Here is a 54349-nt window from a genome sequence, read left to right on the forward strand (position 1 = left end):
CAGGCAAGACCATCGTCATCACCGTCACGGGCCACGGGCTCAAGGACCCCCAGTGGGCCCTGCGCACGGAGGACGGCAGCGACGTGCAGCCGGTCAAGGTACCCAACGACGTGGTCACCGTTGCTGCTGAACTGGGACTGGAAGAAAAATAGCCTTGGAAACCACCTCGCCGGCCGCCGTCGGACTGCAACCCATCGAGGCCGGCCAGATCGTCACCGTTCGGGTGCCGGCAACCACGGCCAACCTGGGCCCGGGCTATGACAGCCTGGGCCTGGCCCTTGCATTGCACGACACCCTGACGGTGGAGAGCCTGGAAACGGACGAGCTGCTGTTCGAGCTTCGCGGCGAAGGCGCGGAAAGCCTGCCCCGGGACGCGAGCCACCTCGTGATCAGGGCCATGGAGGCGGCGTTCGAACGGCTGGGCTTCCGCCACGGCGGCCTGAAGGTGACCGCTGACAACGTCAACCCCCACGGGCGCGGCCTGGGCTCCTCCGCCTCCGCGGTGGTGGCCGCAGTCTCGGCGGCCAACGCCATGGTGCCCGAGGCGCACCGGCGGGGCCGGGACTGGATCCTGCAGCTGACCAGTGAAATCGAAGGCCACCCTGACAACGTCGCTCCCGCCATTTTCGGCGGACTGGCGCTGTCATGGCAGGACAGTGACCAGTACAGCAGCACCAGCGCCACTGTGGCGGATTCGGTGATCCCGGTTGTGGCGGTTCCGGATTACGAACTGTCCACGGAAGCAGCGCGTGCCCTGCTGCCGGCATCGGTGGGCCACCACGTCGCTGCCATGAACGCCGGCCGCGCTGCCCTGCTGATCCACGCGCTCACGCACAAGCCTGAATTCCTGCTGGCCGGCACCGAGGACTACCTGCACCAGAGCTACCGGGCCGAGGCGATGCGGCCCAGCGCAGCCCTCATCGGTGCGCTGCGCGCCGCAGGCCATGCCGCCGTCGTCTCCGGTGCCGGGCCCACGGTGCTGGTCCTCGCCAACGGAGAGGCCGAAGCCGCCGCTGCCGTGGCTTTCATCGGCCAGTTCACCGCGGCCAACACGCCGGATATTGCCTGGCGCGTACTGAAGCTGGCAGTGGACGTCGAAGGTGCTAAGGTGGAGTTGCACCGGCGGTAATTCCGCCTATCTGATCTGCTATTGCACTTAGTTGCCGCTTGGTCTCTTACTGCGCAATCCATTCCGGTGCCGCCTGCTAGGTCTGTCGCAGGAATCTGCAGCACTCAAACTGCCCCTGAAGCGTCAGTCCGGCGTCCCGCCATGGGTGGAGCGCAAGGTGAATCAGTATCCGGCCCTGCTGGCCGAAATCCAACCGGCAAGGCCGAGCAATCCGGCTGCAGATCTGAACTGCAGCCCAGATCAAATCATCGCGTCCAGCTCCCAGTCTGGACGCCGTCGAGGGGGAAGGATCCTTCGTGACCGAAACCACTGAGCTGTCGCCAGCTGTGGAACTATCATCTTCTGCTGCCGAATCACCGGCAGCTCCCGCCAAGAGCAGCGGCCTTGCAGGCCTGAAGCTCGCGCAGCTGCAGGCACTTGCCAGCCAGCTCGGCATCTCAGGCGGTTCCCGGATGCGCAAGGGGGACCTGGTTTCGGCCATCTCCGCCCACCGCGCCGGCACTCCCATGACCAAGGCTCCCGCCAGGGCAACCGAAAAGGCCGTCGAAACCCCGGCCGCCCAGGCAGCTGCCCCCGCAGTGTCCTCCCCGGCTGCCGCAGAAGCAACGGAAGCTCCCGCGGAAGGAACCCGGGCCCGTGGCCGCGGACGCAGCCGGCGCGCCGTCAGCGACGGAGTTGTGGCCCCCGCAGCCGCCGAGCCGGCAACCGCTGAAACCAGCACCGCCGCTCCGGTTGAGGCAACCGCCGCCGAGGCCACCGAAGCGCCCGAAGGCGCTGCCGAACGCCGCCAGCCGCGCACCCGCAACCGCCGCCGCGGCGAAGCTGCCGCTGCGCCGCAGGCTGCCGAGGCCGCCGAAGCACCCGCTGAACAGGCCGTTGCCGAACAGCGGACTTCAGAACAGCGCACCGAAGCTCCCACGGAGACCGGCGATTCCGGCCAGCGCGCCGACCGCCGCGAAGGCGGCCGCACCCGCGGCCGTGACAACGCCGGCCGTGACAACGCTGCCCGCGAGAATGCCGACAGCGGCCGCGACAACGCCGGCAGCCGTGAGGCAGGCCAGCGCGAAGGCGCCCGCCGCGACGACAACCGCGACACCCGCGACGGCGACGACTCCGACGGCGGCAGCCGCCGCAACCGGCGCAACCGCCGCGACCGGAACGACCGCAATGACCGCTCCGGCGGCCAGGACCGGGACAACAGCTCCCGCAACGACCGCTTCCGCGACCGCAACGACCGCCGCCGCGGACGTTCCCAGGGACCCGACGTCGACGACGTCGAGGTTACCGAGGACGACGTCTTGCTGCCCGTAGCGGGCATCCTCGACGTCCTGGAGAACTACGCGTTCATCCGCACCTCCGGCTACCTGCCGGGCCCCAACGATGTCTACGTCTCCCTGGCCCAGGTCAAGAAGTACAACCTGCGCAAGGGCGACGCCGTCGTCGGTGCAATCCGCGCACCCCGCGAAGGCGAAGACCGCAGCCAGCAGTCCGCCCGCCAGAAGTTCAACGCCCTGGTCCGCGTCACCTCGGTGAACGGCAAGACCGCCGAGGAGCTCAAGGACCGCGTTGAATTCGCCAAGCTGGTTCCGCTCTACCCGTCAGAGCGCCTGCGGCTGGAAACCGACCCCAAAAAGATCGGCCCCCGCGTCATCGACCTGGTTGCCCCCATCGGCAAGGGCCAGCGCGGCCTGATCGTCTCGCCCCCGAAGGCCGGCAAGACGCTCATCCTGCAGTCCATCGCCAACGCGATCACCACCAACAACCCTGAGGTCCACCTCATGATGGTGCTGGTTGACGAACGCCCCGAAGAAGTCACGGACATGCAGCGCACGGTCAAGGGCGAGGTCATTGCCTCCACCTTCGACCGCCCCGCTGACGACCACACCACCGTGGCCGAACTCTCCATCGAGCGCGCCAAGCGCCTCGTGGAAATGGGCATGGACGTGGTGGTCCTCCTGGACTCCATGACCCGCCTGGGCCGCGCCTACAACCTGGCAGCACCGGCATCCGGCCGCATCCTGTCCGGTGGTGTGGACTCCGCGGCGTTGTACCCGCCCAAGCGCTTCTTCGGTGCGGCCCGCAACATCGAAAACGGCGGCTCGCTCACCATCCTGGCCACCGCGCTCGTTGAGACCGGGTCCAAGATGGACGAGGTCATCTTCGAAGAGTTCAAGGGCACCGGCAACATGGAGCTCCGCCTGTCCCGCCAGCTGGCTGACAAGCGCATCTTCCCGGCTGTCGACGTCAACGCGTCCGGCACCCGCCGCGAAGAGAACCTGCTTTCCCCCGAGGAAGTCAAGATCATGTGGAAGCTGCGCCGCGTCCTCTCCGGACTCGAGACCCAGCAGAGCCTTGAGCTGCTGACCAACAAGATCCGGGAAACCCAGAGCAACGTCGAGTTCCTCATGCAGGTCCAGAAGACGACGCTTGGCGCGAAGTCGGATAACGACAAGTAACGCATCGGTGAGCGGCTGAGTTTGCTGCCCCGGTGCTGACGCCGCACGGATTTTTCCGCCCCCGCCCCTTCGCTGGGCGGCTTCCGATCTTCGATCGTCAGCCACCCAGCTCCGGCAGGCCCGATGCCACTCCCGGGGCGGAAAAATCCGTGCGGCTTCGTCGTTAAGCCCACCAGCCGCGGCCGCCACATGATTGTTACTAGACTTGTACAAGTCGAAAGAGGTTTTAAATGTTTGAGTCCGTACAGGGCCTGCTTGATGAGCATGATGCTATCCAGGCGCAGCTGGGGGATCCTGCTGTCTATGCCGACCAGCGGCTTGCCCGGAAACTGGGGCGCCGTTCGGCTCAGCTCAATGGCATCGTTGAGGCCTACCACAAGTGGGAAGCCATCCAGGATGACCTTGCTGCTGCCAAGGAGATGGCGGACGAAGACCCCGAGTTCGCAGCTGAGGTACCTGAGCTGGAAGCCGCCCTTGAGGTGGCTGCTGCGAAACTGCGCCGCCTCCTCATTCCGCGCGATCCTGACGATGCCCGCAACGTGATCCTTGAGGTCAAGGGCGGTGAAGGCGGCGACGAGGCCGCACTGTTCGCCGGCGACCTGCTGCGCATGTACACCCGGTACGCGGAGTCCCGCGGCTGGAAGACCGAGATCATTTCCGCCACGGAATCCGACCTTGGGGGCTACAAGGACGTCCAGGTTGCCGTCAAGGGCAGCTCGAACGATCCTGCCGAGGGTGTGTACGCCCGCCTTAAGTTCGAAGGCGGCGTGCACCGGGTGCAGCGCGTTCCCGTCACCGAATCCCAGGGCCGCATCCACACCTCGGCCGCCGGCGTCCTGGTCCTGCCCGAAGTGGATGAGCCCGAAGAACTCGAGATCAACCAGAACGACCTCAAGATCGACGTCTACCGGTCCTCCGGCCCCGGCGGCCAGTCCGTCAACACCACGGACTCCGCCGTGCGCATCACCCACCTTCCCACGGGCATCGTGGTGGCCATGCAGAACGAAAAATCCCAGCTGCAGAACCGTGAAGCGGGCATGCGCGTTCTCCGGGCACGCATCCTGGCGCACCAGCAGGAGCAGATCGACGCCGAGAACTCCGCCCAGCGGAAATCCCAGATCCGCACCATGGACCGTTCGGAGCGCATCCGCACCTACAACTACCCCGAAAACCGCATCGCGGACCACCGCACCGGGTACAAGGCGTACAACCTGGACCAGGTCATGAACGGCGACCTGGAGCCGGTCATCCAGTCCGCCATCGAGATGGACGAACAGGCACGCCTGGACGCCATCGGCGACTAGTCCCTTCGGTAAATTCCAGACATGACACTCGAGCCAGGCCAGTCGCTTGCGGACGCTGTCAGCGCGGCAACGGACATTCTCCGCGGCGCCGGCGTCCCCAGTCCGCGGGTGGACGCCGAGCTGTTGGCCGACCACCTTCTGAACGTGGGGCTCGGCCGGCTGCGTGCCATGATGCTGGGAGATGCGCCCGCGCCGGAGGGTTACGAGGCGCTGGTGGCGGAACGCGCCAGCCGCATACCGCTGCAGCACATCACCGGAGTGGCGCATTTCCGCTACCTTGAGCTGGCTGTTGGCCCCGGCGTTTTCGTACCCCGCCCCGAGACCGAATCGGTTGCGCAGCTGGTCATCGACCACGTCCGCGGGATGGCCCGCCCGCGGATCGTCGACCTCGGGACGGGCTCGGGTGCCATTGCAGGCTCCATCGCCCATGAGGTGCCGGGCGCGGAGGTGCACGCCGTCGAGTTCAGCCCCTTCGCCCACGCCTGGGCAGCAAAAAACCTGGCACCGCTGGGTGTCCGGCTTGTGCTGGGGGACCTAAGGAACGCGCTGCCCGAGCTTAACGGAACTTTCGACGTCGTGGTGTCCAATCCGCCGTACATTCCCGCCGAAGCCATCCCCACCGAGCCGGAAGTCGCCCTTCATGACCCGCCGGAGGCGCTGTACGGCGGGGGAGCGGACGGCATGGAACTTCCGACGGCGGCCGCTGCCTCCGCTGCCCGCCTCCTGCGGCCGGGGGGCTACTTTGTGATGGAGCATGCAGAAGTCCAGGCGGGTTGGATTTCGGACCATTTGGCCGGGACAGGAAACTGGACCGGGATCAGGACGCATCTGGACCTCAACGGCAAGGAGCGCGCCACCAGCGCCCTGCTCGCAGATCCGGACCACAGCGAATGAAAGAATAGGCGAGTGACCACTACCTACAACTGCACCAGCGACGACGAGCGGGCCAAGGGACTTGAGCACGCCCAGCGTGCCATCAGCGAAAAGAAGTGCGTGGTCTTTCCCACGGACACGGTCTACGGAATTGCAGCCGACGCCTTCTCGCCCCAGGCCGTGACCATGCTGCTGGTGTCCAAGGGGCGCAGCCGCACCATGCCGCCGCCCGTGCTGATCCCGCGGATCAATGCCCTCGACGGCCTCGCCACGGACGTCTCGGCCGACGCCCGCAAACTGGCGGAAGCTTTCTGGCCCGGAGGCCTCACCCTCATCCTGCACGCGCAGCCATCCCTGGACTGGGACCTTGGCGAGACCAAGGGCACTGTGGCCCTCCGCATGCCGGACGATGAGATCGCCCAGGAGCTGCTGACCCTTACCGGCCCCCTGGCCGTATCATCGGCCAACCGTACCGGCCATGCCGCCGGACAGACCGCCGCCGCCGCCCGCGAGCAGCTGGCGGACTCCGTGGAGGTCTACCTTGAAGGCGGCTTCCGGCCACTGGAAGGCGAGGCCGCAGTACCGTCCACGATTGTCGATGCCACGGGTCCGCGCCTGCGCGTGGTCCGGAACGGTGCGGTGACCCTGGACCAGCTTCGCGAGCACGTACCCGGAGTCCTGGGCCTGGGCGAGATCCCCATGGCCGAGGAGGAACCGGCAGAAGCGGCACCCGGAGCAACAGCAGCGGCACCTGCCGAAGCCGCGCCTGCGGAAGCAGCACCGGCAGAAGCAGCCCCTGCCGGCGGGTCTTCGGTTGTTCGGACTGCCGCTGTGGAGTCTCCTTCCGAGGAGCCCGCAGCTGTCCCGGCTCCGGTTCGGGACCCCGAGCCGTGATGGCACTTGACCGCCAGCGGATCCCGGTGCTGGAGGTCGATGCGACCCCGCTTCGCGTTCCGGACCTGGTGGCGGAACTCAGCCGCTTCGTCGAGGAAGGCTCCACCCGCACGGTACTGGGGCACAACCTGCACAGCGTCACACTGTCGCTCTCGGATGAGGATTTCCACGACCTATATAAGCGCAGCGATGTGGTCCTGCTGGACGGCGCGCCCGTGCTCTGGCTATGGGGGAGGACCGGCAAAGCCGAAGGGCCGGTCATGGACTACCGGCTGGGTACCACGGACTGGCTTCCGGCTTTGGGCCAGGTGCGCGGTCTGGAGCGGATTGCAGTGATCGGCGCCGGCGCCGAGGCAAATGCCGCGGCCGTCAGGCAACTGGAGTCGATCGTCCCCGGCGCCCAGGTGGCGGGCCTGCCCGGAGAGGGCTGGAACGGGGACCTCGAAGACCGGGCTGTTGAATGGCTGCACGGGCAGCGGCCGCAGCTTGTCCTGCTGGGCCTGGGCATGCCGCTCCAGGAGGAAGTCCTGCAGCGGCGCCTCGCCGACATGCCCCCGGCCACCTACTGCGCAGTGGGGGGAGCCATCGAACAGCTGGCCGGCTTCCAGAAGCTTGCACCACGATGGCTGGGACGGATGGGGCTGGAATGGGCCTGGCGGCTGCTGCTGCATCCCCGCCGTGTTGCCTACCGCGTGCTCGGAGAACCCTGGGTCCTGCTGTGGCTATTGGGAAGCCGCCGCTTGAAGCGAACCGTTCCCAGGCCCGGCAAGTAAACGCGGCAGGACCGGAAGTGCTTCTTAGAACTTCTGGTCCTCCAGCGGGGCAAAGCCCCTGCCACGCAGGCCGGCAGAGAAGGACCTGGCCCAACCCAGGAAACCTTTGAGGTCCCGCCGCTGCGCGAAATAGCCTGCATACCCGCCCACGTCCGCAATAAAGGACCGGACGCGGAAGTACCGGCGGATCAGGTAGCCGCGGTTCCGGTAATAGTAGTACCGCTTGAACGCGGACTCCGGGACGATGACGTGCCAGCCTGCGCCAAACACATGCTGGGTTTCCGAGAACGCATGCGGGTGGGTGATGGCGGTGGTGGTCACCGTGCCAAACCTGACGCCCGCCTTGCGCAGCCGAATGGTGAAGTCCACCTCGTCGCCGCGGATGAACAGCCGCATGTCCGGCAGTCCCACTTTGAAGAAAACGTCGGAGCGGATCAGCGCGCCGTTGAAGAAGTGCCCGTCGTTGGGCAGGAAGCCAAGCTTCTCCACCTCGGCGCGGCTGTGCGTCACCTTGCCGTCAAGGCGGAAGAAAAAGGACAGCCGGTCCGGCTGGCCAGGCGCGGTCACCAGCGGAACTACCGCCTCCAGGTCCCTTGCCTCAGCCTCACGCAGTAGCGTGGCGAGGCATTCCGGATCCGCCGGCTCGGCGTCGTCATCCATCATCCAGATCCACTTGGCTCCGCTGGCCACTGCCTTGAGTGCTGCCAGGGCGAAGCCGCCCGCACCGCCGAGGTTGGCCTCCGAACGGACGTAATCAACGTTTGGATGCACACCGGCTGTTTCACGCGCCGGGGTTTTGCCGCTGTCAACCAGGCAGATTGTGTCCACTGCGGCCGTCTGGGCGTTGATGGAATCCAGCAGGACGGCCAGTTCCTTCGGCCGGTCGAAGGTCACGGCGGCAACTGCTATGCGGGGGGTCATGGGGGTCCTTTCAGCATGGCTGACAGGGATTTCCCCGCTCGCAATGCGCCAGTGTGGCGCGAAGCCATGAAGCTGTTGGCGCTAGTATCTTTGACTAGAGTCCACTGTAATACAGCCCTGTAAGGCACCGCGTATGAGGAAATACGCACTGCCTGCTGCGCGCTCGGCGACGGAGAAGTTTCATTTATCGAAGAACAGATTCCCGGCCAGTGAGCCCCATAGCCAAGGACCAGATGCCAGTGCCGTTGCCCGGCTGCAGCGTCCCCCCGGAAACGGAACCCGCCCCATGATCATGTACCTGCTGATGGGACTGACCGCTGCTGTCGTTTCCTACGCGGCTACATGGGGGGCCCGGGTCGTCGGCCACCGGCTTGAACTCCACATGCCCATCCGAAGCCGCGATATGCATTCCATTCCCGTGTCGCGCCTGGGCGGCGTGGCGATCTTCCTCGGCGTCGTGGTGGCCCTCATCGTTGCCAGCCAGTCCTTTTTCGTGAAGGACATCTACCGGAACAACTTCTCGCCATGGGGCGTCCTCGCCGGCGCAGCCGTCATTGTGCTGGTTGGCGTCGCCGATGACCTGCTGGACATCCGGTGGTGGGTGAAGCTGATCGGCCAAAGCATTGCAGGCTTTACCGTGGCCATCTGGGGAGTACAGATGACCATCGTCCCCTGGGTTCCGGAGCCGATCCACCTCGAGAATGAAACCGTCCAGGTCCTCTTGACTGCCGGCCTGATCGTCACCACGATGAATGCGTTCAACTTCATCGACGGGCTGGACGGCCTTGCCGCAGGCGTCGCCATCATCGGCGGCACCGCGTTCTTCTTCACCGCCTACTGGGTGCACCGCAACGCGGTCCTGCTGGACTATTCAGACCTTGCGACACTGATTACCGCGGTCCTGGTGGGCAGCTGCCTGGGCTTCCTGCCGCACAACTGGTTTCCGTCCAAGATCTTCATGGGCGATTCCGGCGCCATGCTGATCGGGCTGCTGATGGCGTCGGCGGGTGTAGTGTCCACGGGACAGATCACCTCGGGGCTCTACGACAGGGTCAACGGCATCTCCACGGTGATTCCCATCCTGCTTCCGTTCGCGGTCCTCTTCCTTCCGCTGCTGGACCTCGGCCTGGCGGTGGTGCGGCGCACTGCCCGGGGCCGCTCGCCATGGTCTGCCGACCGAGGGCACCTGCACCACAAGCTTCTGGACATCGGCTATTCGCACCGCACTGCAGTCATCCTGATGTACCTCTGGACCGCCATCCTCTCCTTCGGGGGACTGGCCTTCGCCATTTTCCCGTGGCAGATTGTGCTGTCCATCGACCTCTTCGCCACCCTGGTCATGGGCCTCATCACTGCCTGGCCCTACCTTGCCCGCAGGGGGGAAGAGACCCGGGCGTAACGTCCGTGCGGAAATATTTCTATCTCGTGTAGAATTTAGGGGCAGCCAAAGCTGCCCCTCCATACAGCCTGTTGACGATCTTCCGCAGGTGCCGACGATTGGGATCGAATGACCTCCAACGCCGAGTCCGGACCGCTGTCCGGCAACGGACGCGTTGGCGCATCCGGCCCCACGCCGTCGCTCTGGCTGAACCTCCTCAAGCTGAGCTCGATCGTTTCTGCGTGCGGACTGCTGCTTTGCGCTGTACCGGCCATGCTGCTGGACGGGGTGAACGGGGCGCTTTCCAGTACGTCCGGTGGCGTGTTGGTGATGCTCTTCTTCGGAATCAGCCTCCTTGTAGGGCATTTCGTGGGCCGCAGCAATCCTTCCGGTGCCATTGGCATGTTCGTGGCAACCTACTTCGTCAAGGTGGTCGGTTTCGCCGTCGTCCTGTTCGTGGTGGGAGCTCCGCAGTGGCTTAACGGGCGCTGGTTTGTTGCCGGCGCCGTCACCGCGGTGGTGCTGTGGCAGGCGGCTGAGGTCTACGGTTTCAGCAAAGCGCGCCTCCAGATCTACAACGATCCAGAAACCAAGGAAAACCCCGATGCGTGATCCGAAGAAGCCCAACGAAGGCCGCAACGGCAACGGTGGATCGACCGGTTCCGCCCCCGGTGTATCAGGCGACGGAACCAGCGGCGGATACAACGCCGGCATGGCCGTATTCAGCTACATCATTGGCGGAATCATCGTCTGGAGTTTGATAGGGTGGGGACTGGATTACGTGTGGGGAACGCGCTGGATTGTGCTCGCAGGCGCTCTGCTTGGAGCCGTCGGAGGTTTTTACCTTTCCCACATGCATGGCCTTACCAGTTCTCGAAACAACGCTGGGGAGCGCCATGCTGCCAGCGGGCCGTCCCAGGACGGCGACACTAATGCCAAATAATTTCACAGGGGGAACAGCAGGCCATCAGGCTGCCGATCCCCGCCCAACGCCCAATGATGGACACTGCAGAGAGGAAACGCGTTGATCGCGCTTGCGCTCCCGGCCCAAGATTCAGGAGAGTTCACTCCTCCTGGTATTAACGAAATGCATTTGCCGGCAATCCTGCCGTGGGGTGCCGCAGAAGGATTCTCCAAGCAGATGCTGCTGGTCCTCCTCTCTGTCGTCTTTATCGCCGTCTTCTTCGTGCTCGCTGCACGCAAGCAGCAGCTGGTACCCGGCAAGCTCCAGTTCGCCGGCGAGGCCGCCTACGGCTTCGTCCGCAACGGAATCGCCAAGGACATCATCGGCGGCAAGGACTTCATCAAGTACGTCCCGCTGCTGTTCAGCCTCTTCTTCTTCATCCTGGTTAACAACATCTACGGCGCCATCCCGTTCTTCCAGCTCCCCACGTTCTCCCACGTGGGCGGAGCCTATGTGCTGGCCGGTATCGTCTACTTCACCTGGATCGCCATCGGCGTCAAGAAGAACGGGCTCCGTTACTTCAAGCTGGCCACCGTGCCCTCAGGTGTTCCCTGGTACATCCTTCCGATCGTGATCCCGATCGAGATCATCTCCAACTTCCTGGTCCGGCCGGTCACCCACAGCCTCCGTCTGTTCGCCACCATGCTGGCAGGCCACCTCATCGTGATGATCGCAGGCTACGGCATCGAGTTCCTCGTCATGCAGGAGAACATCCTGCTGAAGGGATCCTCCCTCCTGGTCCTCGCCGGCGCGATCGCCATGTACATGCTTGAAGCCCTGATCATGGTCCTGCAGGCGTACGTCTTTACCCTGCTGACCGCGATCTACATCGAAGGCGCGCTTCACGCCGACAGCCACTAGGCACCAGCCGCACGGCATTGCGCCGCAAGGCACACAAAACTTCCCCTCGCGGGGATAGAGCAACCCAAACAACCTGCCACACGGGTGGCATCTTGAAAGGAAGAAAAATGGAAGGCAATCTCAACCTCGTAGGTTACGGTCTGTCCGCAATCGGCGGTGGTATCGGTGTTGGCCTCGTATTCGCTGCCTACATCAACGGCGTTGCACGTCAGCCGGAAGCACAGCGCGTCCTGCAGCCGATCGCATTCCTCGGCCTTGCGCTCACCGAAGCCCTCGCCATCCTCGGCCTGGTCTTCGCCTTCGTTCTCTAGTCCTTAGAGCGAAGCGAACTTACAGAACCGAGTAGAAAAGGACGGGTGAAATATGAATCAGCTGATCATCTCAGCCGCCACTGAGGGCGAAGTCAACCCCCTGGTTCCCAACGTCTGGGAAATGGGCGTTGTCCTCGTGGGCTTTGCCATCCTCATGTTCATCGTGGTCAAGTTCGTTGTCCCGATGTTCGAAAAGACCTTCGCCGAGCGTGCCGAGGCCATTGAAGGCGGCATTGCAAAGGCTGAAAAGGCCCAGGCTGAGGCTTCTGCTGCACTCGAAGAGTACAAGCAGCAGCTGACCGACGCCCGCACCGAAGCCAACCGCATCCGTGAGGAAGCCCGCGCCGAAGGTGCCCAGATCCTCGCGGATCTCAAGGAGAAGGCAGCTGCAGAGTCTGCCCGCATCACGGCCCAGGCGCACGCGCAGATCGAATCCGAGCGCCAGGCGGCCGTTGTGTCCCTGCGCTCCGAGGTCGGCACCCTGGCCACCACCCTGGCCGGCCGGATCGTCGGCGAATCGCTCAACGACGACGAGCGTGCAGCTCGGGTCGTGGACCGCTTCCTGGCAGATCTGGAGACCCAGAACGCAGGTGCAGCTAAGTAATGGCAGGCGTATCGAGCGAATCGCTGGCAACAGCGCTGACAGCGTTGGAAGCCAAGCTTCCGACGGCGTCGCTGCAGCTGGCAAAGGAACTCTTCGGAATTCTGGGAATGGTGGACAGCTCGGCTGGCTTGCGCCGCGCCCTGACTGACCCGTCCCGCAATGGTGACGAAAAGTCGGCGCTGGTCAGGCAGCTGGTTGGCGGAAAAGTCTCCGCTGATGCTGCAGATATCGCGAGCGGACTGGCCAGCCTGCGCTGGGCAACTGCCCGTGACATCGGCGATGCACTCGAGACTCTTGCCGCAACGGTGGTCATTTCCGTTGCTGAAAACAAGTCGGCCGTTTCTGCCTCCGGAATCACTGGCCTGGAAGAACTGGAGAACGATCTGTTCTCCTTCAACCAGGCTGTTGCCTCCAGCCACGAGGTACAACGTGCTCTGTCCGAAACACAGGCCAGCGCCGCAGCCAAGTCGGCATTTGCCGAAAAGCTGATGCCCGGTGCCAGTGAGGAAGCCAAAGTCCTCATCCGGCAGGCCGTTACCCAGCCCCGCGGCATCAAGCCGACCCGGCTGGTGGAACGTTTCGCGGAGCTGGCGGCCAAGCGGCAGCAGCGCTGGATTGCAACGGTCAATGTGACCCGTCCCCTGACGCAGACGCAGCTTGCACGCCTTCAGGCGGGCTTGAACGCCATGTACGGGCGGGAACTGAAGATCAACCTCAACGTTGATCCGGCACTCATTGGCGGCATCCGCGTCCAGGTTGGTGACGAAGTGCTCGACGCTTCGGTACTCACCAGGCTGGGCGAGCTGCAACGCCAGCTGGCCGGTTAGCCGGACAAGCACAAACAAACTGATAGAAACCCCGGTCATCGGCAACGGTGATCACAAAACAGGAGAGCAGGGACTGCAGATGGCCGAATTGACCATCAACGCCGACGACGTCCGTAATGCGCTGAACGAGTTCGCGGCGTCCTACGAACCCGGAAACGCAGAACGCGTAGAGGTCGGCCGCGTATCTACCGCTGGTGACGGCATCGCCCGTGTTGAGGGCCTTCCCTCGGTCATGGCGAACGAGCTGCTTCGCTTTGAGGACGGCACGCTGGGCCTGGCCCAGAACCTCGACGTCCGCGAAATCGGCGTCATCATCCTCGGTGACTTCACCGGCATCGAAGAAGGCCAGGAAGTCCACCGCACCGGACAGGTTCTGTCCGTTCCCGTGGGCGACGCCTTCCTTGGCCGTGTTGTCGACCCGCTGGGCATGCCCATCGACGACCTCGGCGAGATCAAGGCCGAAACCACCCGCGCACTGGAGCTCCAGGCTCCCGGCGTGACGCAGCGCAAGTCTGTGCACGAGCCGATGCAGACCGGACTCAAGGCTATCGACGCCATGATCCCGATCGGCCGCGGCCAGCGCCAGCTCATCATTGGCGACCGCCAGACCGGCAAGTCGGCCATTGCGATCGACACCATCATCAACCAGAAGGCCAACTGGGCTTCTGGCGATGTGACCAAGCAGGTCCGCTGCATCTACGTGGCCATCGGTCAGAAGGCGTCCACCATCGCCGCCATCCGCCAGACCCTCGAGGACAACGGCGCACTGGAGTACACCACCATCGTGGCGTCTCCGGCATCCGACCCCGCAGGCTTCAAGTACCTGGCACCGTACGCCGGTTCGGCCATCGGCCAGCACTGGATGTACGGCGGCAAGCACGTCCTCATCGTGTTCGATGACCTCTCCAAGCAGGCCGAGGCCTACCGTGCAGTGTCCCTGCTGCTCCGCCGCCCGCCGGGCCGCGAAGCCTACCCGGGCGACGTGTTCTACCTGCACTCCCGCCTGCTGGAGCGTTGTGCAAAGCTGTCCGACGAACTGGGCGCCGGTTCCATGACGGGCCTGCCGCTGATCGAGACCAAGGCGAACGACGTGTCCGCCTACATCCCGACCAACGTCATCTCCATCACCGACGGCCAGATCTTCCTGCAGTCGGACCTCTTCAACGCCAACCAGCGCCCCGCTGTTGACGTGGGTGTGTCTGTGTCCCGCGTGGGCGGCGCCGCACAGGTGAAGTCCATGAAGAAGGTCTCCGGTACGTTGAAACTGGACCTCGCCCAGTACCGCGACATGCAGGCATTCGCCATGTTCGCCTCGGACCTGGACGCCGCATCGCGCCAGCAGCTGACCCGTGGCGCCCGCCTCATGGAGCTGCTCAAGCAGGGCCAGTACTCGCCGTTCCCGGTCGAGAACCAGGTCGTCTCCATCTGGGCCGGCACCAACGGCTACCTGGACGACGTTCCGGTTGAGGACATCAGCCGCTTCGAGTCCGAGTTCCTGGAGCACCTGGCGCACAAGTCCTCGATCCTCACCACGCTGGCGCAGACCAACGTGCTGGACGATGACACCGCGGCAGCTCTCAAGTCGGCAATCGTCGACTTCAAGAAGGGCTTCTTTGGCGAGGGTGACAACCACCTGGTCGGTGCGGGGCATGAGGAATATGCCGCCATCGACGAGGGCCAGGTTGACCAGGAAAAGATCGTCAAGCAGAAGCGCTAGTTCCATTGGCCGGGTGTGCCGGGTCCTGTGGACCCGGCACACCCGGCCCACGGAACGCTAGGAAAGGATAAGTATGGGAGCCCAGATCCGGGTCTACCGCCAGAAGATCAGCTCGACCACGTCGATGCGCAAGATCTTCAAGGCGATGGAACTGATCGCTACCTCGCGCATTGGCAAGGCCCGTGCGCGCGTAGCAGCTTCACTGCCTTACGCGAACGCGATCACGCGCGCCGTTTCTGCTGTCGCAAGCCAAAGCGAAATCGACCACCCGCTGACCACTGAGCCGGAGCAGATCCGCCGTGCCGCCGTCCTGGTAATTACCGCGGACCGCGGACTGGCAGGTTCCTACTCGGCCAGCGTGCTCAAGCAGGCGGAAGGTCTCATCGAGCTGCTCCACGAAGAAGGCAAGGAAGTCAAGACTTACGTCGTTGGACGTAAGGCCCAGGCCTACTTCGATTTCCGGAACCGTGAATACGCACGGGTCTGGACCGGAGGGACAGATGCGCCTGAGTTCACCACCGCGCGCGAAATTGGCGAGGCACTGCTGGCCGAGTTCGCGACCGACTACGAAGAGGGCGGCGTGGACGAGATCCACGTGGTTTACACCCGCTTCAAGTCCATGGTCACCCAGGAGCCCACGGTCATCCGCCTGCTTCCCCTGGAAGTAGTGGAAGAGCAGGCCGCTTCCGAATCGGACCTGTTGCCGCTGTACGAGTTCGAGCCGGAAACGGAGCGCGTTCTTGACGCCCTGCTGCCGCGCTACATCGAGTCACGCATCTTCGCGGCGATGCTGCAGGCAGCAGCTTCCGAGCTTGCTGCACGCCAGCGGGCCATGAAGTCCGCCGGCGACAACGCCACGGACCTCATCAAGAAGTACACGCGTCTGCGCAACACGGCCCGCCAGGCTGAAATTACGCAGGAGCTTTCCGAGATTGTTGCCGGCGCCGACGCCCTCGCGTCCTAGCCTGCAGCAAGCCGGATTCCGCTGGACCTGCACCACCACAGATAAACTTAAACCCACGCCATCTACTGAGTGAAGTGAGAGAGATGACTGCCACTGCTACCGAACACGTAGCCGCAACGTCCGGTGCCACCGGCCGCATTGCGCGCGTAATCGGCCCGGTTGTCGACGTCGAATTCCCGGCCGACGCAATCCCGTCCATCTACAATGCCCTCACCACCGAGATTACTCTCAACGGTGTAACCAAGACCATCACGTTCGAGACCGCCCTGCACCTGGGCGACAACCTCATTCGCGCCATCTCCCTGCAGGCTACCGACGGACTGGTCCGCGGCACCAACGTAGTGGACACCGGCGCCCCCATCTCCGTACCCGTTGGCGACGGCGTCAAGGGCCACATCTTCAACGTGCTGGGCCAGCCCCTGGACGTTGCAGAGTCGGAACTGGACATCAGCGAACGCTGGCCGATCCACCGCAAGGCACCGAACTTCGCCTCGCTCGAAGGCTCCACCGAGATGCTGGAAACCGGCATCAAGGTCATCGACCTCCTCACCCCGTACATCAAGGGTGGAAAGATCGGCCTCTTCGGCGGCGCCGGCGTGGGCAAGACTGTTCTGATCCAGGAAATGATCACCCGTGTGGCCCGCAACTTCGGTGGTACCTCGGTATTCGCCGGCGTTGGCGAGCGTACCCGTGAAGGTAACGACCTCTGGGTTGAAATGGAAGAGGCGGGCGTCCTCAAGGACACCGCCCTTGTGTTCGGCCAGATGGATGAACCGCCGGGAACGCGCCTCCGCGTGGCCCTGTCCGCGCTGACCATGGCGGAGTACTTCCGCGATGTGCAGAACCAGGACGTGCTGCTCTTCATCGACAACATCTTCCGCTTCACCCAGGCAGGTTCCGAGGTCTCCACCCTCCTCGGCCGCATGCCGTCCGCCGTGGGCTACCAGCCCAACCTGGCAGACGAGATGGGCCTCCTGCAGGAGCGCATCACGTCCACCAAGGGCCACTCCATCACCTCGATGCAGGCCATCTACGTTCCCGCAGATGACTACACCGACCCGGCTCCGGCAACGACCTTCGCACACCTCGACGCGACCACGGAACTTTCCCGTGAAATCGCCTCCCGTGGTCTGTACCCGGCCGTTGACCCGCTGACGTCAACGTCCCGCATCCTGGATCCCCAGTACATCGGCAAGGACCACTACAACACGGCTGTCCGCGTGAAGCAGATCCTGCAGAAGAACAAGGAACTCCAGGACATCATCGCCATCCTCGGTGTGGATGAACTCTCCGAAGAGGACAAGATCGTCGTGTCGCGTGCACGCCGCATCCAGCAGTTCCTGTCCCAGAACACCTACACCGCCAAGCAGTTCACCGGCGTCGAGGGCTCCACGGTATCCATCAAGGACACCGTTGAAGGCTTCACCGCGATCTGCGACGGCGACCTCGACCACATCGCGGAGCAGGCGTTCTTCAACGTCGGCGGCCTCGACGACGTCGAGCGCCAGTGGGCCAAGATCCAGGAACAGACCAAGTAATATGGCTGAGCTTGAGGTTGAGATTGTCGCAGCGGACCACTTCGTGTGGTCCGGAGCGGCCAAGATGGTCAAGGCCCGCACCAGCGATGGTGAAATCGGAATCCTGCCCGGCCACTCGCCCCTGCTGGCGATCCTGGCCGAGGGTGAACTGGCGATCCAGCCGGTATCGGGAGACCGGATCGCGGTAGACGTCGACGGCGGGTTCTTCTCCGTGGACAACAACCGCGTGGTCATCGTTGCTGACAACGCCCAGCTGGGCGGCTCGGCTACCGCTGGGATCCGCTAGCATCACCTTGATGGACGCATCGAGTCTTCCGTTCATCGCCATGGCAATCGCTTTTGGATTGCTGATCTTTGCACTGTGCCTTTCGGGGGTGCGCCGCTTCAACCTGCGGCGTGCCCTCGGCACGGTGGACGCCTCCATTTGCATGGCTGGAAACAGCTGGCAGATGGGGGTTTGTCGTTATCAGGACAACGACCTCGAGTGGTTCCGCCTGATCTCGCTCAGCGTCCGGCCCAAACACAAGTTCAAGCGCCACAGCCTTGAACTGCTGGGCCGCCGGAAACCCACGGAGGCCGAGGCCGTGAAGGTCCAGCCCGACGTCGTGATCGTTGAACTGCGGTATGAAGGCAAGGACCTGCGCCTCGCCATGAAATTCGACGCCTACACCGGCCTCTCGTCCTGGCTGGAGGCCGGTCCGGTCATCGGCGTGGGCACCTGGCGCTAGCCGGCGTGGACTGGCTCTTCGAGGTCCGGCTCGTGGACGGGCCGGTCTACTGGGTTTCCCTCATCCTGGGCCTCGCCGGGGCGCTGTACCTCCTGGTGCCCCCTTCCGGCACCCGCCGCCGGCACTGGCTCCTCCGGGTCCTGGCAGGCGCAGCCGCGGCATTCGCACTGGTCGCCGCCGTGCACTGGGCCCTCATCAACGTCTTCTCGGTCTTCACCGCGAACATCCCGGACGCTGTGCTGCTCTGGATAGTGGCCGCCGTCGCCGCCCTTACCCTCCTGGTCCTGAGGGTACCCCGCGGCACCTGGCGGAGCCGCGGAACCGGATTCGCCGCGGTCCTCCTGGTCGCGGCTCTCTCGGCGGTACAGATCAATGCCTACTATGGCCTCAACCGCACAGTCAGCGACCTCTTTGGCGCGGCACTGGCGAGGGTCCCCGCGCTGGAGCGGGAGCTGATGCGCCAGCCTGGGGAGCCCGACGGCGCCACGCTCCAAGGCTGGACAGCGCAGGAGGAGATGCCGGCCGGGGGAGTGCTGCGCCGGTCCGTGATCCCGGGCGATGTTTCCGGAATGGATACCCGGGAAGCCTACATCTACCTCCCTCCCGCCTACTTTGCGCAGAACCGCCCAGCCCTTCCGGTGCTGGTGCTGGTGGCGGGACAGCCGGGCGGCCCGGCAGACTGGCTGACCGGTGGTGCACTGCAGTCCCACATGGACGCCTTCGCCGCCGCCCACGGGGGAGTGGCTCCCGTGGTGGTGGTGCCCGACCCCAACGGATCACAGTCCGCCAACACCATGTGCATGGACAGCCGGATAGCACGCGCGGACACCTATCTCTCCCAGGACGTCCCGCACTGGATAAAGTCCACGCTCACCGTCGACACAGACCACCGCAGGTGGGCGGCCGGAGGGTTCTCCTTCGGCGGCACCTGCGCACTGCAGCTGGGAACCAGGCATCCGGACCTTTTCCCCTCGGTTTTGTCCTTCTCCGGCGAGGCGGAGCCGGCGATTGCCAAGGAGCGCCCCAAGACCATCGAAGCGTCCTTCCCGGGGGACCCTGAGGCCTTCGTCCGGCAGACTCCCCTGGCCATCATGAAGGAGCAGCGCTTCGACGGCAGCGGACTCTACCTGACCGCCGGGCAGGACGACCCGGAATTCGTCGGGTACCTCCGTACCCTGGCCGCTGCCGCGGAGGATGCCGGCTTTACGGTGCGCGCCTACGAGGTGGAGCATACCGGCCACTCGTGGGATACCTCCTCCAAGCGTATTGCCGATGCCCTCGACTTCCTGGCCGAACGGTGGGGGCTGGACAGGTGACCGCTGAAAAGCAGGTGCGGACTGCCCGCCTTGCCTGGTCCACGGTGGTGCTGCCCGCCCTCAAGGACGGGGCGTCGGCCGTGAAGGCGGCACCCTTTACGCTGGTGGTGCTCGGTCTTTTCCTCGCCGTGGGGGCAGTGACCGGCAGCTTCGCGGCAGGCCCGCCCGAACAACTGCTGGGACTTGCGGGTGTCAGCGGGCCGGGCCTCCGGGACGGCAACTGGTGGTCCCTCTTCACCAGCCTCTTCTTCGCCACGAATCCGCTGGCCTACCTTGTTGCCGCGTTGATGATCGTGATGTTCCTGGCACCCGCCGAGCGCAGGCTGGGAACGCGGGCGGCCATCGCATTGCTGCTGGGCGGCCAGTTCGCCGCCGTCACGCTGTTCCTGCTGGTGACCCAGGTTGCGGGATACGTGGGGGACGGGTGGCTGGACCGGATGGCCAACGACGTCCTGGTTGGTCCGTATGCCCCGCTGCTGACGGCGGGCCTGGCGGGAAGCGCGCGGCTGCCGGTCCTGTGGCAGCGCCGCCTGCGGACAGCCGTGCTGTCCATCTCGCTCCTGCTGGTCCTGTATGTGGGGCACGCTGAGACCGTGATCGGACTGCTGGGCGCCGTGCTGGGGCTGCTGGCCGGCTGGTGGATCCAGGGGGACCAGGGGCAGCTCCACCGGCACCGGTCAACCGGACGCGAAACCAGGAACCTTCTGGCCCTCACGGTCGCCGTTTTCGCCGTGGGGCCGATCCTGACCGGGATCGTTCGGGCGCCCACTGGCCCGCTGGCCCTGCTGCGCGACGTGCTCCTGAATCCGCTGCCGACGCTTGGCCAGCTGGCGTTCAGTTGCGGTGCCACGGTGGAGGCTTCCTGCCTGGAAGAGGGCCGGGCCGGTTTTGCCGGTCCCGTCGGGCTTGCCCTGGCCGTGGTCCCGGTAGCCCTGCTGCTGATCTGTGCGGACGGCATGCGCCGCGGCCGTCGCCTTGCCCTGAACATCGCCATCGCCATCCAGTTGGCTGTTACGGCGCTGGCCGCCGTCTACCTTGCCCTCTTCGCCCTGTTGCCCTCGAGGAGCCAGGGGCCCAATGCCGGGCCGATGGGCTCCGCGTTTTCCCACGTGCTTCCCCTTGTGGTGGTGCCGCTGCTGCTGGCGATGGTCCTGTGGTTTAACCGGCGGCAGTTCCGGGTGCAGACAGCGCCGTCCGCCCGCCGGGTGCTTGCGGCGGTGGCGGGAGGAACGTGGCTTGCCTTGGCCGGTTCCTACGCACTGGCCTGGTTCTGGTCAGGAGGGCTGGAGCGCGACGGCGGTTTGCTGGGACTGCTGGCTGAGCTGGCCAGGCAGTACGTCCCCATCCCCATCCCGCAGCACTACCGCGGCGTTTTCGCTGACCGCAACGCCCTGGAGTCCGTGCTGTTTGCCTATTCCGGGCCGGTGTTCTGGGTCATCGCGCTGGCGGCAGTGTGGTGGGTGCTGCTGGGCAAGGCCCACGGCACCGATTCCGGCGTGGAGGACAGGGACAGGGCCAGGTCGCTGCTGCACCAGGGCGGTGGCCCGCTCTCGTGGATGGCGCTGTGGGAACCCAACACCTATTGGTTCAGCTCCGACGGCAAGGGCGCCGTCGCCTTCCAGCAGCACGGCAGTGTTGCCCTCACCCTCGGCGGAGCCTTCGGACCGAAGGAAGCCCAACAGCGCGTCACCGGGGAGTTCCTGGCCTATTGCCGGAGCCACGCGCTGATTCCGGCGCTGTATTCGTGCGATGACACACTGTGGCCGGCGCTGCAGGAACAGGGGTTTGCCCGGGTGGCCGTTGCCCAGGAAACGCGGTTGCCGATCCGCGAGCTCGAGTTCAAAGGAAAGGAATGGCAGAACGTCCGGACAGCGCTGAACCGGGCCGCCAAGCTGGGCGTGCGTGCCGTGTGGGGGCCGTACCACTCGCTGCCGGCGGCGCTCCGGTCACGGTTGAGCGAGGTGTCCGAAGAGTGGGCAGCAGGAAAGTCTGTCCCCGAGATGGGCTTCACCCTGGGCGGTGTGGACGAGCTTGAGGACGAGGAGGTGCTGTGCTGCCTCGCCGTGGACGGCAACGGAACCGTCCACGGCGTCACCAGCTGGCTTCCCGTCTACGACGGCGGGCGGCTGGTCAGCCGGACGCTGGACGTCATGCGCCGTGGCGCCGAAGGATTTCCCGGGGTGATGGAGTTCCTCATCGCCTCCGCGGTCCTGGAGCTGCGCGGCTCCGTGGAGGTCATCTCCCTGTCCGGTTCTCCGCTGGCGCGGGTTCCTGTGGGTCAGGCAGTAGCGCCGGGAAGCGGTCCTGCCGGGGAGAACCCCGGCGGCGGCGAAGATGGGCAGCCGGGCCCGGAGAACCTGGTGAAAATCCTGGACCTGGTGGGGCACGCCCTCGAACCTGTCTATGGCTTCCGGTCCCTGGCGGCGTTCAAATCAAGGTTCAAGCCGGAGTACCGCGCACTCTACCTCTATTACCAGGACCCGCTGCACCTGCCGGCTATTGGCCGGGCACTGACCCGCGCCTACCTCCCCGGGCTTTCGCTTGCGCAGGGCGCCCGCCTGGTGCGCAGTTTGGTGAAGTGAATATCCCCGTAGTTTTGCCCGCCGTTTATGGGGATGGCCGGAAACCCAAACGCGTTGTGTTTTGCGTTTGTCCGACTGTAAAGCGGTAAAAAATGGTCCCCGGCACAAATGCCGGGGACCACCTTTCGCTGCCGGCCGCAGGTGCGGCGGCGGGCGGAGACTAGACCAGCGTTACACCGGTAGCCTGCGGACCCTTTGCGCCCTGGCCGATTTCGAACTGAACGCGCTGGTTCTCGTCGAGGGTCTTGAAGCCGCCGGTCTGGATTTCGGAGTAGTGGACGAAGACGTCCCCATCCGAATCATCCGGGGTAATGAAGCCGAAGCCCTTTTCAGCGTTGAACCACTTGACGGTTCCCTGTGCCATTTATTTCTCCTCATTGTGGAACTTATTAAGATCGGCACACCTCGTGCCGGCCTTGGTCACTCCGCGAGAAGAATCCTGGTTAGCCGCCCTTGGAAAAGGAACCGGCGGTGCAGGAGCTTCGCGCTCGCAACATGTCTTGCGAGCATGAAAAAACACCTACACAAAGACTGAGATAAGAATTTCATGCCCGTTCCCGCAGGTCAACGGTTTTGGCTTCAAAACGGATAAATTTTGGGCGAAGAGGAGGTGAATGCGCACGTCAGGGGCATCTGCAACGGGCCATGAAGTGCCGGGCCACACCGTCAGAAAAGCCGGGATTCGCTGTCGTCAACACCGCGCATGGCGTCGTAGTCCAACGTGACGCAATCTATGCCCCGGTCATTGGCAAGGACCTTGGCCTGCGGCTTGATCTGCTGGGCTGCGAATATCCCGCGGACCGGGGCCAGCAGGGGATCACGGTTGAGCAACTCAAGGTAACGCGTGAGTTGCTCGACGCCGTCGATGTCGCCGCGCCGCTTCAGCTCAATGGCAACCGTGGCGCCCTCGGCGTCGCGCGCCAGGATATCCACCGGCCCGATGGCCGTGAAGTATTCACGGCGGATGAGGGAGTATCCCGTACCCAGCGTTTCAATCTGTTCCGCCAGGAGCCGCTGCAGGTCTGCCTCCACGCCATCCTTGATGAGCCCGGGGTCCACGCCGAGATCGTGGGACGATTCATCGAGCTTTTCATGGATGTTGATGATGAGCCGGTCATCGGTCTTGGCTGACTGCACTGTCCACTGCTCCATCACCCCCAGCTCAAGATCCACGTCCTCCGGGGAGGAGACCCTGAGAGTGGCCGGCGGGCTCATCCAGTTGAGCGGTTTGTAGGAACCGCCGTCTGAATGGACCAGGACGGAGCCATCGGCCTTCACCAGCAGGAGCCTGGTGGCAAGCGGGAGGTGGGCTTTGAGCCGGCCAACATAATCAACGGAGCATCGGGCTATCACAAGTCGCACGCCGTACAGACTACCGTCTGGCGCGCACGCAGTTGGCAGGCGGTACCCACCGCACCGGGGTCTGGCCGCAGGAAACCGCACGGCGGCTGGGGCAGAATGGATGCATGCCGCGCTCCAACCGACCCCGCCGTCCAGTGTCCGGAAAGGGTTCCGTCTCCGGGAGGGCGGGCGCTGGAAAGAAGGGCAGCCGGGAGGTGCCCGAGCTTGACCTGGAACGGGCGCGTGCCGGCATTGCCCGGCGGGAAAGCGCCCCAGACGGCGAGTGGATGGTGCGCACCATGACCGCCAGGAATGCCGAAAAGACCTATATCTGCCCCGAGTGCTCCACTGCCGTGCCGCCCGGTGTGGCCCACCTGGTGGTCTGGAAGGACGACCACCTGTTCGGCGCTGCCGCCGGACTGGCCGAGCGTCGGCACTGGCACACCAACTGCTGGATGTCACGCAGTTACCGCTACCGCTGACAGGCGGGCAAAGATGCGCCCGCTGTCGCTAAGCTGGCAGGCATGACTTTTGATCCGGCGTCGTACGAATTCCGCCAGGGCCCAGGCCCCACTCCCATCCGTGCCTCCACCGTGCTGCCCGCCAAGCGCGAGCTGGTGAAGCTGGATACGGAAGACGGGCACACCCTGGTGGCCGAGCTGGCGCTGCCGGAAGCCGGCCCCGTGAATGCCACGTTGATCACCCTGCACCCCCTTCCAACGCACGGCGGGTTCATGGACTCGCATGTCTACCGCAAGGCTTCCTACCGGCTGCCGGCGCTCGCCGGCATCGCCGTGCTGCGGTTCAACACCCGCGGAACCGCATCCCCGCACGGAACCAGCAGCGGGGCCTTCGACGAGGGGGTAGGGGAGCGCCATGACATGGAGGCCGCGGTCCGCTTCGCCGTCGAACGCGGCCTGCCCAACCGCTGGCTGGTCGGGTGGTCCTTCGGCACGGAACTCGCCCTGATGTACGGGGCCGTGGAGCCGGTGGCGTCCCAAGTCGAGGGGGCAGTCCTGCTCTCGCCGCCGCTGCACCGGGCCAAGGACAAGGACTTGTTGCAGTGGGCGGCATCCGGAAAGCCGCTCGCGGTCCTGGTGCCGGAGCACGATGACTTCCTCAAGCCTGCCGAGGCGGCCGAACGCTTCAGCCTGGTGCCGCAGGCCCGCGTGGTGGGCGTGGACGGTGCCAAACACCTGTGGGTGGGGGAGAAGTATGCTGCCCGGGTCCTCAATGAAATTGTGGATGAGGTCAGCGAAGCAGGATCAGGCGTTGCGGGACTGCCGCAGGAATGGGACGGGCCTGTGGCTACGGCTTCCGCCTAGGGAAGCGTGCTAGTGCTGGTCCTGGCGGACGATGTAGATCTCCCTGACCAGCAGCAGGACAGCAGCCGCCGTGGGAATGGCGATGAGGGCGCCGAGCACCCCCAGCAGGCTGCCGCCGGCGATGACGGAGATAACAGCCACGGCGCCGGGAACGGCCACGGCCTTCTGCATGATGCGCGGGGAGATGAAGTAGGCCTCGAACTGCAGGTAGGAGAAGTAGCAGATTCCGTAGATGGCCGCGGTCTGCCAGCCCTCCGTCAGCGAGACCAGCAGCACCACGACCCCGGCAATCATTCCGCCCACCAGCGGAATGAAGGCGAGCAGCGCCACCACGAAGGCCAGCAGCAGGGCGAAGGGTATTCCCACGATTGACATCACGATGAAGGCAAAGGTGGCGTTCAGGAGGGCAACCACCGCCTGCCCGATCACGTAGTTGCCCACCGATCGGGTGATTTCCTCGGACAGGGCCTCCACCCGGTGCCGCCGGGACCGCGGCGCAAGCCGGTAGCCCCACTTCTTCATCGCGGGCAGGGCAGCAAGGAAGTACAGGCTCAGCACCAGGACGATCAGGGTGCCGAAAAGTCCGTTGGCCACGGTGGAACCAAAGCCGACAACGCCGCCAAAGATACCGCCCAATGCCGCGGGGTCGTTCACGAACTTGTCCAGCTCTTCCGTGACGCGGTCACGAACACCGAACTGGTCGTCCAGGCTGCGGAAGAACTCGGAATCGATGAAGTCCCGGATCCACACCGGCGCCTGCTCGACGATCTGCGTGACCTGTTCCACGATGGTGGGGATAAGGGTGGCGAAGAAGCCGACGACGGCGCTCACCAGTACCGTGACGGACACCAGGATCCCGGCGGGACGGGGGATTTTCCGGCCTTCCAGCCAGCTGACGACAGGTTCCAGGCCCAGCGCGATGAACAGCGCCGCAACGATCCACAGGAGCAGTTGGGTGGTGTTGGAGCCGATCCAGTAGACCAGCAGTGCAAGCCCAACGCCCACGGTTCCCATAAAGCCCAGATACAGGGGATGCTGTGGCGAAATCCGGGGGCCCGGACTGCCGAACTGGGGCTGCACCCCGCTGTCGCCTCCGCCGTCCCCGTCCTGCCGCGTGTACTCCGGCGGCATCTCGAACCGAAGACGTGGCTGGGCGCCCGGCAAAGGCTGCCGCAGCCGCTGGGCCAGCATCCCCAGTGCAGCCGCGGCGGGCCTCTTCCGGCGGGCAGTTCCAGGACGTTTTCCAGGACCGTTGGCGGCGGCTGCCGGCGGCTGCGTGCCCCCCGGGTTCTCTGGTGCCGCGGAGGATTCGTCCGTCGTGTCAGTCACTGGTTCTTGGGGCCTGTTCCGTACATGGCGCCGCGTGGGCGGGCCGGTGTGATGATCATCGCAAACACTATCAGCAGCCTTGTCAACAACAGCTGAAGGGCCTGCTCAGGGGCCCGCCGGCGATCCTGCGCGAAGCCCCGATCCGGGCTCGCGATAACAAAACGGATACTATTGAAACTAAACCCCCGCTGATGATAGGTGTTCCCTTGCGTTTAAAGACTGCAGTCGCACTCGTGCTGCTCGGCCTCCTGACACTTTTGGCCGGCATCGGCCAGAGGACCATCTGGGCCCCCTCCGAGACCTTTACGGCTTCCGCGCCGGCCGATGCTGCCGCTGCGCCGATCACCGTGATCGACCAGAACCTGCGGACCCTTCACGGCGGGACAGTCAAGATCGATATCGAGGGCGACGGCAACTTCATGCTGGCCGCCGGCCGTCCGGACGATGTGGACGCATGGGTTGGGCAGGCCGCACACAACACCGTTACCGGTGTGACCGAGGACGGAGAGTCGCTCCAGGTTGAGCACGCCGACGGCGAGGCCACTGCCCCCAACCCTGCCGGCTCTGACCTCTGGGTTTCCACCGAGAATGCCAGCGGGGAGCTTGAGTACTCCTGGACCCCGCCGGCTGACGGGGACTGGACCCTGCTGCTGGCCTCGGACGGAACGCAGCCCGCACCTGCCTCCATCTCCATGACGTTCCCGAACGACACCTCCACACCCTGGGCCGTTCCCCTGATGGTCCTTGGTTCCCTGCTGGTTCTTGCCGGGATCGTACTGGCCCTGCTCTCTGCCCGCAGGCGCAACGGTGAGGGCGGCGGAGAGGGCAGCGGCTTTGCCCGGCGCGCCCGCGCCCGCAGCGAGGCAAAGTCGTCGTCACGGGTGACCATGGCTGCTGCCGGCGTGGTTGCCGCTGCCGTGGTGGCCGGGACCGGCGTCGCCGCAAGTGCCACTTCTCCCGCGCCCGCGCCTTCCGCTGACGCGGCAACGGCATCGCCCGCGGCGCAGGAGGCAGGTTCCCCCGTCCTGCTGGATGCACAGTTCCGCCGGATCCTGGAACAGGTCTCCAGCGCCGTTGACGCTGGAGATGCAGCCAAGGATGCCGCAAAGCTGTCCGACCGTGTGGGCGGGACCGAACTGGAAGTCCGCACCCAGAACTACAAGATCCGTTCACAGGTAGGCTCCTACGAGCCGCGCATGCCGGTGCGCTCCACCAAGCTCCTCACCACCGTGGTGACCAGCGACCGCGAATGGCCGCGGTCCGTGATGGCCGTGACCCAGGGTGAGGGCAATGTGGTGCCGCAGCTGCTGACGCTGGTCCAGGCCTCGCCGCGTGAGAACTACAAGCTCGTGGAAACCAACCCGCTGCAGCCCGGAACCACGTTCCCCACCATCAGCCGGGACGGCACCGAGACGCTGGCACCCGCAGACAAGACGGGCCTGCTCTACAGCGGTGAAGAAGCCTTGTCCGGCCTGGCGGACCGCCTCACCTCCGAAGATTCGGCCTTCAAGGACAAGCTGGTGGAAGGGGAGTCCTCGCCGTACATCGCGGACACCCTGTCCTACCAGGCTGAAGTGGTGAAGTCCGGCGAGAACGGCAACTTCTCCTTCACCCACAAGGTGGTCCCCGAAAGCACTGTTGTCTTCCGCACGGCTGACGGCGGCGCGCTGGTCCTGGGACGGATTAACTTCGGCTTCGAGGGGACCCCCAAGGCCGCAGGCGACAAGCTCACCATCGGAGACGACGCAGCGGCACTGGCCGGCGGCAAGGAAACCACCACCGGCATGGTCCTGAGCTTTGCCGAGTCGGTGGCCGTGTACGTGCCGCCGGCAGGATCAACGGACCCGATGAAGCTTGTGGCGGCAACCCGCGGCCTGACGGGGGCCAGCTTCAAGTAATCCCCTTCCTGCAGTAGCCCCGGCAGCGGCCGGAGTGGCTAGAGTGGAAAGCATGAGTTCGCCAGCTTCCCGCCCAGTCCCTCCTGCCGCTGCCAACCTGCTTAACCTGCGCGGCGCCGTCGACCTTTCCAGCCTGAAGCAGCGCCCGGCCTCGCCAGCTTCACCGGCCGGGACCGGCACGCCGCAGGAAGGCGCCCAGCCGGGTGCCGCTCCCGGCGCCCAGGAACTGAAGGTCAACGTCACCGAGGGCAACTTCCAGCAGCTCGTGGAGCTGTCGGCGCAGGTGCCTGTGGTATTCGCTCTGTGGGCCTCCTACTCGCCGGAGTCGGCAGCCGTGCTTGAGGTCCTGGAGCGGGTGGTTGGTGGCTACGGCGGCCGGCTGGTCCTTGGCGCCGCGGACATCGAAGCGTTCCCGCAGCTTGCCCAGGCCTTCCAGGTGCAGGCTGTCCCCACCGCCGTGGCCGTCCTCAAGGGCCAGCCGGTGCCGCTCTTCCAGGGCAGCGCGGACGAGCAGCAGGTGCGCAGCCTTTTTGACGAACTGCTGAAAGTGGCCGCCGCGAACGGCGTGACCGGGAGCCTGGGTGCCGGTGCGGAGGAAGAGGACGCTCCGGCGCCGTTGCCGCCACTGCACCAGGCTGCGTTTGACGCCATCGAAGCGGGGGACTACGCTGCCGCGGCCGATGCCTACCGCCAGGCGCTGACCGAGATGCCTGCGGACCATGAGGCCAAGGCCGGACTGGCCCAGGTGGAGCTGATGGGGAGGCTGCAGCCGCTTTCCGCCCAGGACAGCGAAGCCCTGCGCACGCTCGCGGCCAATGAGCCGGACAACCTTGATGCCCAGCTTGGGGTGGCAGACCTTGATGTGGCGGGCGGCCATGTGGAGGATGCGTTGAGCCGGCTGGTCTCCTTCATTGGCCGGAACTTCGGCCCGGAGCGTGAGACTGCCCGCGTCCGGCTTCTGGAGCTGTTCGATGTGGTGGGCACCGCAGACGAGCGGGTTGCCAAGGCGCGCCAGGCCCTCGCGAGGGTGCTGTTCTAGTGCCGGCGCTCTTCCAGCCCCTGCGGCTCCGCTCGCTGGAGCTGCAGCACCGGGGCTGGGTGTCGCCGATGTGCCAGTACAGCTGCGACCCCGACGACGCCCCGGGAGTCCCGAACGACTGGCACCTGATGCATCTGGGGTCCTTCGCCACGGGGGGCGCGGCGCTGATACTGACCGAAGCCGCCGCCGTGAATGCGGAAGGCCGGATCAGCCCCCGCGACGCCGGCCTCTACAACGGTGAGCAGGCGGAAGCCTGGCAGCGGATCACGTCCTTTGTCCACCGGCACGGCGCCGCCAACGCCAAGATCGGCGTGCAGCTCGCCCACGCGGGCAGGAAAGCGTCCACCTACTGGCCATTTTCCGGCAAGCACGGCAGCGTTCCGGAGTCCGACGGCGGCTGGACCACCGTGGGCCCGTCGCCTTTGGCTTTCGAAGGGTACGCGGACCCCGCGGCGATGAGCGTGGAGCAGATCAGCGGCGTGGTGCGCGACTTTGCCGACGCCGCTGTGCGGGCGGTGGACGCGGGCTTCGACACGATTGAGATCCACGGTGCCCACGGGTACCTCCTGCACCAGTTCCAGAGCCCGCTGATCAACACGCGGACCGATGCCTGGGGCGGCAACGAAACGGGCCGGAACCGGCTGATGCTGGCTGTTGTTGACGCCGTCCGCGCGGTCATTCCTGAGTCCATGCCGCTGCTCCTGAGGATCTCCGCCAGCGACTGGGCAGAAGGCGGCGTGGATCTGGCCGCTTCCGTGCGACTGGCACGGCAGGCCGCCGAACACGGTGTGGACCTCATCGACGTGTCCAGCGGGGGCGCCGTTGCCCACCAGCAGATCAAGGCCGGCCCCGGCTACCAGACGGGATTTTCGGCAGCCATCCGCAAGGAAGCCGGAGTGGCCACCGGCACCGTTGGCCTGCTGACCTCGGCAGGCCAGGCTGAACACGCCGTCGCCACAGGACAGGCTGACGGCGTCCTCATCGCGAGGGCAGCACTGCGGGACCCGCACTGGTGGCTGAGGGCCGCCTTTGAACTGGGCCATGACCTCGCGTGGCCGCCGCAATACCAGCGTGCCGTTCCGCGGCGCACCTTCTGATGGCCGGCCGGGACCGGCGCACTGCGCCTCACCCTGCGCCGGCGCCGGAGAGGGCGCCAGGCCTTGAACCGACGCCGGCGGCTGCCGTCAGTATCGAGCAGCAGTTGGAAGCCGCCATCCTGGAACTCCTGGCTGCCAGGGCCGCCACGTCCACCATCTGCCCGTCGGAGGCTGCCCGCGCTGTCGGCGGCGGGAAGTGGCGCGACCTCATGGAGCCCGCCCGCAGGGCGGCGCGGCGGCTGGTTGACGCAGGCGAAGTCCAGATCACCCAAGGCGGCTCGGTGGTGGATCCCGCCACCGCCAAGGGGCCCATCCGCATCCGGAAGGTGCGTTAGGGGCCCCGGAACGATGTCGCCGGACAGCGTCCTACCGGAAGTGGTTCCTACGCCTTTCCCGCTACTCCTCAGGGAGGACCCCGCAGCGGGTACCCGAGGGCTAGTCTGGCTTCATGACTGCCCCGCAACCCGACCCGGCACTGCAACCCGACCAGGCCCCGCAACGCGAGCCGGCCCCGCAACCAGACCATGCACTGCATTCCGTGCCGGCTCTGCACCCCGGTGTGGCACCGCAGGTGCCGGCCTTGTCCATCCGCGGGCTTGCCAAGCGGTTCGGCGGGAAGATCGCCGTGGACGGCATCAGCCTGGACGTGCCGGCCGGCTCCTTCTACGGCATTGTGGGACCCAATGGCGCCGGTAAGACCACCACGCTGTCCATGGCAACCGGCCTCCTGCGTCCGGACTTTGGGACAGCGGCAGTCCACGGCGTGGACGTTTGGCAGCGGCCGCTGGACGCGAAGAGGCTGATGGGCATCCTGCCGGACGGGGTGCGGCTGTTCGACCGGCTCACCGGCGAGCAGCTCATTACCTATGCGGGGCTGCTGAGGGGTATGGACCGGGAGACAGTGGCCACGCGCGTTGCGGACCTCCTCGCCGCCATGGATCTCCAGGAGGACGCCGGCACCCTGGTGGTGGACTACTCGGCGGGCATGACCAAGAAGATTGCGCTGGCCTCCGCCCTCATCCACGCGCCCCGGCTGCTGGTCCTGGACGAACCTTTCGAAGCGGTGGACCCGGTCTCCGCGGCCAACATCCGCTCCATCCTTGACAGCTACGTCGCTTCGGGCGGCACGGTCATCGTGTCCAGCCATGTCATGGACCTGGTGCAGCGCATGTGCGACCACGTGGCAGTGGTGGCCAACGGACGGCTGCTCGCCGCCGGAACCGTTGACGAGGTGCGTGCCGGGGCCTCGCTGGAGGACCGGTTCGTGCAGCTGGTGGGCGGCCGCAGCCACACGGAAGGACTGGAATGGTTGCGCACCTTCTAAGGCTCAAGCTGACACTGCTGCGCAACGGCCTGCGTCGCAGCCCGTGGCAACTGGTGGGGATGGCCATCGCCGGGCTCTACGCACTGGGGATGGTGGCAACGCTTGTGATGGCACTGGTGATCCTGCGTAACGCGCCTCTTGACCTTGCCCAGACCGCTGTGGTGCTCGGCGGATCCGCCGCCATCCTGGGCTGGGGCGTCGTGCCGGTGGTGGCCTCTGCCACGGACATGACCCTGGATCCCGCACGGTTCACTACGTTCGCGATCCCCATGAAGCAGATGTTGGCCGGGCTGGCCCTGGGCGGACTGATCGGCATTCCGGGGCTGGCCACTTCGCTGGTGGCGCTGTCCACGGTGGCCACGTGGTCCCATGGTGTCCTTCCTGCGCTCGCCGCGTTCGTGGGGGCAGTGCTGGGCGTACTGACCTGCGTGGTGCTCGCCAAAGTGGTGACCACGGCAACGGCAAGCCTGGCCGCATCGCGGCGGTTCAAGGACATCAGCGCCATAGCGTTCATGGTGCCGCTGGTACTGATGGGGCCCATTGTGGCAGGAATAGGCCAAGGCCTCTCAGCCTCCACCGGTTTCCTGCCCGGCTTTGCCAGGACGCTTTCCTGGACCCCGCTGGGCGCACCGTGGTCGCTGGGCGGTGACGTGGCCGCCGGGCAGCCGGGACAGGCAGCCTTAAAGCTGCTGGTATCCGTTGCAGCACTGGCCGCGCTCGCGTGGGCATGGAAATCCCTGCTGGAACGGGCGCTGGTCACTCCTCCCTACGCGGGTAGCGGCAGGCGCAAAGGCGGCAGGCTGGGACTGCTGGGAGTGCTGCCCGCCACTCCGGCCGGCGCGGTGATGGCGAGGTCCCTCACGTACTGGTTCCGGGATCCACGGTATTCGGGATCTCTGGTGGTGATCCCCCTGCTTCCCGTGGTGCTCGCCTTCCAGGGCAGCCAGACCGGGGACTTCACCAGCCTGGGCATCCTTGCCCCGATCTCCGCGTTCATCCTCGCCTGGTCCATCTCTGCGGACGTGTCCTACGACAACACCGCCTTCGCCCTGCACCTTGCCACCGGCGTCAGGGGACTGGCGGACCGGCTGGGCCGCGCCCTTGCCTGCCTGGCGTTCGCCTTGCCGGTGGTACTGGTGTTCGCTCTGGGGTATTCCGCCCTGACAGGGGACTGGGCGGGCTTGCCCGGGCAGCTGGGCCTGAGCCTGGGCATCCTGTTCACCGGGCTGGGACTGGCATCGGTGGTCTCGGCCCGGTACACCGTGGCCGTTCCGCTGCCGGGCGACAGCCCGTTCAAGAAACCGCCCGGCAACGTGGGGCAGACCCTCGCGGTACAGTTCGGAGGGTTGCTGGTCCTGATGGTCCTGGTCCTGCCGCAGGTGGGCCTCCTGGTTGCGCAGGTGGTCACGGGCAACGGCCTCTTCGGCTGGATCAACCTCACCGCGGGGACGGTCCTGGGCCTGGTCCTGTTTGTCCTAGGCGTCAGGCTGGGCGGAAAATGGCTGGACAACCGCGGTCCCGAGCTGCTGGCCCAGGTGTCCGTCAACCGCTGAACAGCGTTCGGAAGGAATCAGCATGGAAGTCGTCATCCTCAACGGCAGCAAACAGATTGCCAAGCTTGCCGCCGATGCCGTCGAGGACCTCCTCCGGCGCAGACCTGATGCCGTCCTTGGCCTGGCGACTGGTTCGTCCCCGCTTCCGGTCTACGATGAGCTGGCTGCCCGCCATGAGCGGGACGGCCTGGACTTCAGCCGGGCCTCCGGTTTTGCCCTGGACGAATACGTGGGACTTCCGCCCGGACACCCCGAGTCCTACCGGGAAGTGGTCCGCCGGGAGTTCACCAACCGGGTCAACATCCGGCCGGAGAACGTCCACGGGCCGGACGGTGCCGCCGCGGACATCCCGGCTGCCTGCCGCGCCTACGAGGAGGCGATCGCCGCTGCAGGCGGGGTTGACCTGCAGTTCCTCGGGGTGGGAACGGACGGCCACATCGCGTTCAACGAACCGGGATCCTCCTTCGCTTCGAGGACCCGCATCAAGAGCCTCATCGAACAGACCCGCAGGGACAACGCCCGGTTCTTCTCCAGCCTGGCGGACGTCCCGCACCATGTCCTGACGCAGGGACTCGGGACCATCATGGAGGCGCGGCACGTCATCCTGCTGGCAACCGGTGCGCAGAAGGCCCAGGCTGTCCGCGAATTCGTTGAAGGTCCCGTCGCCGCCATCTGCCCGGCGTCGATCCTGCAGTTCCACCCGCACGCCACCGTCCTGCTGGACGAGGCCGCGGCGTCGGCCCTGAAACTGGCGGATTTCTACCGGCACACCTATGACAACAAGCCCGCCTGGCAGGGGATCTAGCCCGCACCGCCCGCTGCCAGCGCACGCCGCCGCAAAGTCCGACGGCGGCGGGCAGGGGACGCGCCGACGTCGAACGTCCGGCCGGTGGAACAGCTAAGATGGTTGGCATGACTAGCACGACGGACCCTCTCGAAAACGACCCGATGCGCGAGCTTTCCGGGGCTGGAACGTCCACAGCCACCATTGAGCGCGAGGAACTGCGCCAGGAAGTGGAGCCCGGGGACCGGGAGCGCTTTTCGCACTATGTGCGCAAGGAAAAGATCATGGAGTCCGCGCTGACCGGGGACCCTGTCATCGCGTTGTGCGGCAAGGTCTGGACGCCGGGACGGGATCCGCAGAAGTTCCCGGTCTGCCCGATGTGCAAAGAGGTCTACGACGGCCTCCGCCCGGGCAACGACGGCGGCAAGGGTCCCGGAGGGGACTCGGGCAACAACAAATAGTGACGGAGACGCTCTTTGGCGGCCCCACCCTGCCTCCGGCCTATCCGGAACGTGCAGCCTGGGGAACCGCCCCGAAACTCCGTGCCTGGCAGCAGGAAGCCCTGGACCTGTACCTGCGCAACAGCCCACGCGACTTCCTCGCCGTGGCAACGCCGGGCGCCGGCAAGACCACCTTCGCGCTGAGGGTGGCGTCCACCCTCATCGACTCCGGCGCCGTTAACAGGGTGACCATCGTGGCGCCCACCGACCACCTGAAGCGGCAGTGGGCGGATGCGGCGGCAAAGGTGGGCATCGCCATCGACCCCAACTTCAAGAACTCCGACGGCCAGCACGGCCGCGGCTTCATCGGCGTTGCCGTCACCTATGCACAGGTGGCCAGCAAGCCGCTGCTCCACCGCGCCAAGACGGAAGCTGCCCGCACGCTGGTGATCCTTGACGAGATCCACCACGGCGGCGAGGCACTGTCCTGGGGTGACGGGCTGCGCGAGGCCTTCGACCCCGCGGTCAGGCGGCTCTCGCTGACGGGAACGCCGTTCCGTTCCGACACCTCTCCCATTCCCTTCGTCGAATACGCCCAGGACCGGGACGGGATCCGCCGCTCCAAGGCGGACTACACCTACGGGTACGGCAATGCGCTGCGGGACCACGTGGTCCGTCCGGTGATGTTCATGGCCTATTCCGGGCAGATGCGGTGGCGGACCAGTGCCGGCGAGGAGATGGCGGCGTCGCTGGGTGAGGCCGCGGTGACCAAGGACATCACATCCCACGCCTGGCGTACCGCCCTGAACCCCGCAGGCGAGTGGATTCCGGCGGTGCTTGCGGGTGCGGACAGGCGGCTCAGCGAGGTGCGCCGCACCGTTCCCGACGCCGGCGGCCTGGTGATTGCCACGGATCACGAGGATGCCCGCGCGTATGCCGGACAGCTCAAGAGGATCACGGGGGAGTCGCCCACGGTCATCCTTTCCGATGACGCGAAGGCGTCGAGCAAGATCGAGGAATTCACCGCCAGCGAGAAACGCTGGATGGTGGCGGTCCGGATGGTGTCCGAGGGTGTGGACGTGCCGCGGCTTTCCGTCGGCGTGTATGCCACGTCAACCTCGACCCCCCTGTTTTTCGCCCAGGCGGTGGGTCGCTTCGTGCGTGCCCGCAAGCGGGGCGAAACGGCGTCGGTCTTCCTGCCCTCAGTGCCGCAGCTGATGGCCCTTGCCAACTCCATGGAGGCCGAACGGGACCACGCCCTTGACCGCCCGGAGAAGGAAGACGCGGACGGCCTGTTCAATCCCGAGGACTCGCTGATGTCCGAGGCCAACCGCGAGGACAAGGCATCGGACAGCCTCACCAAGGGCAAGTTCGAGGCCCTGGATTCGCAGGCGTCCTTTGACCGCGTGCTGTTCGACGGCGGCGAGTTCGGCACGGGCGGCGAGGTGGGGTCCGACGACGAGATGGACTTCCTGGGCATCCCCGGGCTGCTGGACGCGGAGCAGGTGGGCACGCTGCTGCGGCAGCGCCAGCACGAGCAGCTGAACCGCAAGAACCGGAAGGCACCCGCGGCGGCGGAAAGCCCGGCGCCGGCCATACCGGACCACCGGATGCTGATGGACCTCCGTAACGAGCTGGCCAAGAACGTGGCCGCCTGGTCTGCCCGCACGGGCACACCCCACGGCGTGGTGCACACCAAGCTGCGGACAGTGTGCGGCGGACCGCCGGTTGCCCAGGCGAACGAGGAGCAGTTGCAGTCGCGCCTGCGGAAGCTCCAGGACTGGTTCATCGGCCGGAAATAGCAGGGTCAGGCCAGCCAGCGCCACCAGCGTGGCTGCTCCGGTTCCGGCGTCGGTTCAGGTTCCGGTTCCTCGCCCAAGGCCAGCGCGGCCTCGACGAGGTCGTCTGCGGTGAGCGTCATGACGGCCTCACGATCAAGCGCGTCGAGGCTGTGTTCCTCGTCGAGGGACAGCCGCAGCGCCTGGCGGTTGAGCGCCTGCTCGAACAGCGTGCGGGCGAACCGTGCGTTGCCGGAGTCCTCGCCCGCGTGGAGCCCGGTGAAGATGCGGCGCAGCATCTCGTCTGCGCCCGGCTCCAGCCTGTACCCGTGCTGGGTCAGCATCCGGTGGAAGATCGTCTGGAGTGCGTCCACGGAGTAGTCGGGGAACATGATCTCGCGGGCGAACCGGGACCGCAGGCCGGGGTTCGAGAGCAGGAAGGACTCCATCAGCCGCGGATACCCGGCCACGATCACCACCAGGCGGTGGCGGTGGTCCTCCATCCGCTTGAGCAGGACCTCGATCGCCTCGGGGCCGAAGTCCATCCGGCCGTCCTCAGGGGACAGCGCGTAGGCCTCGTCGATGAATAGGACGCCGTCCAGCGCACGCCGGATTACCCGGTCCGTTTTGATGGCGGTCGTGCCGACGTACTGCCCCACCAGGCCCGAACGGTCGACCTCCACCAGGTGGCCCTTCTGCAGCAGCCCCACTGCGCGGTACATCTCGGCCAGGAGCCGAGCCACGGTGGTCTTGCCCGTGCCCGGGTTTCCGAGGAACACGAGATGCTGTGATGTGGCCACCTCCGGCAGTCCGTGCGCCTTACGACGGGCCTGGACCTGGAGCAGTGCGACGAGCGCCCGCACCTGTTCCTTCACTGTCTCCAGTCCAACCAGCGCGTCGAGCTCGGCCTGCACCTCGGACAACGGCCGGGCCGGCCCGGGCTTCGGACCCACGAGATCGCCGACCAGGTCATCCACGCGCTCCGAACCGGGCAGCTTGAGCTGATCGGCAAGGCGCCCGATGGTGTCGCGCAGGTCGTCGAGCGGATTGCGGCTGGCAGCCATGCATCCACTGTAGTACCCGGTCCTTGTTCTTGCGCTGGGATCAAGGGGCGGGTTGAAACAACGAAGGGCCGGCTGCGCATGAGCGCCGGGCCACTCCTGTAGCTGCTCTAGGCTACGTCCACGCCACCCAGTTCCATTTCGGCCACTGCTTCCTCCAGGTCCTCGGCGATTCCGGCCGTCAGGGAGCGCAGGATGGTGACGGAGTAGCCGGCCTGGACGGCGTCCAGGGCCGTTGCCATCACGCAGTAATCCGTGGCGATTCCCACAACGACGACGTCTTCCACGTCATGGCTCTGCAGCCAGTCGTCCAGCCCGATCGCGTCTTCGTCCGGAGCAAACCTTTCGGCGTCCGCTGGGCCGGGCAGGGCCCCGGGCTGCCGTTCCCCGGTGGGCACCGCATCCTCGGGGGCCAGCAGGCCCTCGAATCCGGAGTAGGCCGCGGAGAACTGCCCTTTCTGGAAGTAGGCCTGGATGTATTCGGTGTCCAGGTCGGGATGCAGTTCAGCACCGGGGGTGCCCGCCACGCAGTGCGGCGGCCAGCTGTCCTTGAAGTCCGGCGTGTCCGAGAAGTGCTCTCCCGGATCGACGTGCCAGTCCTGGGTTGCAACGATGTGGTCGAACTCGCCGTGGTGGGCGTCCACATATTCGCTGATGGCGCCGGCCACGTCCGCGCCGCCGGAAACGGCCAGCGAACCGCCCTCGCAGAAATCGTTCTGGACGTCGACGATGATCAGTGCCCGGGACATCGGTTCTCCTCAGTTTTCTTCATAGAGAGTAGGGATGGCGGCTTCCCCGCGCTGCAGGCGGTTGACCACCGGCGGCAGCTCCGCCATGGAATCCGCATGGCGCCGGCGGGCCCGGAGCACGCCCTCGTGGCCGGTCCAGCCCGGCAGCAGCTCCCCGTTCTTCATGAACTGCTGCAGGAGGGGACGGTCATTGCCGTCATCCTCCGGCCGACGGCCGACGCCCACCACTTCCGCAGTGGCAATGCCGCGCTCGTTCAGCTTTCGCAGGGCGTACTTGCGGCCGCCCACGCTGGCCTTGTTCTTGGCCGCTTTGGCCACCGAGACGAACGTTCCGTCGTCGTCCGTGCGGCTGACCAGCTTGTACACCATGCTGGCCGTAGGAGCACCCGAGCCGGTGACCAGGGACGTGCCCACGCCGTAGGAATCCACGGGGGCGGACTGCAGGGCGGCGATGGCGTACTCATCGAGGTCGGAAGTGACCACGATCTTGGTGTTTTCGTTGCCAAGATCGTCAAGGAGCCTGCGCACCCACTGCGCCTGGGCCACAAGGTCGCCCGAGTCCAGCCGGACCGCTCCCAGGCGTGGACCCGCAAGGTCTACGGCCGTGCGGACGGCCGCTTCGACGTCGTACGTGTCCACCAGCAGGGACGTGTGGTCCCCGAGCGAGGCAATCTGGGCCTCGAACGCGTCCCGTTCGGTGTCGTGCAGGAGGGTGAAGGAGTGGGCGGCGGTGCCCACCGTCTTGATCCCGTAGCGGATTCCGGCCTCGAGGTTGGAGGTGCTGTCGAAGCCGGCGATGATCGCTGCCCGGGCAGAAGCGGTGGCCGCTTCCTCATGGGTGCGCCGGGATCCCATCTCAATGCAGGGCCGGCCGCCGGCCGCGGTGACCATCCGGGAAGCCGCCGAGGCAATGGCGCTGTCATGGTTCAACACGGACAGAAGGTAGGTCTCCAGCATGCAGGCCTCCGCGAACGTGGCCTCGACGATCAGGATGGGGGAGTTCGGGAAGTACGCCTCACCTTCGGGGTAGCCCCAGATGTCACCGGAAAACCGGTACGACGCGAGGTACTCCAGCGTCTGCGCATTGACCACGTTGGTGCGCTTCAGGAACTCGAGCTCGGCGTCCCCGAAGCGGAAGTTGGCGATGCCCTCCAGCAGCCGTCCCGTGCCGGCCACGATGCCGTAGCGCCGGCCATCCGGCAGCCGCCGGGCAAAAGCCTCGAACACCGACTTGCGGTGCGCCGCCCCGGAATGCAGCGATGCCTGCAGCATCGTCAGCTCGTAGTGGTCGGTGTAAAAGGACGTGCGGGGATGCTCCCAGCCAGCGGAGGTACTCACGAAAGTCACTCTAGTCCCCACCGGCTCCCACGTCTCGCTTCGCTTCGCCGCGGGCCCCTCGCCGGCGTGGGCCCACCCGCCGGCTCCCACGTCTCGCTTCGCTTCGCCGCGGGCCCCTCGCCGGCGTGGGCCCACCCGCCGGCTCCCACGTCTCGCTTCGCTTCGCCGCGGGCCCCTCGCCGGCGTGGGCCCGGCATCCCCATAGAATGGACAGATGACCTTAAGCGTTGCGCTCGGCCCTGATACACAGGAGGGCACCCGGACCGGAACAGCGGAATCCACAGATTCCCTGACCGCGCCGGACATCCCCTGGAACCTGGTGATCTGGAACGATCCCGTCAACCTCATGAGCTACGTCAGCTATGTTTTCCAAAGCTATTTCGGCTACTCCGAGAGCAAGGCGAACAAGCTCATGATGGAGGTCCACAAGAAGGGCCGCTCCATTGTTGCCTCGGGCAGCAAGGAGCAGGTGGAACGCCATGCCGTGGCCATGCACGGGTTTGGGCTGTGGGCCACCGTGGAAAAAGCCAGCGGCGGGAACAACGGCAACTCCGGCAACTCCGGCGGAGGCCAGGGCAAGGGGAAACGTGGCTAAAGCATTCAAGTACGGACTCAAAGGCATCACCGGCTACCTTGAGCCTGCGGAACGCGACCTGCTGCGCAGCCTGATCCATGACGTCATCTCCATGCTCCAGCCGGAGGATCGCGACGGCCAAGATCCCCTGGCTGCCCTGATCGGTCTGGACATGGACGTGGCAGAGCCTAGCGACCGGGCCGTCAAGCGCCTCCTTCCCAATGTCATGAAGGACGACGCCGGCGCCTCCCTGGAGTTCCGCCAGCTCACCGAACGCTCGCTGCGGGAAACAAAGATCGGCGCCCTGCGGGCCGCGGCCCTGGACCTGGACAAGGACGAGATCGTCCTGACGCCCGATGGCGCACGGCACTGGTCCATGGCGCTCAACGATGTCCGGCTGGTCCTCGCCGAACGGCTGGACATCCAGGACGAGGAGGACGCCGAGCACGTCCACCTGATGCAGGACTGGTCCCAGGCCGAGGACGTGGAGAGCTACCTGGCCCTGGTCTACAACTTCGCCACGTGGCTCCAGGAGTCGCTCGTCCAGGCCATGCTGCAGTCCATGGACTCCCGCCGATGAGCGGCGCGGACAGCTCCCCGTCCCTGCGCTGTGACACACCAGACATGAGCTCCCGGCCACAGGTTCATGACTGGAGCCGCGGGGAAGACCTATCCTCGAATAATCATGAGTAGAGCCTCAAGCATGGATCCGTCAGCCGGCGCCGCCGCGGGGTCCGACGCCAGCGATCTGCCCGCCGCCGCCCTGGAGTCGCGGCCCATTGGCGTTTTCGACTCCGGTGTTGGCGGCCTGACGGTGGCCCGCTCCATCATCGACCAGCTTCCCAACGAGTCCATCCTCTATGTGGGGGACACGGCGCACGGACCGTACGGCCCCCTGCCCATCGCGGAGGTGCGGGCCAACGCCCTGGGCGTGATGGACGAACTGGTGGACTCCGGTGTCAAGCTGCTCACCATCGCGTGCAACTCGGCGTCGGCCGCTGTCCTGCGGGACGCCCGCGAGCGGTACACGGCCAAGTACGGCATCCCCGTTATCGAAGTCATCCAGCCGGCGGTGCGGCGGGCAGTGGCAGCAACCCGCAGCGGACGGGTGGGCGTGATCGGCACTTCCGCCACAATCGGCTCCCGCGCCTACGAGGACACGTTCGCCGCGGCGCCGGACCTGGCGATCACCTCCGTGGCGTGCCCGGAATTCGTCAGCTACGTCGAAGCAGGGATCACCACCGGACCGGCCCTGCTGGCCGTCGCCGAGGAATACCTCGCCCCGCTCAAGGCCGCGGGCGTGGACACGGTGGTCCTGGGCTGCACGCACTACCCGCTGCTCACCGGCGTCATCTCTTATGTCATGGGGGCGGACGTGACCCTGGTGTCGAGCGCCGAGGAAACCGCCAAGGACGTCTACCGTGCCCTGGCCACCCACAACCTGCAGCGCACGGACTCAAACCCGCCGGAGCACCACTTCGTGGCCACCGGCGATGCCGGCCAGTTCGAGGCGCTGGCCCGGCGGTTCCTGGGGCCGGAGGTCCTCTCCGTCCGGCACGTGGACCATGTGTCCGCCCAGTACCCCACCGGAAGCCTGGCCAGGATCACCCCGGAAATGATCGCCGCCGCCCAGAGCGCAGCGGCGCGGCCGCGGATCTCCAACTTCGTGGGCACGTCAGCGACCGGGGGCAGCGGCCAGTGAAGCTCACCATCGTAGGCTGTACGGGTTCCTTTCCCGGCCCCGGGTCACCGGCGTCGTGCTACCTCCTGACCGCGAACGACGGCGAGCGGACCTGGAAAGTGGTCATGGACCTGGGCAGTGGTGCGCTGGGTGCCATCCAGCGGTACACCGACCTGGAGGACATCGACGCGATCTTCCTCACCCACCTGCACCCCGACCACTGCATGGACCTGTGCGGCCTGCACGTGGCTGTCCGGTGGAAACCCGGCGGCTGGGGGCGCGGCCGGATCCCCGTCTGGGGACCTGCGGCCACGGCAGACCGGATGGCCACGGCGTACGGCCTGGAGCTGGACCCCGGGATGCACGAGGAATTCGACTTCACCAACTGGGCGGAACGCGAAGCCGTGACCGTGGGGCCGTTCACCGTGACACCCTTCGCCGTGAACCACCCCGTGGAGGAGGCCTACGCCCTGCGGGTGGAAGTGGTGGAGCCGGACAAGGACGGCGCGCCGGTGTCCCGCGTCCTAACGTATTCCGGTGATACCGACTCCTGTGCCGGGCTTGAGGAAGCAGCCAAGGACGCCGACCTGTTCCTGTGCGAGGCAGCCTTCGAGGAAGGCCGCGACGACGGCATCAAGGACGTCCACCTGACCGGAAAGCGTGCCGGGGAGGCCGCTGCGGCGGCGGGGGCGCGCCGGCTCCTGCTTACGCACATTCCCGTGTGGACATCCCAGACCACGGTCATGGCCGAGGCCCGACCGGTGTTCGGCGGCGACGTTGCGGTGGCGGTCGCCGGAGTGCACTACACCATCTAGCCCTTCGGTCTGCCCGGCCTTCGCTCCGGCTCCGGGCATCGGCCGGGCGTGCAGTCGATAAGCTAAAGGCATGACTTCTGAAGCAGCTGCAGTACCCATCGTGCGCGCCGACGGCCGCGCCCCCGACCAGCTCCGGCCCATCAGCATCACCCGCGGATGGTCCACCCAGGCCGAGGGATCCGCCCTGATCGAGTTCGGCAACACCCGGGTCCTGTGCACCGCATCCCTGACCGCAGGCGTACCGCGCTGGCTCAAGGGGGAAGGCCGCGGCTGGGTCACCGCCGAGTACGCCATGCTGCCCCGGGCCACCAACACCCGCTCCGACCGCGAATCCGTCAAAGGCAAGATCGGCGGCCGCACCCACGAAATCTCGCGGCTCATCGGGCGTTCGCTGCGCTCGATCATCGACACCAAAGCCCTGGGCGAAAACACCATCGTGCTGGACTGCGACGTCCTCCAGGCGGACGGCGGCACGCGCACGGCAGCCATCACCGGCGCCTATGTCGCGCTCGCAGACGCCATCCGCTTCGCCCGCGACAACAAGCTGATCGCAAAGAATGCCCAGCCCCTGATCGACACCATTGCCGCCGTGTCCGTGGGCATCATCGACGGCGTGCCCATGCTGGACCTGCCGTATGTCGAGGACGTCCGGGCCGAAACCGACATGAACGTTGTGGTCACCGGCTCGGGAAAGTTCGTGGAAGTGCAGGGAACGGCCGAGGGCGCACCCTTTGACCGGGCCGAGCTGGACCAGCTCCTGGACCTGGCGCTGCTGGGCACCACGCAGCTCGCCGCCATCCAGCGGGAGACCCTGGCGGACACGCTGTGAACCCGGCCGGCGGCCCAGCTCCCCGCCTGGTCCTGGCAACCCACAACAAGGGCAAGCTCCGGGAGCTCCGCGAGCTGTTGCGGGGACAGGTCCCGGGGCTCGACGTCGACACCCAGGTGGTGGACGCGGCAGCGGCAGGTGCCCCTGACGTCGTCGAAACCGGCGTGACCTTTGCCGAAAATTCGTTGCTGAAGGCGCGCGCCGTTGCGGAGGCCACCGGCCTGGCTGCCATTGCCGACGACTCCGGCCTTGCGGTGGACGTGATGGGCGGAGCGCCGGGGATCTTTTCGGCCCGGTGGGCCGGAACCCATGGCGACGACGCCGCCAACCTGCGGCTCCTGCTCAGCCAGCTCTCCGACGTGCCGGACATTCACCGGGGTGCGGCCTTCGTCTGCGCAGCGGCGCTGGCAGTGCCGGACACGGATGGCAGGCCCGGCCACGAGGTGGTGGAATACGGACAGCTGGAGGGCGTGCTGCTCCGCGAGCCGCGGGGCAGCGGGGGCTTCGGTTACGATCCCGTGCTGCAGCCCGCGGGGGAGGACCGCAGCTGCGCCGAGCTGTCCGCAGAGGAAAAGAACGCCATCAGCCACCGCGGCAAGGCCTTCCGGGCGCTGCTGCCGGCCATCGTCGAGGCGCTGCGCCGGGCAGAGGCCTGACGGACGCGGAGGCTTAACAACCGCCGGTGAACCAAAAAGGTGTGCTCCCCGCCGCGGCGGGGAGCACACCTTTGATGGTTTACGGGCACTTTACGGGAGGCGCGGGGTCTTCTGCTCGTCCTCGGGGGCGTGCTCCTCGATGAATTCCTCCACGGGGTCGGTGCCGTAGGCCTTCGCCTGGCGCTTGGCGGACAGGCCGCGGAGGACCTCCACGCCGATGGGCAGGACAGACACCAGGACGATCGCGATGAAGATGATGTCCAGGTTGTCACGGACCCAGGGGATACGGTCGCCCAGCAGGTACCCCAGGAGCGTCACGCCGCCGCCCCACAGCACTGCGCCGATGACGTTGAAGAGGAAGAACTTCTTTTTGTTCATCTGGGCGACGCCCACGATGACGGGGACGAAAGTCCTGATGATGGGGACGAAGCGCGCCAGGATCAGTGCCTTGCCGCCGTGCTTTTCGAAGAAGGCGTGCGCGTTCTCCACGTTTTCCCGCTTGAACAGGCGCGAGTTGGGTTTGTTGAAGATGGCGGGCCCGGCCTTCGACCCGATGAGGTAGCCGGTCTGGTTGCCCACGATGGCCGAAATCATGATCAGCAGCGCGAAGACCCACACGTTGAACTTGATGGTGTCCGTGGCCACCAGGAGGCCGGCTGTGAACAGCATGGAATCACCAGGCAGGAAGAAGCCCACCAGCAGGCCGGTCTCCGCGAAGACGATGCCGCAGACCAGCAGCACCACCCACGGCGCCAGGGCGGGATCGGCCAGGAAGACCTGGGGGTTCAGCCAGTCGGGCAGGAAGGAGGCCAGCTGGGGCTGCACCGGTCCTGCCCCGCCCAGCATGGACACGGCGAGGTCATTCATCACAGGAAAGTTCACCCCTCAAGGGTACTTGACAGAGCTGTGCCTGCATGGAGGGGCAGCATTCCGGCGGTAAGGTTGGGCCGTGGGTTTGGACTTTACGGCGATCGACTTTGAAACTGCGAACGGCTTCCGGGGCTCTCCCTGTGCGGTTGGCCTGACCAAGGTACGGGGCGGGCAGATCGTGGACGAAGCTTCTTGGCTGATGCGGCCCCCGCCGAACCACGACCACTTCGACTACCACAACGTCCGGATCCACGGCATCCGGGCTGACGACGTGGCCGGGCACCCCCGCTTCGGGGAACTCTTCCCCGAAATCGGCGCCTTCATTGGCGATGACATCCTCGCGGCGCACAATGCCGCCTTCGACCTGGGCGTGATCCGGTCGGGTCTGGAAGTCTCCGGCCTGCCGGGGCCCGCCTACGACTATGTGTGCACCGTGATGCTTTCCCGGCGGTGCTATTCGCTGGTCTCCAACTCCCTGCCGTTCGCCGCCGAGGAAGCCGGCGTGCCGTTGGTGAAGCACCACGACGCCGCCGAGGATGCCCGGGCGTGCGCGGGAATCCTGATCGACATAGCCCGGCGGAACCAGGCCAACAGCATCGCCGAACTCTACCTGTCGCTGGGGCTGGTGATGCCGCGCCAGCACGCCTTCGACCCGGCAACGGACGGACTGTCCAAGTCCAGTATCGCGGCCCTTGCCGCTGCCGCCGGCGGCACCGCTGCGCCGCTCAGGCCCTTCCAGGCGGGCTGGCCGGAGGAGGGAGCCAACCCGCTCCCCAACCCCGACGCCGAGCCGGGCCACCCCCTGTACGGCCAAACCGTCGTCTTCACCGGGGAGCTGTCCATTGGGCGCCCGGAAGCCAAAAGGCGCTCTGCCGACGTCGGCGCCCGCCCGGAGAGCCGGGTGACCGGGCGCACCACCGTCCTGGTGGTGGGGGACGGCTTTGTCGCCTCCGACCTCCGCTCCGGCCGGCTGACCGGCAAAGCCCGGCGCGTGCTGGAGCTCCACGGGCGTGGGCAGTCCATCGAAGTGCTGTCCGAAGGCGAGTTCCTGCAGATGGTGGGCGACTTCGCGGCGGCAGCCATCGCCTGAGGCCTCCGGTCCGATCGCGTCTTCACAGGGCGCAACAAACCTTTGCCCCGGTGCCCTGCGCTTCTAGCCTTGGCACATGAGCTCTCTGTTCGCCTTCCCGAATCCGGTCAACGAGTACGCTGCCCGCGTCACCGCCGGACTGGTGGTGGCGCTCGCGGTTGTCACGCTTGCCCTTGGCTCCGGGTGGGGCCTGCTGGCCATCGCCGCCGGGTTCTGGCTGCGCGTGCTCTTCGGACCGAGGATTTCGCCGCTGGCACTGGTGTCCGTCAAGGTCATCACGCCGCGGCTGGGACGGGTGAAACTGGTGCCCGGACCGCCCAAGCGCTTCGCTCAGGGCATGGGGGCGGCCGTCTCCACAGCAGCCCTTGCCCTGTTCGTGGCCGGAGCGGCGCCCGCGGCGTGGGCGGTGCTGGGCGTCCTGATCGTGGCGGCGTCGCTTGAAGCCTTTGCCGGGTTCTGCCTGGGCTGCGTGGTTTTCGGGTTCCTGCAGCGCCGCGGACTGATCCCGGAGGACGTCTGCGAGGCGTGCAACAACATCAGCCTTCGGCGGTCGTGACGCCCACCAGCAAACCGGCCATGCCGCGGATTGCCTCAGGCGCCTCCAGCGACTCCAGCCAGTCTGCGGGCAGGCACTCCTCGCCGTAGTAGGCACCCAGGATGTTCCCGGCCAGTGAACCGGTGGCGTCGCTTTGCCCGCCGTGGTTCACCGCCAGGGACACCGCCTCCCGGAAGTGACGGACGGGCAGGGTGTCCGTGCCGTCGTCGTCCGTGCCGTCGTCGTCCGTCCCCGTGCCGGGGACAGTTGCGAGCACGGCGTACAGCGCGACGGCGAGGGCGTCCTCGGCGGTCCGGCCGTCACCGAGTGCCTCGATGAGTTCCTCCTTCGTGGTTACGCCCCTGGCGGCGAGTGAGAGCGCGGCTTCCAGGCGTTCCGGCAGTTCGTGAGCCACACCGCCCAGGGTGTGGGCGTGGGCGGTCACGGCGGAGGCAGCCTCCGGCAGGGCTTCACCCGAAACCAGCCGGTGAACCAGCAGGCTGAAGATTCCGGAAGCCTGGCGCGCCGCGGGGTGGCCGTGCGTCAGGGAGGCGGCGTCGGCACTCAGCTTGTAGACGGCGTCGGGCGTAATGTGCGGGATCAGCCCGAACGGTGCTGACCGCACCACGGTTCCCCAGTCCTTCGATTCGGGGTTCACGGGGCGGACCGAGGTGCCCATTTCACCCGTTGCCAGCCCGGAAATGCAGGTTGCGCTGGGGTTCCGCCGCTGGCGGAGCGCAGCGTGCCCGTCAATCCACCGGGGCTGCGGTGTGGGGGCCGACGCCGGAGCGGCTTCCCCCTGGGTGCCCAGCCACCGGAGGTAGGCGAGCCACAGGCAGGCGTTCACATCCGCGCCGACACCCGAATTCGCCCATTCCAGGGCCTCAACCAGCCCGTCCACCGTGTAGAGGGTCAGCTGGGTTTCGTCGGAGAACGTGCCGGGCATGGGGCCGGATCCGGTGATGCCGCGCCCGACGGAGCGTCTCCGGATCTCCTCAACCGACCCCGTGCCGACGGCGTAGCCCAGGGAATCGCCCAGCGCGCCGCCCAGCAGGCAGCCATGGATGCGGGATTTCAGTGCGGGCACGGACGGGCCGGGTTCAATGCTCATGCTGTAAATTTACCGCGGCCTCCGGCGGCGCCGGCACGCCGCCCACTCCCCGCATTGCGCAAAAGGCGCTGCACCAGCAAACGTCCAGCGTCGGCTGGAATAATGGAAGGGTTGCCCGGCGGCAGCACCGCCTTCTTCTACCTACCAAAGGGTCCCGCCATGAGTTCCCCCGCACCCGCCCCCCACGACGTCCTGATGCCCAGCGGCCCGGAGGTCGCCCGGCCGGGGTTCCTGCCCAGGCTGGGGGCCGAGGCGTTCGGCACCTTGTTCATCGTGGTGGCCGGCCTCGGCGTGCCCCTGTTCACCATCCCGGATTCCAGCCCCCTTCCTGCTGCACTTGCCGCGGGCCTGGCCGTGACCGCCGCGATGCTGGCGTTCGCGCACGTTTCGGGCGGCCACTTCAACCCCGCCATCACGTTGGGGCGCCTTGTGGCAGGCCGGATCAGGGCCGGAGCTGCCGCCGCCTATGTGGGCGCCCAGTTGGCGGGGGGACTCGCAGGAGCCCTCGCGCTTTACGGGATCCTGCGCACCCTGCCGGGCATCGCGGACAGCCGCACCGCTTTTGACACCGTGACCGCCGGCTTCGGCGAACACTCCATCATCCAGGCGCCGCTGGCGGCAGTGCTGCTCCTTGAAATGCTCGGAGCCGCTATTGTCGTCGCGGTCTTTGTGGGCACGTCCGGCAGGGACACCCGGGACGGGGGCAGCCGATCTGCAGCCCCCGTGGCCGTGGGCCTGACCTTTGCAGTGCTGCTGCAGCTGGGCCAGTCAGTAGGGAACCTGCCGTTCAACCCTGCCCGCGCTGTTGCGTCCGCGGTGTTCAGCTCGGGCTGGGCCGTGGGGCAGCTCTGGGTATTCCTGGCCGCCCCGCTGTTGGGGGCTGCAATCGCCGGGCTGGTCTTCCGGAGCATCGGTGCTGGTGCTGGTGCTGGTGCTGGTGCTGGTGCTGGTGTCGGTGCCGTCGTGCAGGCCGGGACCGGAGAAGAAGCCAATGAGGCAGGGGAGTCCGCCGAAACGGCCGAACCCGCATCCACCGAAGCCCAGGAATTCTTTGACGGCAAGCGGGGCTGACGGTGAACGCGGCGGTTGCGCCTGCTGTCAGTGGCAGCCGATAGCTTAGGAACATGCGGCTACTACATACATCGGACTGGCATCTGGGGCGGTCCTTCCACGGCGTTGGCATGCTCGATGCCCAACGGGATTTCGTTGACCAGTTGGTCCGCACGGTTACTGAGCACGGCGTCGACGTCGTCCTCGTGGCCGGGGACGTCTATGACCGTGCCCTTCCCGGCGTCGACGTAGTGCGCCTGCTGGATGATGCCTTGGTCCGCCTGACAGCCGCGGGCGCACAGGTCGTGCTGACCAGCGGCAACCATGATTCCGCCATCCGCCTGGGTTTCGCCTCCCGCCTCCTGGAACGCGGGGGAGTCCACCTCCGGACCAGGATCGAGAGCCTGGACCAGCCGCTGTTGCTGCCCCTGGACGATGCCCCTGACGGCCACCCTGCTGAAGCTGTGCTGGCCATCTACGGCATACCGTGGCTCGAGCCCCGTCTTGTCGCGGAACAGCTCGGGGTGGACACTGCCAGCCACTTCGAGGTCACCCGGGCGGCCACAGCGCTGATCCGGGAGGATATCGAACGGCGTTCAGCCTCCGCTGCGGTCCACTCCGTGGTCCTGGCGCACACGTTCGCCAGCGGAGGGATCAGCTCGGACAGCGAACGCGACCTCAGCATCGGCGGCGTCGGAGCCGTACCGCTGGACCTCTTCGACGGCTTCAGCTACACCGCGCTGGGCCACCTGCACGGCCGCCAGGCCCTCTCGGCGCAGGTCCGGTACTCGGGCTCGCCGTTGGCGTATTCCTTTTCCGAAGCCACGCACCGGAAGGGCGGCTGGCTCGTGGACGTGGGCTCGGAGGGGGTCAGCTCCGTGCAGGAAGTCCTGTGGGAAGCGCCCCGGACGCTGGCCGTGCTGCGCGGTCCGCTGGAAGAGCTGCTTGAGCTGCCCGAGCACCAGTGGGCCGAAGCAGCCTACTGCCAGGTCACGCTGACAGACGCCCAGCGTCCAGCCCGGGCTATGGAGCGGCTCCGTTCCCGGTTCCCGGACACGCTGGTCCTCGGCTTCGATCCCGAGGGTGGAACCCCGGCGGCCGCTTCCAGCTACAGCAGCAGGCTCGCCGAGGCACCCGACGACCTCTCGGTATGCTGCGGCTTCCTGGAACACGTGCGGGGCAGGGTCCCCGATGACGCCGAAAAAGCGGCGCTCGCAGCCGCGCTGGAGAACGTCCGCCTCCTGGAGGCTTCACGATGAGGATCCACCGCCTGCAGATTTCGGGGTTCGGCCCTTTCGCCGGCACCGAGGAGATCGATTTCGACCGGCTCAGCGCACACGGCCTCTTCCTGCTCAACGGCCCCACAGGTGCCGGGAAAACCAGTGTCCTGGATGCCATCTGCTTTGCCCTCTACGGTTCCGTTCCGGGAGCCCGCCAGGACGGTAAGCGGCTCCGCAGCGACCATGCGGAGCCGGCGCAGGAACCCGCCGTGACCTGCGAGTTCTCGGCCAAGGGACGCCGCTTTGAAGTGACACGGTCCCCGGCCTGGGACAAACCGAGCGCCCGGGGGAAGAACGGCTTTACCACCCAGCAGGCCAAGACCCTGCTGCGTGAACGGACAGGGGGGACCTGGACGGACAAGTCGGCCCGCAATGACGAGGCCGGCGCTGAGATTCTGGCGCTGCTGGGCATGGACCGGGAGCAGTTCACCCGGGTGGTGATGCTGCCACAGGGAGATTTTGCCGCGTTCCTGCGTTCCAAGGCCACGGACAGGCTGGAACTCCTGCAAAAGCTGTTCGGTACCGAGCGGTTCGAATCCGTGGAGCAGGAACTCTCGCGCCAGGCGCAGGCGGCAAAGGATGAGGTGTCCCACCTTGCGGGCCGGCTCGAACTCCTGGCAGCCCGCGCGGAGGCCGAGGCTGCGCGCCTCAGCCTAGACAGCTCCAGCGCTCCCTCCCCGGAGAACACCGAGGCGCGGCTCGGCTGGCTGGAGGAAGCGGTGGCCGCCCGCCTTGAGGAGCTGACGGCGCAGGCAGGGCGGGCCGAGGCCGCAAGCACCGAATGCAGGAACGCCGTTGGCGTCGAAACACTGCGCGCCGACCGGCGCCGGAAGCTCGACTCCGCCGCAGCCCGGAAACTGGCGGTGGAGCAGGGGGCGCAGCTGCTTGGCGATCACCTCCTTCGGCTGGCCCGGCACCGGAAGGCCGAGGTCCTGCAGGGGCAGCTGCTGAACGTTGATGCCAGTGCCGCCAAAGCCCGGAGCGCCGCTACCGCCGTGGAGTCAGCCTTTACCCTGCTCAGCCTGGCTGCGGGAGAGGACCCCGAACTGGCGGAGTTGGAACTCCATTTAGCGCCGCGCCCCGCAGCCGATGCCGCAAGGCCTGTCGCCGGAGCTGCAACCGAGTTGGGCCGGCTGCGTTCCCTCCTGGCCGTTGTCGAGGCCAGGCTGCCGGACGAAGACCGGCTGCTGGCCCTTCGGAAGCGCCACAGCAGCCTGCTGAGAAAGCGGGAGGAGCTTGCCGCGGCCCTGGAACAGGCAGGCAAGCGCGCCAAGGAACTGGCGGACGAGCGGAGCCTTCTCCAGGACGGGCTGCAGGACCTGGAACAGCATGCGGCCACCGCGGCACTGCGCCGGAAGGAAGCTGCAGCAGCGGAGGAACTGCTGGACGTGGTCAGGCGCTACGGCTCCGCCGTTGCCACCCGGGACCTGGTGAAGGTCCGCCATGACGAATGCCGTGACCGGCAGCTGGAGGCGAAACGCCGCTGGCTGGACCTGAGGGAGCAGCGGCTGGCCAATGCCGCTGCCGAGCTGGCTGCAAAGCTGGTCCACGGGGAACAATGCCCCGTTTGCGGCAGCCTGGACCATCCCGCTCCGGCCGGGGGGAGCTCCGGTGGCCCGGAACTTGCACAGGAAGAGGAAGAAGCCCGGCTGGTCCACGAAGCAGCGGAAGCCGCCTTTGCCCTGGTGGCCCGCGAGCTGGGGGAGGCCAGCCAGCTGGTGGCGGTCCTCGCCGGGCAGGGCGGGGACACCGCGGAGGATGAGGCCCTCAGTGCGGCGGAGGGTGCGCGCCGGGCAGCGGCCGACGCCGATGGGGCAGTGAAGGAACTGGAAGCAGTCAGGCTGCGGCTCGGCAAACTCGAGACCGCTGCGGCGGCCGCCCTGGAATCCCGCACAGGTACCGAAGGCGAGCTGGCGCGGACCGCAGCGTCACTGGCCGACGTGTCCGAACAATCCTCGGCTCTGGACCAGGCGCTGGCAGGGCTAAGGGGCACCCACCGCAGCCTGGCCCAGCGGCTGCGTGCCCTGGAGACCGCCGTGACTGTGCTCAACAAGGCGGTCGAGGCGCAGGCGCACCTCGACAGGATGGAGGCCCAGGCAGCGGAGGCTCTGGACCAACTGGAACTGGCACTGCCTGCGGCCGGTTTTACATCCGCTGGCGAGGCACGGGAGCAGCTGCTCGACGTCGATGAGGCGGCTGCGCTCGAGGCCCGGGTGCGGGCAGCCCAGGACGAGGAAGCGAGAGTGGCGGAGCTGTTCGCGTCCGACGATGTCCTGCTGGCACTGGAGGAGAAGTCCGCGGGCTACGAGCTGGACCAGGTACGGCTCGACGCCCTGCGTGAAACTGCGGCAGAGGCTCTCCAGGATGCCCGGGATGCTGACCTGGCTGCCGGCATGGCCGCCCGGTGCCTTGCCTCGCTGCGCGGCATCCGTGCTGAATACGAAGACCTGGCAGGCTCAGCACGACAGCCGGCAGAGCGGGCTCAGATGCTGGCCGGGCTGGCCGATGCGGCGGCCGGGCGGGGCGAGAACAACTACCGGATGAGCCTGAACAGCTATGTCCTGGCCGCCCGCCTGGAGCAGGTTGCCGTGGCCGCCTCCGAACGGCTGGTGGCCATGAGCGATGGCCGCTACCTGCTCCAGCACACCGACGCCAAGGCCGCGCGCGGAGCAAAATCGGGGCTTGGACTTGAAGTGGTGGACCAGTGGACCGGGTTCCGCCGGGACACCTCCACCCTGTCCGGCGGGGAGTCGTTCATGGCTTCCCTGTCGCTGGCACTTGGCCTGGCGGACGTTGTCCAGCAGGAGGCAGGCGGAGTGGAAATTGAAACCCTGTTTGTCGATGAGGGATTCGGAAGCCTGGACGAGCAGTCCCTTGAACAGGTGATGGACGCCCTGGAAGGGCTGCGGGACGGCGGCCGCGTGGTGGGACTGGTCAGCCATGTCGCAGAGATGAAGCAGCGGATCGGCGCCCAGCTCCAAGTGCTCAAGGGCCGGAACGGCTCCACCCTCCGGATATCGGACGGCGCGGACGTGCCAGTGTGACCGTGCGGTCCTCTAGCCAATCTGCGCTGTGACCTGACGGCGAGGCGCCAGTGTGACCGTACGGCCACACCAACCGGCGGGCTGCGCTGCGGGCCAGATACGTAAGCGCCGGTATAATTGCCTTGTTACCGGGTTGCGCGCATCGGGAGGAGGGACGATGCGCACGACATGAACGAGCCCGGAATTGAACTCACCCGTTTCACCCGCCAACACGCACGTACCCGGCCCCGCCGCCGGAGAGCTGCCATCGCCTCCGGCGCCGGCCTCAGCCGCCGCTCCTCCACCTGCCCCGGGAGAAACCCCTGCAGCCTCCCGCGGACGCTTCGCGAGGCTTCCCCTTCTTGCCGGCCGCGCCTTTATCCCCCTGGGCCTGTTTGCACGGCTGCCGTTGGCCATGCTGACGGTGGGGACGCTGACCCTGGTCACGTCAGCCAGTGGCTCCTACGCGCTGGGCGGGATGGCGGCAGGGGCCGTGGGGATCGGTTCAGCCGTGGGCGCGCCGGTTCTGGGAGCACTTGCCGACCGCAGGGGACAACGCCCCGTGCTCCTGATCGCCGCGCTCCTGAACAGCATTGCCGTGGTGGCCCTGATCCTGGCCGTGTGGGCAACGGCGGAATCCCCGGGTGTCCCCGCAGCGGTCCTCGCCGCCTCCTTCGTCTCCGGTGCCAGCTGCCCCCAGGTGGGCCCGCTCGCCAGGGTCCGATGGATGGCCCTGGCCGCCCACGGCTCGGCCACGGACCAAACACGGGACCTGGACACCGCCCTTTCCTACGAAAGCACCGCAGATGAGGTGACCTTTGTCCTGGGCCCCGCCCTGGTGGGAATCCTGGCCAGCCTGCTGGCGCCCTGGCTGCCGCTCGCAGTGGCGGTTGCACTGACCATCACCCTCGTTCCCGCCTTCGCAGTACACCGGACGCACCGGGCAGTTCCGCCCAGCAGGCCCGCCAGGGGTGGGCAGGTGCCGGCCGGTCAACAGCCAGGGGCCGCAAGGCTCCCGGCGGCGGTAGCCCTGCCCGTGTTCGCCATGGTGTGCATGGGGACGTTCTTCGGTTCCACCCAGACCGCCCTGAGTTCTTTCTCGGCAGGGTTTGCAGGCTCTGAGGCAGCCGGCCTGCTGTATGCCGTCATGGGGCTGAGCTCGGCGGTGGCTGCACTGTCCGTTGCGTACTGGCCGCAGAGCTTCGGCCTGGCCCGGCGCTGGGTACTGTGCGCCGCGCTGATGGCTGCGCTGTCCCTGTTGCTGCTCCTGCCGTCTTCAATGCCCGCGATGGTGGCGGCGCTGCTGATCCTGGGCCTCCCGGTGGGCCCGGTCATGGTCACGGTTTTCGCTGTTGGCGGGACTGTGGCTCCTGCGGGCCGCCTTGGGACCGTGATGACGGCGCTGGCCAGCGGCATCGTGGCGGGCACGGCGATGGGGTCTTCCCTGGGCGGCCACCTTGCCGAAACCCACGGCTACGCGGCGGCCTTCCTTGTCCCCGTCTGCGCAGCTTCGGGGCTGGCGCTGCTGGGAGCGGGAGCCGCCGTCGTTCTTCGTCGGAAGCCCTAGGTGTACTGCCCAGGGACGTTGGTTCGGTGAATGTGATGACTCGCTGGAGTCGTTGAGCCAAAGGTGAGGACC

53 protein-coding genes (1 of these 53 only partly in view) are annotated in these 54349 nt (G+C 66.6%); 44 read left to right on the top strand and 9 right to left on the bottom strand.

Annotated elements, in window-relative coordinates:
- From thrC to IEX43_RS13910, 7 genes are all read left to right on the top strand, one after another.
- Positions 1-152 carry the final stretch of a threonine synthase gene (gene thrC, locus IEX43_RS13880; protein ID WP_188811860.1) on the top strand. It extends 955 nt beyond the left edge of the window, so 152 of the gene's 1107 nt are visible here — the last part of the coding sequence; its start codon lies off the left edge, out of view; it ends in the stop codon at positions 150-152.
- Positions 153-154: 2 nt separating this feature from the next.
- Positions 155-1129, top strand: a complete 975-nt coding sequence (gene thrB, locus IEX43_RS13885; protein WP_188811862.1) for a homoserine kinase — start codon at positions 155-157, stop codon at positions 1127-1129.
- A gap of 296 nt (positions 1130-1425) precedes the next feature.
- Positions 1426-3585 (top strand): transcription termination factor Rho, encoded by a 2160-nt coding sequence (rho, locus tag IEX43_RS13890; RefSeq protein ID WP_188811864.1) that lies wholly within the window; start codon positions 1426-1428, stop codon positions 3583-3585.
- A 230-nt stretch (positions 3586-3815) separates the two neighbouring features.
- Positions 3816-4889 carry a peptide chain release factor 1 gene (prfA, locus tag IEX43_RS13895; protein ID WP_188811866.1) on the top strand — a complete coding sequence of 358 codons (1074 nt, stop codon included), beginning with the start codon at positions 3816-3818 and terminating at the stop codon, positions 4887-4889.
- A 21-nt stretch (positions 4890-4910) separates the two neighbouring features.
- Complete coding sequence (prmC, locus tag IEX43_RS13900) at positions 4911-5783, top strand: peptide chain release factor N(5)-glutamine methyltransferase (protein ID WP_188811868.1); 873 nt, start codon at positions 4911-4913, stop codon at positions 5781-5783.
- Between the two features lie 12 nt (positions 5784-5795).
- The gene (locus tag IEX43_RS13905; RefSeq protein WP_188811870.1) at positions 5796-6656 is read left to right on the top strand and encodes an L-threonylcarbamoyladenylate synthase; all 861 of its coding nucleotides are present in this window, start codon (positions 5796-5798) and stop codon (positions 6654-6656) included.
- On the top strand, positions 6656-7429 hold the full coding sequence (locus IEX43_RS13910) for a WecB/TagA/CpsF family glycosyltransferase (RefSeq protein WP_188811871.1): 774 nt from the start codon (positions 6656-6658) through the stop codon (positions 7427-7429). The genes IEX43_RS13905 and IEX43_RS13910 overlap by 1 nt, the downstream gene beginning before the upstream one ends.
- A gap of 24 nt (positions 7430-7453) precedes the next feature.
- On the opposite strand, the gene IEX43_RS13915 is transcribed toward IEX43_RS13910, so the two are convergent.
- Entirely contained in the window at positions 7454-8350 is an 897-nt protein-coding gene (locus tag IEX43_RS13915; protein ID WP_188811873.1) for a glycosyltransferase, read from the bottom strand.
- Positions 8351-8636: 286 nt separating this feature from the next.
- On the opposite strand from IEX43_RS13915, the gene IEX43_RS13920 reads away from it, so the two are divergent.
- From IEX43_RS13920 to IEX43_RS13985, 14 genes are all read left to right on the top strand, one after another.
- Positions 8637-9749 carry an MraY family glycosyltransferase gene (locus IEX43_RS13920; protein ID WP_188811875.1) on the top strand — a complete coding sequence of 371 codons (1113 nt, stop codon included), beginning with the start codon at positions 8637-8639 and terminating at the stop codon, positions 9747-9749.
- 108 nt (positions 9750-9857) lie between these two features.
- A complete protein-coding gene (locus tag IEX43_RS13925) occupies positions 9858-10340 on the top strand; it encodes a hypothetical protein (RefSeq protein ID WP_188811877.1) in 483 nt (160 codons plus the stop codon).
- Positions 10333-10671, top strand: a complete 339-nt coding sequence (locus IEX43_RS13930) for an AtpZ/AtpI family protein (RefSeq protein WP_066277096.1) — start codon at positions 10333-10335, stop codon at positions 10669-10671. The genes IEX43_RS13925 and IEX43_RS13930 overlap by 8 nt, the downstream gene beginning before the upstream one ends.
- Positions 10672-10752: 81 nt before the next feature.
- Positions 10753-11553 (top strand): F0F1 ATP synthase subunit A, encoded by an 801-nt coding sequence (gene atpB, locus IEX43_RS13935; RefSeq protein WP_174179147.1) that lies wholly within the window; start codon positions 10753-10755, stop codon positions 11551-11553.
- Between the two features lie 107 nt (positions 11554-11660).
- Entirely contained in the window at positions 11661-11864 is a 204-nt protein-coding gene (atpE, locus tag IEX43_RS13940) for an ATP synthase F0 subunit C (RefSeq protein ID WP_009356484.1), read from the top strand.
- Between the two features lie 52 nt (positions 11865-11916).
- Positions 11917-12468 (top strand): F0F1 ATP synthase subunit B, encoded by a 552-nt coding sequence (locus IEX43_RS13945; RefSeq protein WP_188811879.1) that lies wholly within the window; start codon positions 11917-11919, stop codon positions 12466-12468.
- Positions 12468-13295, top strand: a complete 828-nt coding sequence (locus tag IEX43_RS13950) for a F0F1 ATP synthase subunit delta (protein ID WP_188811880.1) — start codon at positions 12468-12470, stop codon at positions 13293-13295. The genes IEX43_RS13945 and IEX43_RS13950 overlap by 1 nt, the downstream gene beginning before the upstream one ends.
- A gap of 79 nt (positions 13296-13374) precedes the next feature.
- Positions 13375-15012 (top strand): F0F1 ATP synthase subunit alpha, encoded by a 1638-nt coding sequence (gene atpA / locus IEX43_RS13955; RefSeq protein ID WP_188727890.1) that lies wholly within the window; start codon positions 13375-13377, stop codon positions 15010-15012.
- Positions 15013-15085: 73 nt separating this feature from the next.
- The gene (locus tag IEX43_RS13960; protein ID WP_104184909.1) at positions 15086-15976 is read left to right on the top strand and encodes a F0F1 ATP synthase subunit gamma; all 891 of its coding nucleotides are present in this window, start codon (positions 15086-15088) and stop codon (positions 15974-15976) included.
- 83 nt (positions 15977-16059) lie between these two features.
- Positions 16060-17514, top strand: a complete 1455-nt coding sequence (gene atpD, locus IEX43_RS13965) for a F0F1 ATP synthase subunit beta (protein ID WP_104184908.1) — start codon at positions 16060-16062, stop codon at positions 17512-17514.
- Position 17515: 1 nt separating this feature from the next.
- A complete protein-coding gene (locus IEX43_RS13970) occupies positions 17516-17800 on the top strand; it encodes a F0F1 ATP synthase subunit epsilon (RefSeq protein ID WP_018760117.1) in 285 nt (94 codons plus the stop codon).
- A gap of 10 nt (positions 17801-17810) precedes the next feature.
- Complete coding sequence (locus IEX43_RS13975; RefSeq protein ID WP_188727892.1) at positions 17811-18242, top strand: DUF2550 domain-containing protein; 432 nt, start codon at positions 17811-17813, stop codon at positions 18240-18242.
- A 5-nt stretch (positions 18243-18247) separates the two neighbouring features.
- Entirely contained in the window at positions 18248-19558 is a 1311-nt protein-coding gene (locus IEX43_RS13980) for an alpha/beta hydrolase (RefSeq protein WP_188811883.1), read from the top strand.
- Entirely contained in the window at positions 19555-22140 is a 2586-nt protein-coding gene (locus IEX43_RS13985; RefSeq protein WP_229666464.1) for a DUF2156 domain-containing protein, read from the top strand. Before IEX43_RS13980 ends, IEX43_RS13985 begins: the two co-directional genes overlap by 4 nt.
- Positions 22141-22300: 160 nt before the next feature.
- Here the strand turns inward: IEX43_RS13985 and IEX43_RS13990 are convergent, their stop codons facing one another.
- Together IEX43_RS13990 and nucS are read right to left on the bottom strand one after the other, a co-directional pair.
- Positions 22301-22504, bottom strand: coding sequence for a cold-shock protein (locus tag IEX43_RS13990; protein WP_011692441.1), 204 nt, complete (start codon positions 22502-22504; stop codon positions 22301-22303).
- A gap of 302 nt (positions 22505-22806) precedes the next feature.
- The gene (gene nucS, locus IEX43_RS13995; RefSeq protein WP_174179159.1) at positions 22807-23502 is read right to left on the bottom strand and encodes an endonuclease NucS; all 696 of its coding nucleotides are present in this window, start codon (positions 23500-23502) and stop codon (positions 22807-22809) included.
- A 104-nt stretch (positions 23503-23606) separates the two neighbouring features.
- Between nucS and IEX43_RS14000 the strand changes: the two genes are divergently transcribed.
- The gene (locus tag IEX43_RS14000; RefSeq protein ID WP_066277065.1) at positions 23607-23963 is read left to right on the top strand and encodes an ATP/GTP-binding protein; all 357 of its coding nucleotides are present in this window, start codon (positions 23607-23609) and stop codon (positions 23961-23963) included.
- 42 nt (positions 23964-24005) lie between these two features.
- The gene (locus IEX43_RS14005; RefSeq protein ID WP_188811887.1) at positions 24006-24806 is read left to right on the top strand and encodes an alpha/beta hydrolase; all 801 of its coding nucleotides are present in this window, start codon (positions 24006-24008) and stop codon (positions 24804-24806) included.
- Positions 24807-24815: 9 nt separating this feature from the next.
- Here the strand turns inward: IEX43_RS14005 and IEX43_RS14010 are convergent, their stop codons facing one another.
- Positions 24816-26135, bottom strand: coding sequence for an AI-2E family transporter (locus tag IEX43_RS14010; protein ID WP_188811888.1), 1320 nt, complete (start codon positions 26133-26135; stop codon positions 24816-24818).
- A 191-nt stretch (positions 26136-26326) separates the two neighbouring features.
- On the opposite strand from IEX43_RS14010, the gene IEX43_RS14015 reads away from it, so the two are divergent.
- The 9 genes from IEX43_RS14015 to IEX43_RS14055 all read left to right on the top strand — a co-directional run bounded on the left by IEX43_RS14015 (position 26327) and on the right by IEX43_RS14055 (position 36072).
- Positions 26327-28033 carry a hypothetical protein gene (locus IEX43_RS14015; protein ID WP_188811890.1) on the top strand — a complete coding sequence of 569 codons (1707 nt, stop codon included), beginning with the start codon at positions 26327-26329 and terminating at the stop codon, positions 28031-28033.
- Between the two features lie 52 nt (positions 28034-28085).
- Positions 28086-29072, top strand: a complete 987-nt coding sequence (locus IEX43_RS14020; RefSeq protein WP_188811892.1) for a tetratricopeptide repeat protein — start codon at positions 28086-28088, stop codon at positions 29070-29072.
- Positions 29072-30169: an NADH:flavin oxidoreductase/NADH oxidase gene (locus IEX43_RS14025; protein WP_104184900.1), complete on the top strand. Its 1098-nt coding sequence runs from the start codon at positions 29072-29074 to the stop codon at positions 30167-30169. Before IEX43_RS14020 ends, IEX43_RS14025 begins: the two co-directional genes overlap by 1 nt.
- A gap of 104 nt (positions 30170-30273) precedes the next feature.
- Positions 30274-30504 (top strand): DUF3253 domain-containing protein, encoded by a 231-nt coding sequence (locus tag IEX43_RS14030; RefSeq protein WP_192043808.1) that lies wholly within the window; start codon positions 30274-30276, stop codon positions 30502-30504.
- 113 nt (positions 30505-30617) lie between these two features.
- Positions 30618-31493, top strand: a complete 876-nt coding sequence (locus IEX43_RS14035) for an ABC transporter ATP-binding protein (RefSeq protein WP_188811894.1) — start codon at positions 30618-30620, stop codon at positions 31491-31493.
- Positions 31475-33046: a transporter gene (locus IEX43_RS14040; protein WP_188811895.1), complete on the top strand. Its 1572-nt coding sequence runs from the start codon at positions 31475-31477 to the stop codon at positions 33044-33046. Before IEX43_RS14035 ends, IEX43_RS14040 begins: the two co-directional genes overlap by 19 nt.
- Positions 33047-33068: 22 nt before the next feature.
- Positions 33069-33851, top strand: coding sequence for a glucosamine-6-phosphate deaminase (nagB, locus tag IEX43_RS14045; RefSeq protein WP_188811896.1), 783 nt, complete (start codon positions 33069-33071; stop codon positions 33849-33851).
- A gap of 98 nt (positions 33852-33949) precedes the next feature.
- On the top strand, positions 33950-34291 hold the full coding sequence (locus tag IEX43_RS14050) for a DUF3039 domain-containing protein (protein ID WP_066277043.1): 342 nt from the start codon (positions 33950-33952) through the stop codon (positions 34289-34291).
- Positions 34291-36072: a DEAD/DEAH box helicase gene (locus IEX43_RS14055; RefSeq protein WP_188811897.1), complete on the top strand. Its 1782-nt coding sequence runs from the start codon at positions 34291-34293 to the stop codon at positions 36070-36072. Before IEX43_RS14050 ends, IEX43_RS14055 begins: the two co-directional genes overlap by 1 nt.
- A 5-nt stretch (positions 36073-36077) precedes the next feature.
- On the opposite strand, the gene IEX43_RS14060 is transcribed toward IEX43_RS14055, so the two are convergent.
- The 3 genes from IEX43_RS14060 to IEX43_RS14070 form a co-directional block, all read right to left on the bottom strand.
- Entirely contained in the window at positions 36078-37112 is a 1035-nt protein-coding gene (locus IEX43_RS14060; RefSeq protein ID WP_188811898.1) for an AAA family ATPase, read from the bottom strand.
- Between the two features lie 107 nt (positions 37113-37219).
- Positions 37220-37858, bottom strand: a complete 639-nt coding sequence (locus IEX43_RS14065) for an isochorismatase family protein (RefSeq protein WP_188811899.1) — start codon at positions 37856-37858, stop codon at positions 37220-37222.
- 9 nt (positions 37859-37867) lie between these two features.
- Positions 37868-39196, bottom strand: a complete 1329-nt coding sequence (locus IEX43_RS14070) for a nicotinate phosphoribosyltransferase (protein WP_188811901.1) — start codon at positions 39194-39196, stop codon at positions 37868-37870.
- A gap of 214 nt (positions 39197-39410) precedes the next feature.
- Between IEX43_RS14070 and clpS the strand changes: the two genes are divergently transcribed.
- From clpS to rdgB, 6 genes are all read left to right on the top strand, one after another.
- The gene (gene clpS, locus IEX43_RS14075; protein WP_188811903.1) at positions 39411-39791 is read left to right on the top strand and encodes an ATP-dependent Clp protease adapter ClpS; all 381 of its coding nucleotides are present in this window, start codon (positions 39411-39413) and stop codon (positions 39789-39791) included.
- Positions 39784-40350, top strand: coding sequence for a DUF2017 domain-containing protein (locus tag IEX43_RS14080; protein ID WP_188811905.1), 567 nt, complete (start codon positions 39784-39786; stop codon positions 40348-40350). The genes clpS and IEX43_RS14080 overlap by 8 nt, the downstream gene beginning before the upstream one ends.
- Positions 40351-40473: 123 nt before the next feature.
- Positions 40474-41472: a glutamate racemase gene (gene murI, locus IEX43_RS14085; RefSeq protein WP_188811907.1), complete on the top strand. Its 999-nt coding sequence runs from the start codon at positions 40474-40476 to the stop codon at positions 41470-41472.
- Positions 41469-42266 (top strand): MBL fold metallo-hydrolase, encoded by a 798-nt coding sequence (locus tag IEX43_RS14090; RefSeq protein WP_188811909.1) that lies wholly within the window; start codon positions 41469-41471, stop codon positions 42264-42266. Before murI ends, IEX43_RS14090 begins: the two co-directional genes overlap by 4 nt.
- Before the next feature lie 70 nt (positions 42267-42336).
- A complete protein-coding gene (gene rph, locus IEX43_RS14095) occupies positions 42337-43095 on the top strand; it encodes a ribonuclease PH (RefSeq protein WP_192043807.1) in 759 nt (252 codons plus the stop codon).
- The gene (rdgB, locus tag IEX43_RS14100) at positions 43092-43751 is read left to right on the top strand and encodes an RdgB/HAM1 family non-canonical purine NTP pyrophosphatase (protein ID WP_188811911.1); all 660 of its coding nucleotides are present in this window, start codon (positions 43092-43094) and stop codon (positions 43749-43751) included. The genes rph and rdgB overlap by 4 nt, the downstream gene beginning before the upstream one ends.
- 90 nt (positions 43752-43841) lie before the next feature.
- On the opposite strand, the gene IEX43_RS14105 is transcribed toward rdgB, so the two are convergent.
- Positions 43842-44618 (bottom strand): DedA family protein, encoded by a 777-nt coding sequence (locus IEX43_RS14105; protein ID WP_188811940.1) that lies wholly within the window; start codon positions 44616-44618, stop codon positions 43842-43844.
- A gap of 82 nt (positions 44619-44700) precedes the next feature.
- Between IEX43_RS14105 and IEX43_RS14110 the strand changes: the two genes are divergently transcribed.
- Both IEX43_RS14110 and IEX43_RS14115 read left to right on the top strand, forming a co-directional pair.
- Positions 44701-45711, top strand: a complete 1011-nt coding sequence (locus IEX43_RS14110; RefSeq protein WP_188811913.1) for a 3'-5' exonuclease — start codon at positions 44701-44703, stop codon at positions 45709-45711.
- A gap of 76 nt (positions 45712-45787) precedes the next feature.
- On the top strand, positions 45788-46267 hold the full coding sequence (locus IEX43_RS14115) for a DUF4395 domain-containing protein (protein WP_188811915.1): 480 nt from the start codon (positions 45788-45790) through the stop codon (positions 46265-46267).
- Here IEX43_RS14115 and IEX43_RS14120 read toward each other — a convergent pair.
- Positions 46248-47357, bottom strand: a complete 1110-nt coding sequence (locus IEX43_RS14120; RefSeq protein ID WP_188811916.1) for an ADP-ribosylglycohydrolase family protein — start codon at positions 47355-47357, stop codon at positions 46248-46250. The genes IEX43_RS14115 and IEX43_RS14120 overlap by 20 nt on opposite strands.
- Before the next feature lie 159 nt (positions 47358-47516).
- Between IEX43_RS14120 and IEX43_RS14125 the strand changes: the two genes are divergently transcribed.
- From IEX43_RS14125 to IEX43_RS14140, 4 genes are all read left to right on the top strand, one after another.
- Positions 47517-48428, top strand: coding sequence for an aquaporin (locus tag IEX43_RS14125; protein WP_188811918.1), 912 nt, complete (start codon positions 47517-47519; stop codon positions 48426-48428).
- 53 nt (positions 48429-48481) lie between these two features.
- Positions 48482-49666 carry a metallophosphoesterase family protein gene (locus tag IEX43_RS14130; protein ID WP_188811920.1) on the top strand — a complete coding sequence of 395 codons (1185 nt, stop codon included), beginning with the start codon at positions 48482-48484 and terminating at the stop codon, positions 49664-49666.
- The gene (locus IEX43_RS14135; RefSeq protein WP_188811922.1) at positions 49663-52731 is read left to right on the top strand and encodes an AAA family ATPase; all 3069 of its coding nucleotides are present in this window, start codon (positions 49663-49665) and stop codon (positions 52729-52731) included. The genes IEX43_RS14130 and IEX43_RS14135 overlap by 4 nt, the downstream gene beginning before the upstream one ends.
- Before the next feature lie 184 nt (positions 52732-52915).
- Positions 52916-54277, top strand: a complete 1362-nt coding sequence (locus IEX43_RS14140; RefSeq protein WP_238340505.1) for an MFS transporter — start codon at positions 52916-52918, stop codon at positions 54275-54277.
- The last annotated feature ends 72 nt before the right edge of the window (positions 54278-54349 follow it).

Source organism: Pseudarthrobacter polychromogenes (assembly GCF_014644495.1).
GTDB lineage: Bacteria > Actinomycetota > Actinomycetes > Actinomycetales > Micrococcaceae > Arthrobacter > Arthrobacter polychromogenes.

Coding starts and splice junctions, on each gene's coding strand:
- IEX43_RS13910 (WP_188811871.1), top strand. CDS start 6,656: ATGGCACTTGACCGCCAGCGGATCCCGGTGCTGGAGGTCGATGCGACC.
- IEX43_RS14130 (WP_188811920.1), top strand. CDS start 48,482: ATGCGGCTACTACATACATCGGACTGGCATCTGGGGCGGTCCTTCCAC.
- nagB (WP_188811896.1), top strand. CDS start 33,069: ATGGAAGTCGTCATCCTCAACGGCAGCAAACAGATTGCCAAGCTTGCC.
- atpD (WP_104184908.1), top strand. CDS start 16,060: ATGACTGCCACTGCTACCGAACACGTAGCCGCAACGTCCGGTGCCACC.
- IEX43_RS14020 (WP_188811892.1), top strand. CDS start 28,086: ATGAGTTCGCCAGCTTCCCGCCCAGTCCCTCCTGCCGCTGCCAACCTG.
- IEX43_RS14065 (WP_188811899.1), bottom strand. CDS start 37,858: ATGTCCCGGGCACTGATCATCGTCGACGTCCAGAACGATTTCTGCGAG.
- clpS (WP_188811903.1), top strand. CDS start 39,411: ATGACCTTAAGCGTTGCGCTCGGCCCTGATACACAGGAGGGCACCCGG.
- IEX43_RS14105 (WP_188811940.1), bottom strand. CDS start 44,618: ATGAATGACCTCGCCGTGTCCATGCTGGGCGGGGCAGGACCGGTGCAG.
- IEX43_RS14060 (WP_188811898.1), bottom strand. CDS start 37,112: ATGGCTGCCAGCCGCAATCCGCTCGACGACCTGCGCGACACCATCGGG.
- prfA (WP_188811866.1), top strand. CDS start 3,816: ATGTTTGAGTCCGTACAGGGCCTGCTTGATGAGCATGATGCTATCCAG.
- atpE (WP_009356484.1), top strand. CDS start 11,661: ATGGAAGGCAATCTCAACCTCGTAGGTTACGGTCTGTCCGCAATCGGC.
- atpA (WP_188727890.1), top strand. CDS start 13,375: ATGGCCGAATTGACCATCAACGCCGACGACGTCCGTAATGCGCTGAAC.
- IEX43_RS14000 (WP_066277065.1), top strand. CDS start 23,607: ATGCCGCGCTCCAACCGACCCCGCCGTCCAGTGTCCGGAAAGGGTTCC.
- IEX43_RS13915 (WP_188811873.1), bottom strand. CDS start 8,350: ATGACCCCCCGCATAGCAGTTGCCGCCGTGACCTTCGACCGGCCGAAG.
- IEX43_RS13950 (WP_188811880.1), top strand. CDS start 12,468: ATGGCAGGCGTATCGAGCGAATCGCTGGCAACAGCGCTGACAGCGTTG.
- IEX43_RS13925 (WP_188811877.1), top strand. CDS start 9,858: ATGACCTCCAACGCCGAGTCCGGACCGCTGTCCGGCAACGGACGCGTT.
- IEX43_RS14040 (WP_188811895.1), top strand. CDS start 31,475: ATGGTTGCGCACCTTCTAAGGCTCAAGCTGACACTGCTGCGCAACGGC.
- IEX43_RS14050 (WP_066277043.1), top strand. CDS start 33,950: ATGGTTGGCATGACTAGCACGACGGACCCTCTCGAAAACGACCCGATG.
- IEX43_RS14135 (WP_188811922.1), top strand. CDS start 49,663: ATGAGGATCCACCGCCTGCAGATTTCGGGGTTCGGCCCTTTCGCCGGC.
- rph (WP_192043807.1), top strand. CDS start 42,337: ATGACTTCTGAAGCAGCTGCAGTACCCATCGTGCGCGCCGACGGCCGC.
- IEX43_RS13930 (WP_066277096.1), top strand. CDS start 10,333: ATGCGTGATCCGAAGAAGCCCAACGAAGGCCGCAACGGCAACGGTGGA.
- murI (WP_188811907.1), top strand. CDS start 40,474: ATGGATCCGTCAGCCGGCGCCGCCGCGGGGTCCGACGCCAGCGATCTG.
- IEX43_RS13920 (WP_188811875.1), top strand. CDS start 8,637: ATGATCATGTACCTGCTGATGGGACTGACCGCTGCTGTCGTTTCCTAC.
- IEX43_RS14035 (WP_188811894.1), top strand. CDS start 30,618: ATGACTGCCCCGCAACCCGACCCGGCACTGCAACCCGACCAGGCCCCG.
- IEX43_RS14015 (WP_188811890.1), top strand. CDS start 26,327: ATGATAGGTGTTCCCTTGCGTTTAAAGACTGCAGTCGCACTCGTGCTG.
- IEX43_RS14005 (WP_188811887.1), top strand. CDS start 24,006: ATGACTTTTGATCCGGCGTCGTACGAATTCCGCCAGGGCCCAGGCCCC.
- IEX43_RS13975 (WP_188727892.1), top strand. CDS start 17,811: ATGGACGCATCGAGTCTTCCGTTCATCGCCATGGCAATCGCTTTTGGA.
- IEX43_RS13990 (WP_011692441.1), bottom strand. CDS start 22,504: ATGGCACAGGGAACCGTCAAGTGGTTCAACGCTGAAAAGGGCTTCGGC.
- IEX43_RS13945 (WP_188811879.1), top strand. CDS start 11,917: ATGAATCAGCTGATCATCTCAGCCGCCACTGAGGGCGAAGTCAACCCC.
- IEX43_RS14120 (WP_188811916.1), bottom strand. CDS start 47,357: ATGAGCATTGAACCCGGCCCGTCCGTGCCCGCACTGAAATCCCGCATC.
- IEX43_RS14125 (WP_188811918.1), top strand. CDS start 47,517: ATGAGTTCCCCCGCACCCGCCCCCCACGACGTCCTGATGCCCAGCGGC.
- IEX43_RS13960 (WP_104184909.1), top strand. CDS start 15,086: ATGGGAGCCCAGATCCGGGTCTACCGCCAGAAGATCAGCTCGACCACG.
- prmC (WP_188811868.1), top strand. CDS start 4,911: ATGACACTCGAGCCAGGCCAGTCGCTTGCGGACGCTGTCAGCGCGGCA.
- IEX43_RS13970 (WP_018760117.1), top strand. CDS start 17,516: ATGGCTGAGCTTGAGGTTGAGATTGTCGCAGCGGACCACTTCGTGTGG.
- IEX43_RS14115 (WP_188811915.1), top strand. CDS start 45,788: ATGAGCTCTCTGTTCGCCTTCCCGAATCCGGTCAACGAGTACGCTGCC.